The sequence below is a fragment of the Streptomyces sp. NPDC091416 genome (genome assembly GCF_044756845.1).
Lineage (GTDB): Bacteria > Actinomycetota > Actinomycetes > Streptomycetales > Streptomycetaceae > Streptomyces.
The window spans coordinates 288032-343644 of record NZ_JBIVTU010000001.1; the positions used below are offsets into that span (position 1 = coordinate 288032).

Sequence of the window (55613 nt, forward strand, 5' to 3'; positions counted from 1 at the left end):
CTCGTGCACGAAGGCGACGTCGAGCCGGCCCGCCCCGACCGCGCGCAGCAGTGCGCGGGCCGAGACGTCGACCATCAGCGAGATGTCCGTGCCCGGCAGCCGGATCCGCAGTCTGCGCAGCCAGCCGCCGATGACCCGGCTGGCGGTGCAGCCGATCCGCAGCCGCGGCCCGCCGGCCCGGGCGGCGTCCGCCTCCGCCTTCGCCTCGGTGACGAGCGCGCTCATGCCGTCGACGAGGGGCCGGGCGCGGCCGATGACGGCGCGGCCGAGCAGGGTGGGCCGGCAGCCGGTGCGTTCGCGGCTGAACAGTTCGGCGCCCAGCGTGTTCTCGATCCGGCGCAGCTGGGTGGTGAGCGAGGGCTGGCTGACGCCCAGTCTGCGGGCCGCCCGGTGCAGGCTGCCGGTGTCGGCGATGGCGCACAGCGCCCTGAGGTGCCTCACCTCAAGCTCCATGCTGCCGAGGGTAGGACGGCGGAGTCGCACCGCACCAGACGCCGCAACCTCATCAAATGATGCCAATTCACCGGCTGTTGGCCCGACCGGCGTCCGCGGTGCGCCCGCGGGACGCTGCCGGGCGATAGGGCGGCGCTATCGCCGGTTGGCATTATCCGCGCGGGGCCGCGTTCCCCGACACTCACTGCGTACCGCCCCCGTCCGTGTCCGCTGACCGGGCGGGGTCCCCCTGGCAGGTAACCGGCAGGAGAACCCCCCATGAGACACCCCAGGACCATCATGTCGGCCGTGGCCGGCCTCGGCTTCGGCCTCGCCGCAGCGCTGGGCACCGCCCCGGCGATCGCTTCCGCGGCCCCGGCGCCCGTCGCTCCCCCCGCATCCGCGCCCGCCGTCCACTCCGCGTACACCTCCCACGCCGGATCGCACGAGAGCGCCGCCGCCAACAAGGCGTTCTTCGAGGCGGTGGCGAAGTCGGTGGCCGAGAAGCGGGCCGCCCACCCGGGCGTCCAGGCCGTCACCATCGTCTACAGCGCGGCGAACGCGCCGAGCTTCCGTTCGGAGATATCCAACAGCGCGCAGATCTGGAACAGCTCCGTCTCCAACGTCCGGCTGCAGGAAGGCTCCAACGCCGACTTCGCGTACTACGAGGGCAACGACCCGAGCGGCTCGTACGCCAGTACGGACGGGCACGGCAACGGATACATCTTCCTCGACTACGCACAGAACCAGCAGTACGACTCGACCCGCGTGACGACCCACGAGACCGGCCACGTCCTCGGCCTGCCGGACCACTACTCGGGCCCGTGCAGCGAGCTGATGTCGGGCGGGGGCCCCGGCCCGTCGTGCACCAACCCGTATCCGAACTCCACTGAGCGCAACAACGTGAACTACCTCTGGCAGAACGGCTTCGCGGCCGCCCTCGCCCGCAGCGGTTCCTGACCGCGCCGCTCCACGGGAACGAGACGAGGGCCACCCCGCAGGACGGGGTGGCCCTTCGCCGGTCGCGTGCGCGCCGCGGCTCTCATCCGGCCGCGAGCTCGCGGCGGACCAGGGCCACCAGTTCGTCCTCCGTCATGCCGAGTCCACGCGCCTCGCCGACCATCTCGCGCACCCGCTCCAGCAGCCTGGCGCGGTGCGGGGAGGCACCGTCCGCGACGACCGCGCCCCGGCCGCGCCGCAGTTCGATCAGCCCTTCCTCGCGCAGCCGCTGGTAGCCGCGCAGGGCCGTGTGGACATTCACGCCGAGCGATTCGGCGAGCGCACGGGCGGCGGGCAGTCGTTCACCGGGGGCCACGGCCCCGTCGGCGACGGCGCGGCGCACACAGGCCGCGATCTGGTCGCCGAGCGGCACGGTGGAGGTCGGGTCGACCCTGAAGAGCATGATCAGTGTTCCGTTCGGCGCTGGTCGATCAGGGTGTTGAGGAGCGCGGCAGCCGTCGCCGAGTCGTCGACCGTGACCGCGAAGTCCCGGCCGTCGGCCAACCGTGCCACGATCCCCTCACCGGAACGAATCATGACGCCGGTGCGCCCCGGCCGGATGCGGTAGCCCCAGCCCCCGTACTCGGCGAGCGGCCTGATGTCCCGGCTGGCCGCCGTCTCGATCCGGTCGAGCGGCACCCGGACGCGCGGCCACGGCAGCATCCCGGAGACGGTGATCCCCCGCCGGTCCACGGCCACGTTCGGACGGGCGAAGGCCAGCAGGAGCAGCCCGATCAGGAGGGCCGGAACCGCGGCGCTCCAGCCCACGGTGAACAGCAGCACGACACCTCCGGCGCAGGTCAGCGCCGCCGCGGGCAGCAGCCACCGGTTCCCGGTGCTGCGCGCCCACCCCGCCACCTCCCCGGCGGCCAGCGCGATCCGCTCCCCGCCCGCCGATCCTCGTGCCGTCCCGTCCGACGGGGGCTCCTCCGGTACGGGGCCGAGTGCGGCGAGCACCAGCCCCAGGCCGAAGGCGAGCGCGGCGGCCCCCAGGGCGGCGGCCAGCTGCCACATCGGGAACGAGACGTCCTGGGCACGGCCCTGCGCGTCCTGGGAGGCGTCCACGTTGACGAGCAGGACCACCGCCATCAGGTAGCCCAGGAAGGCGGCGACGGCGTAGCCACAGGCGACCACCCTGTTGTACGCCCGGCCGTGGAACCCTCCCCGGGCGGCCATCAGGGCCCACAGCACGCCGGTACCGAGGAGCAGCACCGTGGTGACGACGACGTAGGAGGTGCGGCCCGCGTAGTCGTCCGCCCGGCCGTTGCCCACGAAGTGGCTGGCCAGCTGGGCGGGCAGGCGGTCGCGACGGGTGGCGAAGAGGATCAGGTCGGCGGCGAGGGCGAGCAGGAACGGCAGAGCGGCGAGAGCCGCACGGGCGGTGTTCTTCCGGTTCATGAAAACCTCCATTGTTTGCATGCTAGTAGAACAATGAAGGCAGGGCAACGCGGTCCTACGGCAGCCCGCCTGTGCGGGCGGAACGACGAACCGGCCCGACGGCGGCATGCCGTCGGGCCGGTTGAGGGGGTGTCAGGTCAGGGGTGTCAGGTGATGGCGGGGGGAGTGCGGGGTGGGTCATGCGGGCCGCGGCGGCGGTCGTCCGCCGCTGCGGTCAGGCCGTTTCGAGCGGGAAGGCGCCTCGGTGGCCGGTGCCGGCGCCCGCGTCCGGGCGGGGCTCGAACTCACGGCAGCTCCAGACCTCCTGGACGAATCCGCTGCGCCGGTCCCACAGGTCCAGGACGTCGTCCTCGCCGGCTGCCCCGCGGTAGGCGTCCTTGGCACCGCGGAAGCAGGCGAGGCCGCCGGAGAGGCCTCGTCCGGGTGCCGGGAAGTAGTCCGAGAAGGCGCACGCGATGCATGTCTGGAGCCGGATCCCGGGCGGCAGGGAGCGCTGAATGGTGGCGAGCGCGGCACCGAAGTCGCTCTCGGCCCGATGGGACCGGAAGGCCGCGCCGCCGTAGCGCAGCTCCAGCGAGAGATACGGGTCGGGCCTGCGGAGCGACAACAGGCAGCTCAGTGTTGCCTGATGGACCGCGCCGTCCGCGGTGACGGGGAACGGCAGGTCCCATTCCAGGACGCAGTCGTTGAGCACCCCGTCGGCAAGGGTGAACACTCCGCTCTCCGGCGGCATGCCCGCGACCGGGCACAGCGCGTCGAAGCTCTTGCCCTCGAAGTCGACGCCCCTGATGCGAAGCCGGAGTTGCTGCCCGTCGGTGGTGAGGATGACGGCATCGGAGCCCTGTCGGTCCCGGTACCACCCTGCCCACGACTCATCTGTCATGGGCAGGGACTGTAGCCCGTGGCTCGGACACTCCCCGTGCCGCCCTCCACTTCGCCGCCCGGCCCCTGTGACCTCGGCCGATCTCGGGTCCACCTCCGTTCGGCGCGTCCGGCTCCGTTCCGGGCGGTGCGTCCGGCTCCGTTCCGTTCAGCGCTTCCGCCTCCGTTCGGCGCGCCCCTCTCCGCTCAGCGCGTCCGACCCGTTCCGCTCAGCGCGTCCGATCGCGTCCGGCCCCGTTCCGCTCGGTGCTTCCGGCTCCCTTCCGTTCAGCGCGTCCGCATCAGTTCAGCGCCCTCCCCCTCCGTTCAGTGCCCTCCCCCTCCGTTCAGTGCCCTCCCCCTCCGTTCAATGCGTCCGGCGGGTGACGAACTCCGCCAGGGCCAGGAGATCGCCCGCCGCCGAGAGATCGGGCACGGCCCGGGACAGGTGGTGGACCGCGCGTGCCATGCGGTCCGCGGCGCAGACCTGGGCCCAGTCGCGGCCGCCCGCCCGGTCGACGGCGTCGGACGCGCGGACGACCTCACCGGCGGTGTTCATCGGGCCCCGGTAGAGCGCGGCGAGTTCCGCCGCCGCCGGGGTGCCCGAGGTCAGCGCGGCAACCACGGGCAGCGACTTCTTGTGGGCCGCGAGATCGGCGCCGACCGGCTTCCCGGTCTGGGCCGGGTCGCCCCAGATGCCGATCAGGTCGTCGATGAGCTGGAAGGCGAGTCCGGCCTCCCGGCCGAAGCCGTCCATCGCCTGGACCGCGCGCTCCTCCACTCCCGCGTAGAGCGCGCCCAGCGCGCAGGCACAGCCGAGCAGCGCTCCCGTCTTCGCCGTCGCCATGGTGAGGCACTCGTCCAGCGTGACCTCGTCCGGCCCGCGTTCCTCGAAGGCACAGTCCGCCTGCTGGCCCGCGCACAGCTCGATGACACAGGTGGAGAGCCGGGCCGAGGCGCGGGCCGACACCGCACGCGGATCCTCGGCCAGGAGCCGCTGGGCGAGGGCGAGCATGGCGTCACCCGCGATGACGGCGTCGGGAACACCGAAGACGGTCCAGGCCGTGGCCCGGTGGCGGCGGGTACGGTCCTCGTCGATGACGTCGTCGTGCAACAGGGTGAAGTTGTGGGCCAGTTCCACGGCGACGGCGGCCCGCACGGCATCTCTGGGATCGCCGCCGAGCGCACGCGTCGCGGCCAGGACGAGCGCGGGTCTGATCGCCTTGCCGGCGCCGCCCGCGGCGGGGCTGCCGTCGGCGTGCTCCCAGCCGAAGTGGTACATCGCCACGCGCCGGATCGATCCCGGCAGTGAGGCGACCGCGGCCCGCAGATGCGGATCGACGAGGGTCCGGGTGTACTCCAGGAGCGCCGCGGCCTCGTTGCCCTCGGTGGCGGCGGCGTCGGTACGGGTCATGGTCAATCGGTCACCCCGGTCGTTGCCGTCCCCGGCCCCGGTGGCTTTCACCCCGGCGGCCGGGAACGTGGGTGGTTGCTGTGGGTGTGCCGGCTGCGGCCGGCGGGGTCCCGGACCCGGCGGGCCCGGGACCCCGCGGACTCACCGCCAGCGGCTGACTTCGACGTTCTCCAGGACACCGAGGGCGTCCGGGACCAGGACGGCCGCGGAGTAGTAGGCCGTCACGAGGTAGGAGATGATCGCCTGCTCGTCGATCCCCATGAAGCGAACCGACAGACTGGGCTCGATCTCGTCCGGGATACCCGTCTGCTGGAGGCCGATGACGCCCTGTTCGGCCTCGCCGGTCCTCATGCAGATGATCGACGTGGTGCGGGCGTCCGTGACCGGGATCTTGTTGGACGGGAAGATCGGAACCCCGCGCCAGGCCGGCACGTGGTGCCCGCCGACATCCACGCTCTCCGGCACCAGACCGCGCTTGTTGCACTCGCGTCCGAAGGCGGCGATGGCCCTGGGATGCGCGAGGAAGAGCTTCGATCCACGGCGGCGCGACAGCAGTTCGTCCATGTCGTCGGGGGTGGGCGCCCCGTCGTGCGGCTGGAGCCGCTGCCCGTAATCGCAGTTGTTGAGCAGGCCGAACTCCCGGTTGTTGATCAGCTCGTGCTCCTGGCGCTCACGCAGCGCCTCGACCGTGAGCCGCAACTGCTGCTCGGTCTGGTTCATCGGCTGGTTGTAGAGGTCGGCAACCCTGCTGTGGACCTTCAGAACCGTCTGGGCCACGCTCAGTTCGTACTCGCGGGGCGCGGCCTCGTAGTCCACGTACGTGTGCGGGACGACGGCCTCGCCGACATGCCCGGCGGACAGGTCGATCTCCGCCTCGCCGTACTTGTTCGTGCGCTGTTGCGGGATGGCGAGCAGCCCGGCGAGATGGTTGCTCAGCGAGTCGGCCCGCTCGGCGAGGTTGAGCACATCGGCCCGCCTCAGGGTCAGGACCGTGCACGCCGTGACGGCGCGGGCCGTGTACTCCCAGAGCGCGTCGCCCTCGATGAGGGAGTGGTCTCCGAAGTAGGCGCCGTCCGCGTGGACTCCGAGCACGGTCTCGTCCCCGTAGGGCCCGGTGCCGACCTTCTCGACCTTTCCGTGCGCCAGCAGGAAGACCCGGTCCGCCGCCTCGCCCGCCGTCGCCAGGAGCTGTCCGGCGGGAATTTCGCGCTGCTCGCACCGCCTGGCCAGCTCGGCGAGCACTTCTTCGTCCCCGAAGTCCCTCAGAGCCGGGAGTTCACCGAGCTCGGCCGGGATCACGGAGACCCGGTCCCCTGTCTGTACGAAGGTCACCCTGCCGTCCCCGACCGAATAGCTCAGCCGGCGGTTCACCCGGTACGTGCCGCCCTGCACCTGGACCCACGGAAGCATCTTCAGCAGCCACCGTGAGGTGATCTCCTGCATCTGCGGAGCGGACTTGGTGGTCGTCGCGAGGTTCCGCGCGGCTGCCGTACCAAGACTCTGCTGCGGCGGCATCTGCACGTTCTGAACCTCTTCGCCAACGGACATCTGTCGTCCTCTCGATTCATCGGCTGACCTGCGAGAAGAACCTTTCAGCATGCGGACTCGCCACGCCATTACACAAAAGAGTGTGACTAATCGGGCTTTGGGCTGGGCACAACGCTGCGCGATGTTAATTTGCATACGGAATGCAAATCCACCTACCGTGACGGCCATGCGGCTGACGAGATTCACCGACGTGGCACTGCGGGTGCTGATGCGTCTGGCCGTCGTGGACAACGAGGACCCGCCGACCACCCGGGAGGTGGCGGCGACGATGCAGGTGCCGTACTCCCACGCCGCGAAGGTCGTGGCCCGCCTCCAGCACCTCGGCCTGATCGAGGCGCGACGGGGCCGCGGGGGCGGACTCGCCCTCACCCCGGCCGGCCGTTCCGGCTCCATCGGCGGGCTCGTCCGCGAGCTCGAGGGCCCGGGCGACGTCGTCGAGTGCGAGGGCGCCACCCCGTGCCCGCTGCGGTCGGACTGCCGGCTGCGCCACGCCCTGCGTGCCGCCTCGGAGGCGTTCTACGCCTCGCTCGACCCGCTCACCGTCACCGAACTGGTCTCCTCCCCGACCGGCCCGCTGCTGATCGGCATCAGCAGCAGACCGCCCGCGGACGACTGAACCGACCCCCGCCGCACCGGGCCCACAGCCCGGTTCCTACACTGCTTTTAAATGCGCATCTGAGATGCCAATTCTGAATCCGAGGAGTTAACGATGCTCTCCGAGCCGTCGACCGCCACCGTCCGTGCCACGCTTCCCGCCGTCGGCGCGGCCATCGGGGACATCGCCGATCTCTTCTACCGCAAGCTGTTCGACGCCCACCCCGAGCTGCTGCGCGACCTGTTCAACCGCGGCAACCAGGCCTCCGGCGCCCAGCGTCAGGCGCTCGCCGGCTCCATCGCCGCGTTCGCGACCCAGCTGGTCGAGCACCCCGGGACCCGGCCCGACGTGATGCTCGACCGCATCGCGCACAAGCACGCCTCCCTCGGCGTCACGGCCGCCCAGTACGACGTCGTGCACACCCACCTGTTCGCGGCCATCGCCGAAGTGCTCGGTGACGCGGTGACGCCCGAGGTCGCGGCCGCCTGGGACGAGGTCTACTGGCTGATGGCCAACGCCCTGATCGCCATCGAGGAGCGGCTGTACGCACAGCAGGGCGTCGTCGCCGGCGACGTCTGGCGCGACTGGGAGGTGGTCTCGCGCACCGAGGAGACCGCGGACGTCGCCACGTTCCAGCTCCGTCCGGCCGACGGCGCCCCCGCCCCCGCCTTCCGCCCCGGCCAGTACGTGTCCGTGCAGGTCGAACTCGCCGACGGGGCACGCCAGATACGCCAGTACAGCCTCTCCAGCGCCCCCGGATCGGCGCTCCGTTCGTTCACCGTCAAGCGGGTGCACGGCGCCGGCGCCCCCGACGGCGAGGTCTCGCGGCACCTCCACGCCCAGGCCCGCCCCGGCGACCGGCTCCGGATCTCGGCCCCGTACGGCGACCTCGTACTGAAGTCCGCCGACGCCCCGCTCCTGCTCGCCTCGGCGGGCATCGGCTGCACCCCGATCCTGTCGATGCTGGAGCACCTCGCGGACACCGGCCACCACGCGCCGGTGACCGTGGTGCACGGCGACCGCTCCCCCGCGGACCACGCGCTGCGTGCCGACCACGCCCGGTTCACCGCCGAACTTCCCGACGCCTCGGCGCACTTCTGGTACGAGAACCCGGAGCAGGGCCACCCCGCGGACCGCACCGGTCTCGTCGACCTGGCCGGCGTGGCCATCCCGTCCGGCACGCACGCCTACCTCTGCGGCCCGCTGCCCTTCATGCGGGCCGTGCGCACCCAGCTGCTCGCCAAGGGCGTCCCGGCGGCGGACATCCACTACGAGGTGTTCGGCCCCGACCTGTGGCTCGCCCAGGGCTGAGAGGCGGCCGGTGCTCGCGGGAATGACCGGATCGGCTCGCACACCGTCCGAACAAGGCCCCGGAATCTCCCCGTGACTGGTCCGGGACACCGTCCGTCGGGTAAAAGCGCCGTACGGACACACTCCCCCACGCACGAAGGAGTCGGCCATGTCCTCACCCATGTCCGCGAGCACCTTTCTCGACGCCCTGAAGGACGAGGGGCTCACCGTCGTCCAGGTCGGCGACTGGCGCACCCACAACCGCAACCACAAGGGCCCCTGGGGGCCGGTCAACGGCGTGATGATCCATCACACGGTCACCAGGGGAACCGCCGCCACCGTCCGGATCTGCCGCGACGGCCACCCGGCGCTGCCGGGGCCGCTGTGCCACGGCGTCATCGCCAAGGACGGCCGGGTCCACCTGGTCGGCTACGGGCGAACCAACCACGCCGGGCTCGGCGACGACGACGTGCTGCGCGCCGTCATCGCCGAGAAGCGCCTGCCGTCGGACAACGAGGCCAACACCGACGGAAACCGGCACTTCTACGGCTTCGAGTGCGAGAACCTCGGCGACGGCGAGGACCCCTGGCCCGCCGTTCAGCTCGAAGCCATCGAGAAGGCGGCGGCCGCGGTCTGCCGCCACCACGGCTGGAACTCCCGGTCGGTCATCGGCCACCGCGAGTGGCAGCCCGGCAAGGTCGACCCGCGCGGCTTCTCCATGACCTCCATGCGGGCACGGATCCACGACCGCCTGAAGTAGTCCGGGGCGGCTCCGGCCGGAGCGCGGCCACAATGAAGCCATGCTCTCCACGCCTCCCGACGGACAGGACCCCGCCCTCTCCCGGCTGCGGCCGGCGCTCCCGTCACCCCTGCAGCCGGCCCGGGACGAGCGCTTCGCGCGTCACGGCGTGACGCTGCTCCTGAAGCGCGACGACCTGATCCACGCGGATCTGCCGGGCAACAAGTGGCGCAAACTCGCCCCGAACCTCCGCGCGGCAGCCGGCCGGACCGTGCTGACGTTCGGCGGCGCCTACTCCAACCACCTGCGCGCCACGGCCGCCGCGGGCCGGCTGCTGGGCTTTCGCACCGTCGGCGTGGTCCGGGGCGACGAGCTCGCCCACCGCCCGCTCAACCCCTCGCTGGCCCGGTGCGCGGCCGACGGCATGCGGCTGCACTTCGTGGACCGCAAGACGTACCGCGAGAAGACCGATCCGCAGGTCCTGGCGGCCCTGCTGAGCACTTACGGAGAGTGCGAGGTCATCCCGGAGGGCGGCAGCAACGCCGTGGCCGCACAGGGCTGCGCAGAGCTCGGCCGCGAGCTGCGCGGGACGGCGGACGTGGCGGCCGTGGCCTGCGGCACCGGGGGCACCCTCGCCGGACTCGCCGCAGGACTGGCCCCGGGGCAACGCGCCCTCGGCGTCCCGGTCCTGCGCGGCGGTTTCCTGGGGGAAGCGGTCCGGGACCTCCAGCGGGATGCGTTCGGCGGACCGGCCGGCACCTGGTCCCTGGACGAACGTTTCCACTTCGGCGGGTACGCCCGCACCACACCCGCCCTGCACGCGTTCGCCGACGACTTCGAGGACCGCCACGGGCTGCCGGTCGAACGGCTCTATGTGGCCAAACTCCTCTACGCGCTCACCGTGCTGGCCGATGAGGGCGCGTTCGCCGCCGGAACCACGGTCGCGGCCGTGATCACGGGACGCCCGGACGATCAGTCCGACTCCTCCCGGTAGGCGGCGGCCTCCTCCAGGTCGAGGCGTCTGAGCAGCGTCCGCATCATCTCGTCGTCGATACGGCGCTCGTCCCGCAACCGTACGAAGACCTCGCGCTCGGCCTCGATCATCTCGCCGGCCAGTCGCCGGTAGGTGTCGTCCGCCGACTCGCCCGTCACCGGGTTGGCCGCCCCGAGGCGCTCCCAGACGGCGTTGCGGCGGCGCTCCAGGACGGTGCGCAGCCGGTCGGTGAGCGGCTGGGGCAGACAGTTGCGCCGGTCGGTGAGCAGCTCCTCCAGGCGCGCCTCGGCGGCCGTGGACGCCTCGCTCTGCGCCTGCGCCTCGGCCAGCGTCTCTGCCTGCCGGTCGCGTCCGGGCAGCTTCAGGACCTTCACCATGACCGGCAGGGTGAGCCCCTGGATCACCAGGGTGCCGATGACCGTGGTGAACGTCAGGAACAGCACCAGGTTGCGTGCCGGGAACGCCTCGCCGTCGCTCGTGACCAGCGGGATCGAGAAGGCGATGGCGAGCGAGACGACGCCGCGCATCCCGGCCCAGCCGACGATCAGCGGCGAGGTCCAGTCGGTCTCGGGTTCGCGTTCCCTGATGCGTTTCGACAGCAGGCGGGGCACATAGGTCGCCGGATAGACCCAGATGAACCGCACCACGACGACCGCCAGGAACACCGCCACCGCGTACCAGAGGGCTTCGGCGACGGCGTACGTACCGAGCCCCTTCAGCACGAAGGGCAACTGGAGGCCGATCAGGGCGAAGACGGCGGACTCCAGGATGAACGCGACCATCTTCCAGACGGCTGCCTCCTGGAGCCGGGTGGCGAAGTCGACCTGCCAGGACCGGTGGCCCAGATAGAGCGCGACCACGACGACCGCGAGCACCCCGGAGGCGTGCACGCGTTCGGCCGCCGCGTACGCGACGAACGGGATCAGGAGCGACAGCGTGTTCTGGAGCAGGGGTTCCTTGAGGTGCGTACGGAGCCAGTGCAGCGGGACCATGAGGACCAGTCCGACGCCTACACCGCCGACCGAGGCCAGCAGGAACTCGCCGATCCCGCCGCCCCAGCTCATGCCCTCGCCCACGGCCGCGGCGAGCGCCACCTTGTAGGCGGTGATCGCGGTGGCGTCGTTCACCAGGGATTCGCCCTGAAGGATCGTCGTGACCCGGGCGGGCAGGCCGACCCGGCGCGCGATGGCCGCGGCGGTGACGGCGTCCGGCGGGGCGATGACGGCGCCCAGCACCAGCGCGGCCGTGAGCGGCAGGTCGGGCACCAGCCGGTACGCCAGCCAGCCCACCGCGACGGTGGCGAACAGCACGTAGCCGACGGAGAGCAGCGCGACGGGACGGATGTTGGCCCGCAGGTCCAGGTACGAACTGTCCACGGCCGCCGTGTAGAGCAGCGGTGGCAGCAGGAGCGGCAGCACGATGTGCGCGTCCAGGGTGTACGTCGGCACCCCGGGCACGTACGAGCCGATCAGCCCGAGGGCCACCAGCAACAGGGGGGCCGGCACCGGCGTCCGGCGGGCCAGGCCGGCCGTTGCCGCACTCGCCGCGACCAGTGCCACCAGTGGCAATGCGTCCATCTCACGGTCCTCGCATCCGTCGTAACCTGGCCATCATGAGCGAGTGCCCGCATGTACCGGACCTGCCGCGCCCCGAGCCCGCAGCCCTCTCCGAGTCCTGTCCCGAATGCCTGGCGGCGGGCACCCACCCCGTGCAACTGCGACTCTGCCTGATCTGCGGCCATGTCGGCTGCTGCGATTCGTCGCCCCGGCAGCACGCCACGGGGCACTTCAAGGAGACCGGTCACCCCGTGATGCGGAGCTTCGAGGCCGGCGAGAGCTGGCGCTGGTGCTTCGAGGACGGTTCGATCGTCTGACGTCTGGGTACGTCAAACCGGCGCCTGTTGTTCGTAATTGACTGCCGCAGACCCCTAGCCACTGTGTGTGCTCATGGGCTTACCATGAGTGACAGTCATGGGACGGGTCCCGGCGACACGGCATCATGGATCGCGATAGCGTCGCCGGACCAAGAACCGAAGACGTACCGCATGGCTCCGGGCGACTCTTCCCGGATCCTCGAAGAGTTTGTGCCACCTTGGAGGTGAGGGTGTCCCAGATCGCAGGCGAGCCCGGGAATCAGGACTTCGTAGAGGTCCGGCTGCCCGCTGCGGGTGCCTACCTGTCGGTGCTGCGTACGGCCACGGCCGGTCTCGCAGCGCGTTTGGACTTCACTCTCGACGAGATCGAGGATCTTCGCATCGCGGTCGACGAGGCCTGCGCGATCCTGCTCCAGCAGGCCGTGCCGGGTTCCGTCCTCAGCTGCGTGTTCCGGCTCGTCGACGATTCTCTCGAGGTGACGGTTTCGGCCCCGACGACGGACGGCCGGGCCCCGGAGCGCGACACGTTCGCCTGGACGGTGCTCTCCGCACTGGCCGGAAAGGTCGACTCCTCGGTCGCCGATGACCGTACGGTCAGCATCAGCCTGTACAAACAGCGCGGCGCGGGACCCGGGCCGGCGTGAGCAACGGGAACGGGGACGGTCCTGTGCGGGACGAGACGATCCGACCAGGGGTGGTGCGCGCAGCGGGCATCCCGGAACAGCAGGCCCTGCCTCATCCGGTGGACGGGGCGGACCTGCCCCGTGCGGTGGACGGGGCCGAAGGGCCCGCCGGCACTACGGTCGCGGTGGAGAAGTCGCAGGCGGAGCGGGCGGGCCAGATGAGCGAACACGGGCACCACGATCCACACGACCGCAGCGGGGCGCGGGCGCTGTTCATCGAGCTGGGCAAGCTCCCGGACGGGTCACCCGAGAAGGCGGAGCTGCGCAACCGGCTCGTGCGGATGCACCTGCCACTGGTGGAGCACCTGGCGCGGCGCTTCCGCAACCGCGGCGAGCCCCTGGACGATCTGACCCAGGTCGCGACCATCGGCCTGATCAAGTCGGTGGACCGGTTCGACCCGGAGCGCGGCGTCGAGTTCTCCACGTACGCGACCCCCACGGTCGTCGGCGAGATCAAGCGGCACTTCCGCGACAAGGGCTGGGCGGTGCGCGTGCCGCGCCGGCTCCAGGAGCTGCGCCTCTCGCTGACCACGGCGACCGCGGAGCTCTCCCAGCAGCACGGCCGCTCGCCCACGGTGCACGAGCTGGCGGAGCGGCTCGGCATCTCCGAGGAAGAGGTCCTGGAGGGCCTGGAATCGGCCAACGCGTACAGCACGCTCTCGCTGGACGTGCCGGACACGGACGACGAGTCCCCCGCGGTCGCGGACACGCTCGGCTCCGAGGACGAGGCGCTGGAGGGTGTCGAGTACCGGGAGTCGCTCAAGCCGCTGCTGGAGGACCTGCCGCCGCGCGAGAAGCGGATTCTGCTGCTTCGCTTCTTCGGCAACATGACCCAGTCGCAGATCGCTCAGGAGGTCGGCATCTCTCAGATGCACGTCTCCCGGCTGCTGGCCCGCACCCTGGCCCAGTTGCGCGAGCGGCTGCTCGTCGAGGAGTAGGCGGGCGAGGGGGCGGCCGGACGCCACCCGTCCGGCCGGCCCCGAGGCTGCCGTACCGCGCCTCAGGCGTCCGCGTCGGGCGTCGCGCCCGGCCTGCGGATGCCGAGCGCCTCGATGGTCGCCGGGCGGGCCAGCTGGAACAGCGCGGTCAGCGCCACCGCGGCGAGCACGATGCCGGCCGGGATCAGCGCCCCCTGGGACCGCAGCAGCGTCCAGGCCACCGGCAGCGCGATGATCTGCGTGATGAGCGCGGGGCCACGGCTCCAGCTCCGCCGCTGAAGCAGCCCGCGGGCGGCGAAGAGCGGGATCAGCCCCAGGGCGATCACCGTCAGACCGCCCATTTCGGCCTGCTGCGGGCTGTCGGGGCTGCCGAGCAGCCCCATCACCAGCATGGAGACCCCGCCGATGACGAGGGCCGCCCCTTCGAGGGCGCTGAGCCCGGCCACGAGCGTGAGCCTGGCCGGCTTCGGCGGCTGGGCCGAGGGCGTCGGCGAGGGCGCGTTCTGCTGAGTACTCACCCTTGCAGGTTGGCATCCCCGGCACCCGAAAGTGAAGCCGGGGTCGGAACGCCACCGGCCGGCCGGAGGCTCATCCCGCACGGACCGGCGCACCGCGCCCATGCCGTCACACAGCGTGAAGGCATCCGGGCAGGACTTCAGGCCGATACCTCGCGGTAGGTAGTCTGGCAGCCATGCGCGCACTTCTTGTGGTCAATCCAGCTGCTACCACCACCAGTGCGCGGACCCGTGACGTGCTGATTCATGCACTGGCCAGCGAGATGAAGCTGGAGGCCGTGTCCACGGAGTACCGCGGGCACGCCCGTGACCTGGGACGACGGGCCGCCGACAGTGACGACATCGACCTCGTGGTCGCGCTCGGCGGTGACGGCACGGTCAACGAGGTCGTGAACGGCCTGCTCCACAAGGGCCCCGACATCGACAACCTGCCGAAACTCGCCGTGGTTCCCGGCGGCTCGACCAATGTCTTCGCACGGGCGCTCGGCCTCCCGAACGACGCGGTGGAGGCGACCGGCGCCATCCTGGACGCACTCGCCAACCGCACCGAACGGACGGTGGGCCTCGGCCTGGCGGCCGGCACCCCCGGCACGGAGGACGAATCGGTTCCGGAGCGATGGTTCACCTTCTGCGCCGGCCTCGGATTCGACGCCGGCGTGATCGGCCGTGTCGAACAACAGCGCGAGCGCGGCAAGCGTTCGACGCATGCGCTGTACGTGCGCCAGGTGATGCGGCAGTTCCTGGAGGAGCCGCATCGGCGACAGGGAATCATCACGCTGGAAGTACCCGGCCAGGACCCGGTCACCGACCTCGCGCTCTCCATAATCTGCAACACGGCTCCCTGGACATACCTGGGGAACCGGCCGATCTACGCCTCCCCGAAGGCGTCGTTCGACACCGCCCTGGACGTCCTCGGCCTGCACCGACTGTCCACCCCGGCCGTCACCCGGTACGCCACACAGCTGCTGACTTCCAGCCCGGAAAAGGGCCCGCGCGGCAAGCACGCCGTTTCACTGCATGACCTCACGGACTTCACCTTGCATTCAAAGGCCCCACTGCCCCTCCAGATGGACGGTGACCACCTGGGGCTGCGTACAAGTGTGACGTTCACAGGCGTACGCCGTGCACTGCGTGTGATTGTGTGAGCGGAAGGGACCAAAGTCCTTTAACTCGAACGTTTGGACTGGCTTCCACCCTCTAGAAGTACGGCTGTGACCTAGCCGACACCGAGGAATCAAAAAAAACTTTCCAGAAGGGGTTGTATCCGTCGCCGAGGTTTGGGAATCTCTACATGGCGATCGGGACGGCCCGCAACAACGGCCTCCACTGAGAGCCAGAATCCCTCCTCACCACACAGGACCACAACCAGTTCATCTGGGCGTCGGCCCTACACGTACGGAGGGGTTCGTGAAAGCGTTCACATTCACAAGCCACAGTACGTATACCAAGGAGAGGTAGCAGCCATGGACTGGCGTCACAACGCCGTTTGTCGTGAGGAAGACCCGGAGCTGTTCTTCCCCATCGGCAACACCGGTCCTGCGCTGCTGCAGATCGAGGAAGCCAAGGCCGTCTGCCGTCGCTGCCCCGTCATGGAGCAGTGCCTGCAGTGGGCGCTCGAGTCCGGCCAGGACTCCGGCGTCTGGGGTGGCCTCAGCGAGGACGAGCGCCGCGCAATGAAGCGCCGTGCCGCTCGCAACCGGGCGCGTAACGCCAGCGCCTGACCGACGCCACCGCTACGAACCTCAGCCAGGCGGCGCGTACAGAGCGTACGCATCACCCCGCCCCCCGAGTCGCAGCGCGCAGTACCCCACGAAGCGCATGCTTGACCAGAGAGCCCGGACCGTTACCAACGGTCCGGGCTCTCTGCTGTGCGCCCCCACGCGCCAGTCGTGAGCGCGGGCGGGAAGCACGTTCGTACGTGCTACGCGCGGACGAGCGTACGTCCGCCCGCGCCGTTTCTCGGCGCGGGCGGGGATGGGTTCATACGTGCTACTTGTCGGCGCGGACCGGGAGGTCGAGGACGATCTGGGTACCGCGTTCGGGTGCCGGCACCATGCCGAACGAGCCGCTCAGCTCGCCCTCCACCAGCGTCCGCACGATCTGGAGGCCCAGATTCCCGGCGCGCTGCGGGTCGAATCCCTCGGGCAGGCCGCACCCGTCGTCCTGAACGGTGATCAGCAGCCGCCCTTCCGTGGGCGAACCGCCGCGCACCGCGGAGACCTCGACCGTGCCGGACTCGGCCACGCCGAACGCGTGCTCCAGGGCGTTCTGCAGCACTTCGGTGAGGACCATCGCCAGCGGCGTGGCCACTTCGGCGTCGAGGATGCCGAAGCGTCCGGTGCGCCGGCAGGTGACCTTGCCCGGGGAGATCTCGGCGACCATGGCGATGACCCGGTCGGCGATCTCGTCGAACTCCACCCGCTCGTCCAGATTCTGGGACAGCGTCTCATGGACGATGGCGATCGAACCGACGCGCCGGACCGCCTCGTTGAGCGCCTCACGGCCCTGCGGGGAGTCCATTCGCCGGGCCTGCAGACGCAACAGGGCAGCCACCGTCTGGAGGTTGTTCTTCACCCGGTGGTGGATCTCCCGGATGGTGGCGTCCTTCGTGATCAACTCGCGTTCACGACGACGCAGTTCGGTGACGTCTCGCAGCAGGACCAGCGAGCCGATGCGGACGCCCTTGGGTTTGAGGGGGATCGCCCGGAGCTGGATCACACCGCCCGCGCACTCGACCTCGAACTCCCGTGGCGCGTAACCGCTGGCCAGTTTGACCAGCGCCTCGTCCACCGGGCCGCGGGAGGGCGCCAGTTCGGCCGTGATCCCGCCGAGATGCTGTCCGACCAGGTCGGAGGCGAGGCCCAGGCGGTGATAGGCGGAGAGGCCGTTGGGGCTGGCGTACTGGACGACTCCGTCGGCGTCGAGGCGGACCAGCCCGTCGCCGACGCGCGGCGAGGCGTCCATGTCGACCTGCTGGCCGGGGAACGGGAAGGACCCGGCCGCGATCATCTGCGCCAGGTCGGAGGCGGACTGGAGGTAGGTGAGCTCCAGCCGGGACGGGGTGCGGACCGTGAGCAGGTTGGTGTTGCGCGCGATGACACCCAGCACGCGGCCCTCCCTGCGTACGGGGATCGACTCGACCCGTACGGGGACCTCCTCCCGCCACTCCGGGTCGCCCTCGCGCACGATCCGGCCCTCGTCCAGCGCCGCGTCCAGCAGCGGACGGCGGCCGCGCGGGACCAGATGGCCGACCATGTCGTCCTGGTAGGAGGTGGGGCCGGTGTTGGGCCGCATCTGGGCGACGGACACGTAGCGGGTACCGTCACGCGTGGGGACCCAGAGAACGAGGTCGGCGAAGGACAGGTCGGAGAGCAGTTGCCACTCCGAGACCAGCAGATGGAGCCACTCGAGGTCGGTGTCACTCAGGGCGGTGTGCTGGCGGACGAGGTCGTTCATGGAGGGCACGTGTGCGAGCGTACCTGTGGATGCGGACAGGTTCCGAACCGGACGGCCCGCCCGTACGTGCAGGAGGAGGGACCGGAAATCACCGTGCCCCACGGATGGACACCGTGAGTGGTCTAGTCCACAATGCTGAAGACAGAGCCTCCGCTCTCCCCGCACAGGAGAGCGGAACGAGGTACCCGCGCTCTCTGCCCTGACTGCGCCGGTACCTCTCCCCGGCCGGGGGCACCGCACACCGCCGGCCGAGCCGATCGCCCTCACGGGCGGTCCTACTCCGGGCTGCGGTGCTGGTCGGGCTGAGGGTCCCGGCCCGGCGCCGCGGCCCGCGGGTGTTTCCGGAGGCCGAGTCGGCGGGTCAGCGGGTTTCCGTGACCTTCGCGAGCGCGCGCGGCGCGTCCGGGTCCTGGCCGCGGGCGATCGTCACCTCGTAGGCCAGCATCTGCAGCGGCAGGATCTCCAGGATCGGCTGGACCTCTTCGGCGACCCCGGCCGTGGGCAGCACGAAGCCCGCGGAGGCCGCTTCCACCTGGGCCTTCGGGCCGACCACGAAAAGGTCCGCTCCACGGCCGCGCAGCCGGTCGAGCACCGGCTGCAGGGCCTCGCCGCCCCGGCCGTCGGTGACCACGGCGATCACGGGGGAGATGTTGTCGACCATCGCGAGCGGACCGTGCAGCAGATCGGCGCCGGAGTACGACAGCGCGGGGATGTAACTGGTCTCCATCAGCTTCAGGGCGGCTTCCTTGGCCGTGGGGTAGCCGTAGCCGCGCGAGGTGATCACCATGCGCTCGGCGAAGCGGTAGCGGGACGCCAGGGCCTTGACCTCTTCCCTGCGCGCCAGGATCGCCCCGGCGAGTTCCGGCAGGATCGCGGCCGCCGCGCCGTCGCCGCCGCGCAGCCCTTCCACGAAGAGGTACAGGCAGAGCAGCGAGGCGGTGTACGTCTTGGTGGCCGGGAGGGCCTTCTCCGGCCCGGCCAGGATGTCGATGTGGTACTCGGAGACCGCGGCGAGCGGTGAGTCCGGACTGTTGGTCACCGCGAGCGTGACCGCGCCGGCCTCCCGGGCGGCCTTCGTCGACGCCACCAGGTCGGGCGATCCGCCGGACTGGCTCACGGTGATGACCAGGACGTCCCTGAGGTCCGGCTTCGCGCCGTACGCGGTGGTCGTGGACATCGAGGCCAGGCCGCAGGGCAGACCGAGCGTGATCTCCATCAGGTACTTGGCGTAGAGCGCGGCGTTGTCCGACGTGCCGCGGGCGGTGAGCAGGACGAAGCGGGGCTTGCGGGCCGCGATCTCGGCCGCCACCGCCCGGATGGCGGGCGCCCCCCGGTCGAGGATGCGCCGCAGCATCTCGGGCTGCTCGGCCATTTCGCCGGACATGATCCGGCCGGGCTGCTCGCCCTCGTCGGCCGGGTACGTGGCGGACATGTCTGGTGCCTCCCGGGGTGTCGCGGTGCGTCGGTCAAGTCAACACGGGGCATCGCGGGCCCGCCAGCGGACGGCCCCGGCGGGAAGGCGCCGACGCGCCCCGAAACGCGGGGCCCACGGAGGCCCGGGGGGCCGTGTCCGGGGGCGGGAATTCTGCTAGATTAGGACTTAGATTGGTCTATACCACATGTCTTCACTCTAGATCGGCAGGCCCCGCGTGGAAGTTGTCATCGTCCCGGACGCCAAGGCAGGCGGCGAACTGATCGCGGGGGCCATCGGCGCCCTGCTCAGCCGTAAGCCCGACGCCCTTCTCGGCGTTGCCACCGGATCGACCCCGCTGCCCATCTACCGGGCGCTGGCCGAGAAGGTCCGCTCCGGCGCAGTGGACGCGTCGCGCGCCCGCATCTGCCAGCTCGACGAGTACGTGGGGCTGCCGACGGGCCACCCGGAGTCGTACCGCTCCGTGGTGCTGCGCGAGGTCGTCGAGCCGCTCGGGCTCTCGGAGGCGTCGTTCATGGGCCCCGACGGCTCCGCCGAGGACGTCCAGGCCGCCTGCGAGGCGTACGACCAGGCGCTCGCCGACGCCGGCGGGGTGGACCTCCAGCTGCTCGGCATCGGTACGGACGGACACATCGGGTTCAACGAGCCGTGCTCCTCGCTCGCCTCGCGCACCCGGATCAAGACGCTGACCGAGCAGACGCGGGTCGACAACGCGCGCTTCTTCGACGACGACATCGAGCAGGTTCCGCACCACGTCATCACCCAGGGCATCGGCACGATCCTGGAGTCCCGCCACCCGATCCTGCTCGCGACGGGCGAGGGCAAGGCGGACGCCGTGGCACAGACGGTCGAGGGACCGGTCGCCGCGATCGTGCCCGCGTCGGCGCTGCAGCTGCACCCGCACGCAACGGTCGTGGTCGACGAGGCGGCGGCGTCGAAGCTGAAGCTGGCGGACTACTTCCGCGCCACGTATGCGGCGAAGCCGCTGTGGCAGGGCATTTAGTTCTGGCGGTACGCGGGAGGGCCGGGGCACCGTGTGGTGTCCCGGCCCTCTTGCGTGCGGGTGCGTTCCGCGTGGACGCTCTGCCCCGATCGCCGGGCGGGCTCGAATGCGCCGGTCCCCGTCCGGCCGGGGCTTGTCCTCAATCGCCGGACGGGCTCGAACGTGACCGCCCCCGTCCGGCGCAGGCATCGCCCTCGATCACCGGGCGGGCTTGGTCTGCCCGCCCGGGGCGGTGGTGTCCGGGCCGGCCCCGTGGTGGCCCGGTGCTACTTCGGCGGGGTGATCGCTTCCGCTGCTGCCAGGCCGCAGACCCTGGCGGCGCCGTGGGTGGCGATGTGGAGCGCGCCCCTGGGGGTGGCCTGGGGGACGCCCATCTCGACCACGATCGTGTCCGGGCGTGCCGCGAGCACCGTGTCGAGGGCCTCGGTCATCCACGGGTGGCGGTGCACGTCGCGGACGACCGCGACGATGCGCCGCTCCCCCGCGGCCCGCAGCACACCGGCCCCGGGGGCCTCGGTCCCGCCGCTGTACGTGCCGGTCTCGGTGCCCGGCAGCAGCCTGGTCAGTTCGGCGGCGACGCCCCACGGCGTCTCGTCGCCGACCGCGATGTTCGCGACCGGGGTGAACGCGGCGACGTACGGAGGCTTGGTGAGCGGTGCGGCCGTGCCGGTCACCTTCACCGCGCGGCGGGCGGCGATCAGGCCGATGTCCGAACCGGTGCCGGGCGCGGTCCCCTCCTGCACTGCCGCGCCCGGCTCCGAGACCGCCCCCCTGGCCCGCTGCGTCCAGGACGCGAGGGCCCGTACCCGGGCCGCGGCGTCAGCCAGCCGCTCCTCGGGCAGTTCACCGGCACGGACCGCCGCGACCAGCGCGTCGCGCAGCCGCAGCACGGTGGCCTCGTCCTCCAGCCCGCCGCCGACGCAGATCGCGTCGGCGCCCGCGGCGATCGCGAGGACGGAGCCGCGCTCGATTCCGTACGTCGCGGAGATGGCCTGCATCTCCATGCCGTCCGTGACGATCAGGCCGTCGTAGCCCAGCTCCTCACGCAGCAGACCCGTGAGGATCTGCGGACTCAGCGTCGCCGGGCGGTCCGGGTCGAGCGCCCCGAGCAGGATGTGCGCGCTCATCACCGATTTGGAACCCGCTGCGATGGCGGCCCGGAACGGCACCAGTTCACGGGCGTGCAGGGTCTCCAGGTCCACGTCGATGCGGGGCAGCGCGTGGTGCGAGTCGACCGCGGTGTCGCCGTGCCCCGGGAAGTGCTTGGTGCAGGCGGCGACGCCGGCGGCCTGGAGGCCCTCGACGTACGCGGCGGTGTGCCGGGCGACCAGGTGCGGGTCGGCGCCGAAGGACCGTACCCCGATGACCGGGTTGCCCGGGTTGGAGTTGACGTCCGCGGACGGCGCCCAGTTGAGGTTGACGCCGCATTCGGCGAGCCGCCGGCCCAGCTCCTGGGCGACGGCACGGGTCAGCGCGACGTCGTCGACGGAGCCGAGCGCCAGGTTGCCCGGGAAGGACGAGCCGTGCCGCACCTCCAGCCGGGTGACGTCGCCGCCCTCCTCGTCGATCGCGACGAGCACGTCGTCACGCTCGGCGCGGAGCTGGGCGGTGAGCGCGGCGAGCTGCTCGGGCGACTCGATGTTGCGGCCGAACAGCCCGACGGAGGAGAGTCCTTCGCCGACCCGGCGCAGCAGCCACTCCGGCGCCGTGGTGCCGGTGAAGCCCGGCTGCAGGACGGCGAGGGCGTCGCGGGTGACGGTGTCCGTGGTGGATACGAGGGTGGTCATGGGAGGCGTTATCCCTTCACGGCGCCGTCGGTGAGACCGCTGACGGCCTTACGCTGCAGGAAGACGAAGAGGATCAGGATCGGGACCGCGAAGATCGAGGCCGCCGCCATGGTGGCACCCCAGTCGTCGCCGAACTGACTCTGGAACTGCGAGAGCCACAGCGGCAGCGTCTTGGCTTCGGGATCCTTGTTGAGGATCAGGACGAGCGGGAATTCGTTCCACGCCGTGATGAAGCCGAACAGCGAGGTGGCCATCAGACCGGGGGCGAGCAGCGGCAGGATCACCTTGATGAACGCCTGCGGGCGGCTGCATCCGTCGACCATGGCGGACTCCTCCAGCTCCTTGGGCACGGCGGCGACATAGCCGCGGAGCGTCAGGATGGTGAAGGGCAGCACCATGACCATGTAGAAGAGGGTCAGCGGAACCAGGCTGTTGAGCATGTCCGCGTCGCGGACCAGCATGTAGATCGCGATGACCATGACCTCCCACGGGGCCATCTGCGCGATCATGAAGACCAGGATCATGCTCTTGCGGCCCTTGAACCGCATCCGGGCCAGCGCGAACGACGCGAAGAGCGCGATGATCAGCGAGAACACGACGGCGCACAGCGTGACGGTCAGCGAGTTCCTGACCAGTGTGAGGAAGTCCGGCGCGTTGTACGCGGTCTTGAAGTGCTCGAACGTGATCTCGGTCGGGAACCAGACCGGCGTCTCGGTGATGATGTCGCCGGTCGGCTTGAACGCCGTGGTGAACATCCAGTAGACGGGGAAGACCAGGGCGGCGAAGAGGACGATCGCCGTTGCGTTGGGCCAGATGCGGCCGAGCAGGGAGCGCTTCACAGCTCGTCCTCCTCTTGCTTGAGAACGATGCGGAGGTAGTACGAGGTCAGCCCCAGCATGATCAGGATGGTGAGCAGCGAGATGGCGGCACCCATACCGTAGTGCTGGTTGCCGACTCCTTCGACGAAGGCGTAGATCGGCAACGTCTCCGTGAGGCGGTTGGGGCCGCCCTCGTTGATGGTGAAGATCTGCGGGAACGCCTTGAACACCCAGATGACTTCGAGGAAGGTCGTGGCGTAGAGGAAGGGCCGCATGAAGGGGAACGTCACCGAGGTGAAGCTCTTCCAGACGCCGGCTCCGTCGAGCGAGGCGGCTTCGTACAGTTCCTTGGGGATGGTCGTGGTGGCCGCGTAGAGGTTGATCGCCACGAACGGGATCGACTGCCACACGATCAGCAGCGTGACCACGAAGAAGGTGGAGAGCTGTGAGCCCGTCCAGTTGTAGTCGGCCATGGAGTGGAAGCCGACCTTGTCGAGCACGTAGTTCACGACGCCGAAGCGTGAGGCGAAGAGCCACTGGTAGACCGTGGACGCCGCGATGACGGGCATCGCCCAGGCGAGCACCAGGCCCAGCATCAGGGTCAGCCGCATCTTCTTGCCGAGGCGGGCGAGCAGCAGCCCGATCAGCGTGCCGAGCAGCATGATCAGTGCGACGTTGACGCCGGTGAAGACGATCGTGCGGACGGTGACGCGCCAGAAGTCCTCGCCGCCGAGGATCTCCTCGTAGTTCTTGAACCCGTTCCATTCGGTGACGTGCTGGATCAGCTGTCCCATGTTGAGGTTCTGGAACGACAGCATGCCGTTCTTCACCAGGGGATAGCCGAGGAGAATCGCCGTTACTGCGAGTGCGGGTACCAGCAGCAGGTAGGGCGCGATCCCCACGCCCGGCTTCTGCTTGCGTCCCCCGCCCCGACCGGCGGGTGGTTTCCCGCCCTGCCCGTCGGTCGGGGCCGACTTCGCCACGTCCGACGGATTGGTGTGCACTGCCATGCTCGCCATCACTTCCAACAGAGCCCTACCGGAACGGTGCGTACAGCCGGGGCGGCGGGTGGAACCCGCAGCCCCGGCGTGTATCGCGCTACTGCTACTACTGCTGCTGGGACAGGCGCTTGTTGAGCTCGTCCTCGACCTGCTTGGCGGCGTCGGCGGAGGACTTACCCTGCAGGACCAGCGTCATGTAGGTCTTGATCGGGTTCGGCGGGTTCTCGACCGGCGCCCACTCCGGGATCAGCGGCGTCGTGCCACCGGACTTGGCGGCGGCGGGGCCGGCGGCCTCGGCGGCGGGCTGGCCCACGGCGAACTTCTGCATGGCCTCGGACTTCGGGGTCCAGCCGGCTTCCTTGACGAGCGCGCCGTCGTTCGCCTCGCTGAGCGCGATCCTCAGGAACTCCTTGGCCAGGTCCTGCTTCTTGCTGCCCGCGGCAACGGCGAAGTTGGAGCCACCGAGGAAGACGCCCTCGGGCTTGTCGGCGGTCTCACCGGGGATGGTGAAGAAGCCGATGTCGTCCTTGATCTTCGGGTTGGCCGCGATCGCGGTGCCGGCCTCGTAGCCCATCGCGATGATGGCGCCGGTCTTGCCCTTGGCGAAGACCTCGGCCTGCTGCGGGGTGGCCTCGTCCTTGTCCTTGGGGGCCTTGGAGTAGGACTGGTACTGCTTGTACACGTCCATGGCCTCGCCGACCTTCGGGTCGGCCAGGTTGGAGACGTACTTGTCGCCCTCCTTCTTGACCGGCTCGACACCCTTGCCGACGAGCAGGCCGTCGAAGAAGTACCAGTTCTGGCCGGGCAGGTAGACGGGCTCGGCGTCGCCCTTCTCCTTGATGGCGTCGAAGGCCTTGAAGAGGTCGGCGCGGGTCTTCGGCGTCTCGGTGATACCGGCGTCCTTGAAGACCTTCTTGTTGTACATCACGACGCGGTTACCGAAGTACCACGGCAGCGCGTACTGCTTGCCCTCGTAGACGGAGGGGGCGTTGACCGCGTCGGGCCAGGCGCCGCCGATCTCCTTCTTCACGTCGGCGAGCTCGGCGAGACCGCCGGTCTTGGCGTACGCCGGGGTCTGGGTGTTACCGATCTCCAGGACGTCGGGCGGGTTGGACTCGGAGAGGGCCGTGGTGACCTTCTGCTGAATACCGTTCCATTCCTGGACTTCGATCTTCAGCTTGGCCTTGGTCTTCTTCTCGAACTCCTCGGTGACCGTCTTGGTCCAACCGGGGGGGTTCGAGCCGGACATCGTCCAGACCGTCAGGGTCTGACCCGCGTAACCCTCGGCTCCGGCCTTCTTGCCGTCACCGTCGTCATCCGAACCACACGCCGCCATGCCGAACACCATGCCCGCGACGCCGATCGCCGCGATGAGCTTGCGCTTCACGCCACCCTCCTCAGGGATGCTGCAACCCCCGCCCACCGCGCAAAATCGTCGACGAGTACTACTGGGGCTGGAACCTGGTCTTTAATGGTTTAGACCAGTACCGGGAGCTTGGCCTAGACCTTTAGGGGTGTCAAGGGTGTATAAGAAGTGCACTCGCGTCCGTTATAGGACCGACACCTGAGGGAGGGCGACGAGCCGTGACCGGACCGTGCCACCATGTGAGCCGCGACAGACGGAGGAGCCGGTGACGGCAGCAACGCAGCAGTCGGGAAGGCGGGCCATGGGTGCCGACGGGGGCAGTGCGGAGAACGAGACGGGCGCGGGCGCGGGCACGCGTACCGCGCGCGTCCCGAAGTACTACCGGCTGAAGCGACATCTGCTCGACATGACGGACACGATGCCGCCGGGCACGCCCGTGCCCCCGGAGCGGACCCTGGCCGCCGAGTTCGACACCTCGCGCACCACCGTGCGCCAGGCGCTTCAGGAACTGGTCGTCGAGGGCCGGCTGGAGCGCATCCAGGGCAAGGGCACCTTCGTCGCCAAGCCGAAGGTCTCGCAGGCCCTGCAGCTCACCTCGTACACCGAGGACATGCGCGCCCAGGGACTCGAACCGACGTCCCAGCTCCTGGACATCGGTTATGTGACGGCCGACGACACACTGGCCGGACTGCTCGACATCACCACGGGCGGCCGCGTACTGCGGATCGAACGGCTGCGCCTGGCGAGCGGTGAGCCGATGGCGATCGAGACCACCCACCTCTCGGCCAAACGCTTTCCCGCGCTGCGGCGTTCACTGGTCAAGTACACCTCCCTGTACACGGCCCTGGCCGAGGTGTACGACGTGCGGCTGGCGGAAGCCGAGGAGACCATCGAGACCTCCCTCGCCACCCCGCGCGAGGCCGGCCTGCTCGGCACGGACGTGGGCCTGCCGATGCTGATGCTGTCCCGGCACTCACTGGACGGACAGGGCGAGCCCGTCGAATGGGTCCGCTCGGTCTACCGGGGCGACCGCTACAAGTTCGTGGCCCGCCTGAAGCGTCCGCTGGACTGAGGACGCCGTCACTCCGGACAGCCCCCGTGGAAGTGTTCCCACGGGGGCTGTCCGCTGCCCCGCCCCGCCCCGCGGCGGCTATTGGTCTGCACCAACTCCCCGACGTATGGCGTCATTTCGACCATCTGGCATACGCCTCAGGACCGTTGCCGGACCGCAATGCGGACAGGGGGTGACGGTGGGCGGGACCCTCGCCTAGATTTCCTGCGCATTACAGGTGATCAGTGAGGGGACGGAGTCGCCGCCATGCCGGAAGAGCCCGAAGGAAAACCACCGACCGTCACACCCGTGCGGGTGGTCATCGCCCTGTGCCTCGTCGCGCCGTTCGTGGCGATGCTCTGGGTGAGTTCGTACGCCAAGGTCGACCCGACCTTCATCGGGATCCCGTTCTTCTACTGGTACCAGATGCTCTGGGTGCTGATCTCGACGGCGCTCACGATGGTCGCGTACAAGCTGTGGCAGCGTGACCAGCGCGCCCGCAAGGGAGGTGCGTCAGCATGAAGGACGGCGTGAACGGCGTCGCACTCGGCGTCTTCATCTTCTTCTTCCTGGCCGTCACGGTCATCGGCTTCATGGCCGCCCGCTGGCGCAAGGCCGAGAACGAGGCCAGCCTCGACGAATGGGGGCTGGGCGGAAGGTCGTTCGGCACCTGGGTCACCTGGTTCCTGCTCGGCGGCGACCTCTACACGGCGTACACCTTCGTCGCCGTCCCGGCGGCGATCTACGCGGCGGGCGCGGCCGGCTTCTTCGCGGTGCCCTACACCATCCTGGTGTATCCGCTGATCTTCACGTTCCTGCCGCGCCTGTGGTCGGTCTCGCACAAGCACGGCTACGTCACCACCTCGGACTTCGTCCGCGGCCGCTTCGGTTCCAAGGGGCTCTCGCTGGCGGTCGCCGTCACCGGCATCCTCGCCACGATGCCGTACATCGCTCTCCAACTCGTCGGCATCCAGGCGGTGCTGGACGTGATGGGCGTCGGTGGCGGCGAGAACACGCACTGGTTCATCAAGGACCTGCCGCTGCTGATCGCGTTCGCGGTGCTCGCCGCGTACACGTACTCCTCCGGGCTGCGCGCTCCCGCGCTGATCGCGTTCGTCAAGGACGGGCTCATCTACCTGGTCATCGCCGTGGCGATCATCTACATCCCGATCAAGCTCGGCGGCTTCGACGACATCTTCGCCAAGGCAGGCGAGGCGTTCTCCGCGAAGAACGAGGCGGCCGGGAAACCGGTGGCCGGACTCGCCCCCGGCGAGGCGGGACAGTGGGGTTACGCCACCCTGGCCCTCGGCTCGGCGCTGGCGCTCTTCATGTACCCGCACTCGATCACGGCGACGCTCTCCAGCCGCAGCCGTGACGTGATCCGCCGCAACACGACGATCCTGCCGCTGTACTCGCTGATGCTGGGCCTGCTCGCGCTGCTCGGCTTCATGGCGATCGCCGCCGGCGTCAAGGTGGACAACGGCCAGCTGGCGATCCCGCAGCTGTTCGAGAACATGTTCCCCGACTGGTTCGCGGGCGTGGCCTTCGCCGCGATCGGCATCGGCGCCCTGGTGCCGGCGGCGATCATGTCGATCGCCGCGGCGAACCTGTTCACCCGCAACATCTACAAGGACTTCCTGAAGCCGGACGCCACCCCCGCGCAGGAGACCAAGGTCTCCAAGCTGGTGTCGCTGCTGGTGAAGGTCGGCGCGCTCGCCTTCGTCCTCACCATGGACAAGACGGTCGCGATCAACTTCCAGCTGCTCGGCGGGATCTGGATCCTCCAGACGATGCCGGCCCTGGTCGGCGGACTGTTCACCCGGTGGTTCCACCGCTGGGCGCTGCTCGCGGGCTGGGCGGTCGGCATGCTGTACGGGACCCTCGCCGCGTACGGGGTCGCCAGCCCGACCCAGAAGCACTTCGGCGGGTCCTCCAAGGAGATCCCCGGCCTCGGCGAGATCGGCTACATCGGTCTGACGGCCTTCGTGCTGAACGTCGTGGTCGTCGTCGTCCTCACGTTCGTCCTGAACGCCGTGAAGGCGCCCGCCGGCATCGACGAGACCTCCCCGGGCGACTACACCGCGGACGCGGGCGACCCGGGCGTGAAGACCGAGCTGCCGCCGGCCACCGCCGGTGCTCCGGGCGGCCACTGACCGACGGCATGCGTGAGCGGGCCGCCGCACTCCTCCCCGGAGGGGCGCGGCGGCCCGTTCCCGTACCCCCGATATCCGCTTGCGGCCACGGCCCGCCCGTGCGGCAGACTGCCCCCATGGACATGACGATCCGGCCGATCGAGCCCGCCGAACACGCACTCCTCGGCGAGATCACCGCCGGGGCCTACCTCGGCGACGGCCTCCTGGACCTCGGCGCCGACGACCCGTACCTGGTCCAGCTGCGCGACGTCCCCCGCCGGGCCGCCGAGGCCGAGGTGCTGGTGGCCGCCGACGCGCGGGGCCATGTCCTGGGCGGGGTCACCTACGCCCCGCCGGGCAACCCGTGGGCCGACATCGCCGCGGCGGACGAGGCGGAATTCCGGACCCTGGCGGTCTCCCCCGAGGCCCGGGGCGCAGGAGCCGGGGAGGCGCTCGTACGGGCCTGTATCGACCGCGCACGGGGTACCGCGGGGGTCACGGGGATCGTCCTGTCGACGCAGCCGGCGATGCACGGGGCCCACCGGATCTACCAGCGCCTCGGCTTCGTCCGCACACCGGAGAGGGACTGGAGCCCCGTCGCCGGTCTGACGCTGCTGACGTTCCGTCTGGAGCTTCGCCCTGCGGCGTGAGCGCAGGCACGACACAACATGTGGGGGCTGCCGCATCCGGCAGCCCCCACATGTATGCTCGTGCTCGCTGTCGCCGCAGGGAAATCCGGTGCGAATCCGGAACTGTCCCGCAACGGTATGTTCGGTGCCTTTTGCGCACCTCCAGTCCGAGGTCCTGCCGACAGCGCATCCGGCTCGTCCGATCCGGATGCCCAGACGTCCGGGCCTCGTGGATGGGCCGGTGGACGCCGCACGGAGCGCTGCCCTGGCGCGCTCCGCCCGGCCGCCCCCCGCTCCACCGAGGCCCCGAGCCGAGCGAGGGAGAGCACCGCGTGACCATCGCGCCAGCCGGTCCGGTTTCAGCGGCCGAATCAACGGGAAGCACGAGCGACGGACCGGGAACCGCACTGCTGCGGACCCTGACCGACCTCACCGCCGACCTGCCCGACACCGACCCCGGACGCGTCGCCGCCGCAGCACTGCGCGGCCGCAACGCCCGGTCGGACGAGGCCGAGCTGCGCTCGCTGGCCACCGAGGCCGCCGCGGGCCTGATCTCCGAGGACCCCGCCTACTCCCGGCTCGCCGCCCGCCTCCTCACCCGCACCATCGCGGACGAGGCGGCCGGGCAGGGCGCGACCTCGTTCTCCGCATCGGTCGCCGTCGGTCACCGCGAGGGCCTGATCGCCGACCGCACCGCCGAGTTCGTGACCCTCCACGCCGCCGCCCTGGACGCGATCGTCGCCCAGTCGCTCGCCGACGGCGCGGACGACCGCTTCGGCTACTTCGGCCTGCGCACCCTGTACAGCCGCTACCTGCTGCGCCACCCTCTCACCCGCCAGGTCATCGAGACCCCGCAGCACTTCATGCTGCGGGTCGCCTCCGGTCTGGCCGAGGACAACTCCGCGCGCGCTCTGGACGAGGTAGCCGCGCTGTACGGGCTGATGAGCCGGCTGGACTACCTGCCCTCCTCCCCCACGCTCTTCAACTCCGGCACCCGGCACCCGCAGATGTCCTCCTGCTACCTGCTGGACTCCCCGCTGGACGAGCTGGACTCGATCTATGACCGCTACCACCAGGTGGCGCGCCTCTCTAAGCACGCGGGCGGCATCGGCCTCTCGTACTCCCGCATCCGCGCCCGCGGTTCGCTGATCCGCGGCACCAACGGGCACTCCAACGGCATCGTGCCGTTCCTGAAGACGCTCGACGCCTCGGTCGCCGCGGTGAACCAGGGCGGCCGGCGCAAGGGCGCCGCCGCCGTCTATCTGGAGACGTGGCACGCGGACATCGAGGAGTTCCTGGAGCTGCGCGACAACACGGGCGAGGACCAGCGGCGTACGCACAACCTCAACCTGGCGCACTGGATCCCCGACGAGTTCATGCGCCGGGTCGACGCGGACGGCACCTGGTCGCTGTTCTCCCCGGCCGACGTGCCCGAGCTGGTCGACCTGTGGGGCGACGCGTTCGACGCCGCCTACCGGGCGGCGGAGGCCAAGGGGCTGGCCCGCAGGACCATGCAGGCTCGTGAGCTCTACGGCCGCATGATGCGGACCCTCGCGCAGACCGGCCAGGGCTGGATGACGTTCAAGGACGCCTCCAACCGGACCGCGAACCAGACCGCCGAGCCGGGCCGGGTCGTGCACTCCTCGAACCTGTGCACCGAGATCCTTGAAGTCACCGACGACGGCGAGACGGCCGTCTGCAACCTGGGCTCGGTCAACCTCGGCGCCTTCGTCGAGGGCGGCGCGATCGACTGGGAGCGCCTCGACGCGACCGTCCGTACCGCCGTGACGTTCCTCGACCGGGTCGTGGACATCAACTTCTACCCGACCGAGCAGGCAGGCCGGTCCAACGCCCGCTGGCGGCCGGTGGGCCTGGGCGCGATGGGCCTCCAGGACGTCTTCTTCCAGTTGCGGCTGCCCTTCGACTCGCCCGAGGCCCGCGCCCTGTCGACGAAGATCTCCGAGCGCATCATGCTCGCGGCGTACGAGGCGTCCTGCGACCTCGCGGAGCGTTCGGGCCCGCTGCCGGCGTGGTCCGAGACGCGTGCCGCCCGCGGTGTGCTGCACCCGGACCACTACGACACCGAGCTGAACTGGCCGGAGCGCTGGGACGCGCTGCGGGCCCGGGTGGCGAAGACCGGGATGCGCAACTCGCTGCTGCTGGCGATCGCGCCGACGGCGACGATCGCCTCGATCGCGGGTGTGTACGAGTGCATCGAGCCGCAGGTCTCCAACCTGTTCAAGCGCGAGACGCTCAGCGGTGAGTTCCTCCAGGTCAACGCGTATCTGGTGGACGAGCTGAAGCAGCTCGGCGTGTGGGACGCGCGGACCCGCGAGGCGCTGCGCGAGGCGAGCGGCTCGGTGCAGGGCTTCGCCTGGATCCCCGAGGAGGTGCGGGCGCTGTACCGCACGGCGTGGGAGATCCCGCAGCGCGGACTGATCGACATGGCTGCGGCCCGTACGCCGTTCCTCGACCAGAGCCAGTCGCTCAACCTGTTCCTGGAGACGCCGACGATCGGCAAGCTCTCCTCGATGTACGCGTACGCCTGGAAGCAGGGGCTGAAGACGACGTACTACCTGCGCTCCCGCCCGGCGACCCGGATCGCCCGTGCGGCGTCCGCCGCCCCGATCCCCGAGCAGGCACCCGCGCCCGACGCGGACGCGATCGCCTGTTCCCTCGAAAACCCCGAGTCCTGCGAGGCCTGCCAGTAATGAGCTCCACCAACGACAAGAACCTGCTGGACCCGGGCTTCGAACTGACCCTGCGGCCGATGCGTTACCCGGACTTCTACGAGCGCTACCGGGACGCGATCAAGAACACCTGGACGGTGGAGGAGGTCGACCTCCACTCCGACGTCGCCGACCTCGCCAAGCTCTCGCCGGGCGAGCAGCACATGATCGGCCGGCTGGTCGCGTTCTTCGCGACGGGCGACTCGATCGTCTCCAACAACCTCGTGCTGACGCTGTACAAGCACATCAACTCCCCCGAGGCGCGGCTGTACCTGTCGCGGCAGCTCTTCGAGGAGGCCGTGCACGTCCAGTTCTATCTGACGCTGCTGGACACCTACCTGCCCGACCCGGACGACCGGGCGGCCGCCTTCGACGCGGTCGAGGAGATCCCGTCGATCCGCGAGAAGGCGCAGTTCTGCTTCAAGTGGATGGACTCGGTCGAGAAGATCGACCGGCTGGAGACGAAGGCGGACCGCCGCCGTTTCCTGCTGAACCTGATCTGCTTCGCGGCGTGCATCGAGGGGCTGTTCTTCTACGGCGCCTTCGCGTACGTGTACTGGTTCCGCTCGCGCGGGCTGCTGCACGGCCTCGCCACGGGCACCAACTGGGTGTTCCGTGACGAGACGATGCACATGAACTTCGCGTTCGAGGTCGTGGACACCGTCCGCAAGGAGGAGCCCGACCTCTTCGACGACGCGCTCCAGCAGCAGGTCACCGACATGCTGAAGGAGGCCGTCGAGGCGGAACTGCAGTTCGGCCGGGACCTGTGCGGCGAGGGCCTGCCCGGGATGAACACCGAGTCGATGCGCCAGTACCTGGAGTGCGTCGCGGACCAGCGGCTGACCCGGCTGGGCTTCCCCGCGGTGTACGGCTCGGAGAACCCGTTCTCGTTCATGGAGCTCCAGGGCGTCCAGGAGCTGACGAACTTCTTCGAGCGCCGCCCGTCCGCCTATCAGGTGGCCGTCGAGGGCACGGTCGGCTTCGACGACGACTTCTAGGCCGTTCAGATCCTCGCCCAGCTCCTGACGTACGGACGCCGTGCGGCCCTCACCGGCCGTGCGGCGTCCGCCGTTCGCGGGGGTTCGGCGCTCCGGGCCCGTTCCGCCTCCCTCAGTTCACGGTCGATGCGGCGTTCGCGGGCGATACCGGCCAGCACCGGCAGCAGGACGAGAGCGAAAACAGCGGATATGCCCAGGAAGTTCAGGAATGTGTTCATGCCTCTACTCTCGCCGGTCCGGGCCGATCGCGGCAGTGGCAGGACTGTCATGGAGCATCGAATTACTGCCACACTGAGGTCATGCTGAAAAACGTGGCCGCCCTGCTGCTCGACGATGTGAACCCTTTCGAACTCGGGGTCCTGTGCGAGGTGTTCGGACTCGACCGCAGCGAGGAGGGACTGCCGGTGCACGATTTCGCCGTGGTCTCCGCCGAGGGCCCGGTGCTCCGCACCCATGCCGGGTTCACCATCACCACCCCCCACGGCCTGGACCGCCTGGAGGAGGCCGACCTCATCGCCGTCCCGGCCGGTACCCACTTCGTGGACCGGGAGTACCCGGAAAAGGTCCTGGAGGCGCTGCGGCGGGCCGTGGACCGCGGGGCCAGGGTGCTGAGCGTCTGCTCGGGGGCGTACGTGCTGGGCGCGGCCGGCCTGCTGGACGGGCGGCGCTGCACCACCCACTGGCGCCACGCCGACGAGCTGGCGCGCCGCTTCCCCCGCGCGATCGTGGAGCCGGACGTGCTGTACGTGGACGAGGGCCCGGTCATCACGTCGGCGGGCACGGCCGCGGGGATCGACGCCTGCCTGCATCTGGTCCGCCAGGCGTACGGGACCGCCACCGCCAACACCATCGCCCGCCGCATGGTGGTGCCGCCGCACCGTGACGGCGGCCAGGCGCAGTACATCCAGCGCCCGCTGCCCCGCACCCGCTGCGACACGGTCGGCGACACGCTCGCCTGGATGGAGCGCCACCTCGACCAGGAGATGACCGTCGAACAGCTGGCCGCCCAGGCGCACATGTCACCGCGCACGTTCGCCCGCCGCTTCCAGCAGGAGACGGGCACCACGCCGTACCGCTGGCTGCTGCGCCAGCGGGTGCTCCTGGCGCAGCACCTCCTGGAGACATCCGATGAAACGATGGATACGATCGCCGGGCAGACCGGCTTCGGCAATGCCGCCGCACTCCGCCATCAGTTCGTACGCTCCCTGGGAACCACGCCGAACGCATACCGACGGACCTTCCGCGGCCCGGTCGAACTGACCGAAGTCGCCTGATCGTTCGCAGGAATTACGTCGGACCATTCGTCCAACCGTTTCCTTCACCTGTCCATGGACCGGGCCGCCGGCGACGCGACAGGGTCGGGCGCATGGACATCCGGATGGCTAAACGAAGGACCATCGGGGCCGTGGTGGCCGCGCTCGCCGCCACTCTGCTGCCCCTGCAGAGCGCCTCGGCGAAGGACGCGGCCGCCGCCGCGCCGCCGCCCGAGGTGCTGCCGTCGCTGCGGCAGTGGCAGGCCGGTGAGGGGGAGTTCACCCTCACGGACCGGGCGCGGATCGTGCTGGACGGGGTGCGCGAGCAGCGCACGGCGGCCGACGCGGCGCGGTTCGCGGGCGAGCTGGCGGGGAAGGCCCCGGTCTCGCGGGGCAGGGCCCGCGCCGGTGACATCGTGCTGCGCCAGGACCCGTCCCTGAAGGGCTCGCTGGGCGCGGAGGGCTACCGCCTCGACGTCGGCGACCGGGTCACGGTCACCGCCGCGACGTCGGCGGGTGTGTTCTACGGTTCACGCACGGTGCTCCAGCTGCTCAACGGCGACGGGCGGGCCGCGCGCGGTTCGGCGACCGACGTGCCCGCGTACCGCGAGCGCGGGGTCGGGGTGTGTGCCTGCTACATCAACGTGTCGCTGCCCTGGTTCGAGCGGCTGATGAAGGACATGGCCTCGCAGAAGCTCAACCAGCTCTGGATCGAGGCGAAGGTCAGGAGCGATGTCGACCCCGGGTCGGCGTTCTGGGGCTACTACACGAAGCCGCAGGTGCGGGCCCTGGTCGCGATGGCGAAGAAGTACCACATCGACCTGGTGCCGGAGATCAACTCCCCCGGCCACATGGACACCTACCTGGAGAACCACCCGGAGCTCCAGCTCAAGGACAAGGAGGGCGTCCCTTCGCCGCCCCGGCTGGACATCTCACGCCCCGAGGCGCTGGCGTACTACACCTCGATGGTCGACGAGGCCCTGGAGGTCTGGGGCACCCGCACCTGGCACATGGGCGCCGACGAGTACATGATCGGCTCCTCGTACCCGAACTATCCGCAGCTGCAGACGGCCGCGACCGCGCGGTTCGGCGCCTCGGCAACCCCGGACGACCTCTTCGCCGACTTCATCAACCAGGTCAACGCCCATGTGAAGGCCGCCGGCCGGTCGCTGCGGATCTGGAACGACGGCCTGATGGGCCGCAACGGCGTCGTCCCCCTCGACCATGACATCACCGTCGAGCACTGGCTCGGCGGCGGCGCCATCCAGCAGCCGTCCGCACTGATGGCGGAGGGCCGCCCGGTCATGAACTCCGCGTACGCGCTCTATCTGGTGCGCGGCGGCTACACGATGAAGACCCGGGAGCTGTACGAGAGCGACTGGACGCCCCTGCGCTTCGAGGGCCAGACGCTGCCGGCCACGGCGGCGAACCTGACCGGCGCGAAGATCAGCCTGTGGCCGGACAGCGCGGCGGCCGAGACCGAGAACGAGGTCGAGGCGAAGGCCTTCATGCCGCTGCGCTTCATCGCCCAGGCCACCTGGGGCGGTCCGAAGCCCAGTGGGACGTACGCCGGTTTCGAGGCGCTGGCCCGGAGGATCGGGCACGCCCCGGGCTGGGACAACACCGACCGCTCCCCGCTGGCCGACGGCACGTACCGGCTGACCGCGGGCGCGAAGGCGCTGGCGCCCGGCGCGGACGCCGGGGTGGCACTGGCCCGGGACGCGAAGGCGGCCTGGACGCTCGCGGGGACCGCGGACGGCTACTACACCGTGAAGTCCGCGGAGAGCGGCCTGTGCCTGGACGCGGTGCGCGGGAAGAAGTACCTGGGGGCTCCGCTGGAGGTGGGGGCCGAGCTGTCGCTCGGGACCTGCGCGGCGGGCGCGCGCACACAGCGCTGGCAGCTGGACGCCGGCACCGGCGCCCTGGTCCTGCGGAACGCCGTCTCGCAGCTCCGGCTGACGGAGCGGGCCGCGGACGGCGCCGCGGTGCAGACGACGGGCGGGACGCGCCTGACGGCGAAGTCCGCCTGACCGCGGCTGTGGGGCCCGCCGGTGCGGCGGGCCCCACAGGCGTGTCAGATGCCGCAGTTGGGCGCCGACCAGTAGTGGCTCGGGCCCTGGTTCACGTGGACGTGGTCGTTGTGGTCCGGGTAGCCCGGGCCGAGGATCCCGTTGAACCCGTGGTACCGGGCCTGCTGGGCGAGGGTGCAGAAGGCGATCCCGCCCAGGTCCGCCGCGTCGCCGTACAGATGGCGGCTGTTCGAGGCACCGCCGGCCGCGCTGTTGCAGGACGTGGAGCGGAAACCGCTGTTGACCGTGATCGGACGGTCACCGAGCGCGTGGCGCAGCGCCTCCAGCTTCCACATGGTGCTCAGCGCGTTGGCCTTGGCCGTGCCCGCCGCGACGGCACCACCCGCCCAGGTGCTGTTGCAGCGGTTGAGCTCGGCGTACGTGAAGTGGGCGGGTGTGCAGTCGCCGTCCTGGAGGGCGTAGAGCTTGGACTGGGTGGCGGGGCCGGCGATTCCGTCGGCGGCCAGGCCGTAGGCGGCCTGGAAGCGCTTGACGGCGGCGGTGGTGGCGGGCCCGTAGGAGCCGTCGATGGCGAGTACGGAGTTGTACCCGGGGTACCCGGCCACCCGGATCTGCAGCTGGACGACGTCGTTGCCGGTGGCACCCGAGGAGAGGGTGCGGGTCCAGGTGTAGCAGTCGTCGGCCTGTGCGGTGCCGGCGGTCACCACCGCACCGCCCAAAGCGAATGCCATGGTCATGACAAGGCCGAGCAGGAGTCGTGCGGAACGTCTGATCATGAGGGCTCCCTACCGCGAAGAAGATGTGGAGTGTGAGCCTGGCGGACGAGTCGACGCGCGTCAACTATGCGTGGAAGAACGCAAGTTGACGGTACGGAAACGCAGCAGGCCCCGTCCCGGCGTACCGGTACGGGGCCCTCGCGCCCTGCGCGCGCTGCCTTGGTCAGTCGTTCGGCACGACCTCGTAGCGCGGCGTGTTCTCCGCCATCTGGCGCAGCGCGTCCTTGCGGTCGCGCTTGGAGAGGCGGTCGATGTACAGGTAGCCGTACAGGTGGTCCGTCTCGTGCTGGAGGCAGCGGGCGAAGTAGCCGTCGCCCCGTACCCTGATCTGGTTGCCCCTGGCGTCCTGGCCGCGCACCACCGCGTAGTCCGGGCGGGCCAGCGAGGCGTACGCCGTGGGGACCGAGAGGCAGCCCTCGTTGGAGTCGTCCAGGACGCGCTCCTCGGGCGCCAGCTCCTCGAGTACCGGGTTGCAGATGGCGCCCGTGTGCCGGACCCCGTCGTCGTCCGGGCAGTCGTAGACGAAGACCTTGAGGTCGACCCCGATCTGGTTGGCGGCCAGGCCCACGCCCTCCGCCGTCCGCTGGCTGGCGAACATGTCGTCGATCAGCTGGGCCAGCTCGTCGTCGAACGCGGTGACGTCCTTGCACTCCCTGTGCAGGACCGGGTTGCCCACGACCGTGATCGGGCGCGAGGTGCCGCGCTCGCGGTGTGCCGCCTCACGCGCCTCGCAGTCCTCGGTGTCGATGAGGAACCCTTCCCCGTCGACGCTGATCTGCTCGTCCGTCTCCTGCTGCGCCATGTCCGCCGTACGCCTTCCTCACAACCTGAAACCCGGGATCCGCGGCTCATGAGAACCCGGGCACCCGAGCACCGGAATCGGTGCGCGTACAGCCTACGGGCACCCGTCGGCCGACTTCTTCGAGACGTCAGCAGACTTCTTCGAGATCCCGCCACTCACGGCTGTCCGGGCTGTCCGCCACCCAGCCGTCGAGCAGCCCGCGCACCAGCCCCGCGGGCGCCGCGAGACCGCACTCGCGCTCGGGCACCCACAGCTCGCCGGCGGTCCGGTGGCGCAGCGGACCGGGATGGCCCGGCTCGCTGTGGTCGTGGGGGTCGAGATGCTCCCCGTCGCCCTCGTCGCTCTCCATCCGGCTCTCCGAACAGGCCCGGCACAGCAGCCGGACGGACGAGGACCAGTCCTCGGCGGCAAAACCCGCGTCGGACGCCAGCTGCTCCAGCGCGTCGCGGTCCGCCTCGGTGGCCGCTTCGAGGAGCACCACCCAGGTGGGGACGGGGGACGGGGCCCACAGCTCGATCTCGTCGAACACCGGGTACGAGGGCCCGGCCGCGGTGATCCGCTCGCCGTGCGGCACCCCGTCGTGCAGGACGACCTCGCCCCAGCGCCGCCCGGACGAGGGCAGCGGGATCGACAGGACCTCGATCCGTGCCGGATCCAGCCTGCGCCCCCAGACGACCTCGGCCTCGCCCTCCGGCGACAGCCGCACGGCCGCACTGCCCAGCTCCATGCCGACCGGCTCGCTGCCGGCCGCCGGTGTCTGCTGCCCGCCGCCGGGCACCTTCAGCCCGTACGCCTGCCAGGCCCGGCGGGCCAGCGGCCAGTCCTGGAGCGCGGTGGCGGCGATCCCGACGTTCCACCAGTCGGGGGCGCCGGACTCCTTGTCGAGCAGCGCCACCGCCCGCAGGCCCGCGGCTCTCGCCTGTTCCCAGTCGTGCCGGAACTTGTGCAGCAGCGCCAGGTTGAACCATGACTCGGAGAGCCAGGGTTCCAGGTCCGCCGCACGCGTCAGCAGCGCGCCCGCGTCCTCGTACCGGCCGTCGCCGATCAGCGTGAACGCGCGGTCCGTGGCCTGCCGCCAAGAGGCGGAGGGCCGATGCCGTACCTTCCCGAAGATCCTCACGATTCCCGCCTGTCCCGACTGGACACCCTCGTTTTTCCGCTCTCTTCGCATCCAACCATGCCCGGCCGGACGCCCGCTCATTACCCATGGGTTACCCAGGTGGGACGGGGGTCAGACCGCCCCTGGCCAGAACCCTGGCGAGCGACTCCACGACCTGGGGCTGGTAATCACGGCCGGTCCCGAGCCTGAGCTGTTCCAGGGCGCCGAGCGGCCCGCCGATCCCTTCCCCGCACAGGTCGTCGTACGCGTTGACCGCCCGGACGATCCTGGCGGACAACGACTGCTCGCGGTAGGGGTCAGCCTGCTGTTCCACGACGACGGCGACCTCGGTGTCCACCCCGGTCTGACGGACCACGGCCCCGCCCAGCAGGGCGATCCGGCGCTGCTGGGCGGCCGGCAGGGACGCGGTCGCCCCGTCCGGTACCGGGTCGAGGAGCGAGAGCTGGCCGATGTCGTGCATCAGCGCCGCGTACTCCAGGACGGCGAGGTCGGGCCCGGAGAGGCCCATCTCGCGCCCGACGGCCGTGCAGAGCACCGCCACCCGGCGGGCGTGGCCCTGCGGCGTGTACCCGGCGATCTCGGTGGACCGGGCGAGCGAGGCGATGGTCTGCCGGTAGGTCGTGCGCACCGCGGCGAACCGGCGGAAGGACACCTGAGTGAGGAGCAGCGGTACGCACAGGACGGGCAGCGCCCACAGCCCGGCGACGGCGACCCCGAGCGCCATCACGGCACCCGTCGCGCAGACCGCCGACCCGATGCCGCCCAGCGCCCGCAGCTCGTCGCGGAGCAGGGGCCCGTACGGGACGGGGGTCAGCCCGGCCGCCCGGAGGCTGTGGGGCAGTGTGCGGGCCCGCAGCAGCAGGGCGCCGAGCACCGCGTCGCACAGGGCGGTGAGGCCGAGCAGCACGAGGAGGAAGGCCGCGTAGTACGGGCCGTCGCCGAACCAGTCCACCGACCTGCCGGAGTTGTACAGCGGCTGGAAGCAGACGGCCGCGAAGGTGACGGTCAGGACGCGGCGTGCCACCTGGTCGGGGCCGGGCCCGCAGCCGCGCGCGACATGGGGCACGGTGGCGACGAGCTGCGCCGCGACGAGCACGGCGATCACCTGGAGCACCCCGTGGCTGGTCCGCGCCCCGCCGCTGCTGCCGAGCAGGGCGTACGCCAGCGCACCGGCAGCGCCGAGCGGCGCGGGCTCCCGTTCCCCCGGCTGGGCGCCCCAGCGGGCCAGCTCACCGATGGTGATGAGGACTCCGAAGGCGAGGGCGTGGCCGGGTTCGTGGACGCCGTGCCAGAGGGTGTGGCCCAGCCCGGCGGCGGCCAGCGCGAGGGCGGCACCGCGGACGGCCAGGACGACGGGCGGCAGCCGTACCCACCGGGGGCTCACCGGCGGCGGTCCGGGATGACGGGGCCGGGCCCGTCAGGCGATCGGGGACGGACCGGCGCCCCGGCGGATCCGGCGCCCACGCCCCCGGCCGCGTCCTGGCCCCGCGGCACCGGGACCCCTGCCTCGTCCGCCGTCGAGGCGCCCGACCACCCGTGCCGTTCCAGGCCCCGCGCCAGCGCCCGGACCATCTGCGGGTCGAACTGGGTGCCCGCGCACCGCTTGAGTTCCTCCACGGCGGCCGGAACCGGGCGCCCCGGCCGGTAGGAGCGGGTCGAGGTCATCGCGTCGAAGGCATCGGCGACGGCGACGACGCGGGCGAACTCGGGGATCCCGCGGCCGGTCAGCCCGTACGGGTACCCGCTGCCGTCCAGCCGTTCGTGGTGGTGCAGGATCGCGGCCCGGGCCTCACCGAGGAAGGCGATGCCGCGGACGATCTCGTGGCCGTACTCCGGGTGCAGCTCGATCACCCGGCGTTCCTCCGGCGTCAGGGGCCCGTCCTTGCGCAGCACCCGGGTCGGCACCCCGAGCTTCCCGACGTCGTGCAGGATCCCGGCGAACCGGAGCACCTCGATGCGCTCCTGCGCCATGCCCAGCTCCCGGGCGATGAGCACGGACGCGCGCCCCACGCGTTCGCTGTGCCCCCGGGTGTACGTGTCCTTGATGTCGACGGCCTGCACGAGGGCCCTGATCGTGTGGCGGTGCGCGGCGTGCTCGCGGTGGTACTGGGCGAAGACCCAGCAGGAGATGTACATCGGCAGCAGGACGAAGAGCGCGGCCAGCGGCCCGTACGAGCTGTGCCACAGGATCGCCATCATCAGCCCGGCGAGACCGTGCACCAGGTGCGGCCCCAGTGAGCGCGGCAGCAGACCGCTCCAGGCGCGCCGCAGCGGCACCTGTTCCGCCGCGGCGAGGATGGAGCCGTCCAGGGCGGTGAGGACGAGACTGAAGACCAGCGCGGCCGCGCAGGCGGGCAGCAGGGCGTACGGGAGGTCGGGGAGCCGGTCGGGCCCCGGGCCGCCGAGCGCGGCCGGACCGCCCAGCACGGCGTGCGCCGACGAGGCCGCCCAGACGGTGACGGTCAGCTGGCCTGCCCGCCAGATCCGGCGGGCCGTGACGGGCGGCTTGTCCACCCGCCCGACGAGCGAGCCCGGGATCGCGACCAGCGCGGCGGCCGGGGGCGGCAGCAGGAAGGCCGCGGCGAGCAGCAGGGGAAAGAACGATCCGGCACTGATCGGCACGGAGCTGCCGAAGAAGGCACAGCGACCGGGCAGTTCACAGACGAGACAGAGCCCGGTGAGCAGTCCGAGGGTGGCCCACGCGGTGCCCGCGCCGGGACGCAGCGCGGGCAGGACACACAGGGCGGCGCCGAGCGCGACGGCCAGGATGTACGCGCGCGCCGCGCCGCGTGTGGCTCTCACCCGTTCCGCCCGCCCCCAGGTCGTGTTCGCCAACCCCGCCCCACGGGGGGGGCGACGATGCGTTGCGAACACTCCCCGGCATCGCCAATGAAGGCGTCAGGCTAGCGAGTTGGGTGTCCCGGCTGGGGTCCGACGGCTGCGATTAGCACGTTCGGGTGATGCGTCATTCGTTGGCGGCGGCCGGCAGTCCGGTGTCGGAGACCGTGACGTCCTGGTCCGGCACCGCCTGCCCGGACCGGATCAGGTCGATCCGGCCCATCACCTTCGAGCGCAGGTCGGCCGGGACGTCGTCCTGACCGCAGCAGCGCTTGACCAGCTTCTTGACGGCCTGCTCCAGGCCGTACTTCTCGAGGCAGGGGGAGCATTCGCCGAAGTGGACCTCGAACTTGTCGCAGTCGCCCTCGGGCATTTCCCGGTCGAGGAACTCGTAGAGGTGATCGAGGACCTCAGCGCACTCCGTCTCGTGCGGCTCTCCGCAGCTCATGAGCCCGAGCCTTTCCGATCGTCCGACTCACCGGCACCCGCCGGGACGAGCCCGCGGTCACGGGCGTAGTCCTCCAGCATGCCGCGCAGTTGACGGCGGCCCCGGTGCAGTCGGGACATCACCGTACCGATGGGAGTCCCCATGATGTCCGCGATCTCCTTGTAGGCAAAGCCCTCTACATCGGCGAGATAGACGGCGATGCGGAACTCTTCGGGGATGGCCTGCAGCGCGGACTTCACGTCGGAGTCGGGCAGGTGGTCCAGAGCCTGGGACTCGGCGGAGCGCAGGCCGGTCGACATGTGCGACTCGGCACGGGCCAGCTGCCAGTCCTCGATCTCCTCGGCCGCACTGCGCTGGGGTTCGCGCTGCTTCTTGCGGTACGAGTTGATGAACGTGTTGGTGAGGATGCGGTACATCCACGCCTTGAGGTTGGTGCCCTCACGGAACTGATGGAAGGAGCCGTACGCCTTGGCATACGTCTCCTGGACCAGGTCCTCGGCGTCCGCGGGGTTGCGCGTCATGCGCAGCGCGGCCGAGTACATCTGGTCGAGGAAACCGAGGGCATCGCGCTCGAAGCGCGCGTTGCGCTCGGCGGTCGTCTCCTGCGGGCGGCCGTCGTCGGTCCCTGTGTCGGTCCCAGTGACCGGACCCACCTCCTCCAACGCTGTGGCGGAGCCGAAACCGGACCCGCTCGAATCGGAGAATAGTCGACCTTGGTCCGACGCGGGCTGTCGATCCGATCCGCTCAGTGCCCGCTCGGGAGTGGTCCTGGCCGCATGCAGCACCGTCCACTCCAGGTCAGCGGCGTTCGAGCGACGCGGGCAGATGGTCGAACCCATGCGACGGACTCCCTCTCCACATACGACGTTGGTGTACCGACGTCCCGAACAACAGCGGCCCCCCGTTCAACATTCCCGGGTCCCGGACCGGTCCCGGATCACATGATTCCGGCCAGCCAGCCGGTCACGGACGTGGTGAGGATCTCCATCGCCTGAGCCTCGGTCAGCCCGGATCGCCTGGGGACGGCGAAGCCGTGGTCCCCGTGCGGCACCTCGGCCATCCGGTACTCCCCCGGCGGGAATTCGGCGGGCTTGCCGAACGGGTCGTTGCCGCCCTGGACGACGAGCGTGGGAAGGCCGGCGCCCAGGAGTTCGTCCGCGCGGGACTTCTCCGGGCGGCCCGGAGGATGCAGCGGGAAGCTGAGCGCGAGGACCGCCCGGGCGCCGAGCCCCGCGGCTGTCCGGCAGGCCACCCTGGCCCCTGCGCTGCGCCCTCCGGCGACGACCGGAAGCCCCGGGGCCGCCAGAACCGGCCACAGGCCGCGCCAGCCGGTGTCCAGGGTCTTGGGGGCGGGCGCGAGCTTCTTCCCGGCGACCCGCCAGGGCTGCTCCACCAGAGCGACGCTCACCCCGTGGGCGGGCAGCGTGGCGGCGAGGGCCTTCAGGTCCCGCGCCTCGACGCCGCCGCCCGCGCCGTGTCCGAGCGCGAGCAGGAGGCGGGGCTGCGCGGCGGGCATCCAGGTGATCCGGGCCGTGCCGGCGTCGGTGTCGACCGTTTCGGTGCGGGGGTCTGTCTCGGTGGCGTTCACCTCCCCATCCAACCAACCCGCGGCGAGCCGGCCGGGTTCCGGCACGGGCCCTCCCGCCCTCCCGCTCAGAACAGGGTGCTCACCTCGGGTGCGGCCAGCTCGTCGAGCAGCTCGGGGCCGTTGTTGCGGACGTTGCTGACGGCCGTGGCCACCGGATAGGCCCGCATGAGCCCGCCGGGCGGCGGCGCGAGCAGGCCGCGCAGCTCCTCGATGCCGGTACGGGAGGGATCCAGCCAGTCGTCCCAGCGGTCCGGGGTCAGCATCAGCGGCATCCGGGGATGGATGTCGGCGAGGGCGGACGGGCCCTCGGCGGGCGCGACGGCCAGCGGGGCCGTCTCCGCCTCGGTCGTGATCACCGAGCAGGTCACCCACCAGGCCTGCGGGTGGTCGTCCGGCAGGGTCCGGTCACGCCAGAACTCGTACAGACCGGCCATGGCGAAGACCGATCCGTCGGCGGGCGTCACGAAGTACGGCTGCTTGCGGGGCCGCTTCTTCCGGCCCTTCTCCTCCAGCTGCCGCTCCTCGCTGCCGGTCACCCACTCGTAATAGCCGTCGGCCGGCAGGATGCAGCGCCGGGAGACGAAGGGGCGGCGGAAGGACGGCTTCTCGTGGACCGTCTCGGCACGGGCGTTGATCATCCGGGCGCCGCCCTCCGGGGATTTGGCCCAGGACGGCACGAGTCCCCATTTCAGGGCACGCAGCTGGCGAACCGGACGCCGGTCTTCGGCGTCCTTCACAGGACGTTCCAGTACGGCGTAGACCTCCTTGGTCGGAGCCACGTTGTAATCGGGTTCCAGCGTCTTGGCCGGTTCCCACTTCTCCACCTGGAAGAGTCCGGTCAGATCCTCGGGCCGCCGACTCGCTGCATACCGTCCGCACATAGGTGCCAGACTGCCACGACCGTCATCCGGACCGGATGCTGATGACGCCCGAACCGCAAGGAGCCGCCCACACCATGGACAGCACCGATCTCGGCGATCTGTGGAACCGCGTCTTCGGCACCCAGCCCGCCCCCGAGCAGTGGCTGGTGGTCGTGACCGCCACGGCCGCGCTCATCGCCGTCGTACCGAACTTCATATGGCGGCTGTCGCGCAACGCGATCACCATCGCCCACGAGGGCGGCCACGGGCTGATCGCGCTGTGCACCGGCCGGCAGCTCTCGGGCATCCGGCTGCACTCGGACACCAGCGGACTGACGGTGAGCCGGGGCAGGCCGACCGGGATCGGCATGGTCCTGACCGCCGCGGCGGGCTACACCGCGCCGCCGCTGCTGGGCCTGGGAGGTGCCTGGCTGCTGGTGAACGGCCGGATCACGCTGCTGCTGTGGCTGGCCACGGCGCTGCTCGCGGTGATGCTGGTGATGATCCGCAATGTGTACGGGGCGCTGACGGTCATCCTCACCGGTTCGCTCTTCCTGCTGGTCTCCTGGCTGGCGTCACCCGCCTGGCAGTCCCTGTTCGCCTACAGCGTGGTCTGGTTCCTGCTGCTGGGCGGCGTGCGTCCGGCGTTCGAGCTCCAGTCCAAGCGGCGGCACGGCGGGGCACCGGACTCGGACGCGGACCAGTTGTCCCGGCTGACGGACGTGCCGGCCGCGCTGTGGCTGTTCCTGTTCCACGCGGTGTCGCTCTGCTCGCTCATCGGCGGCGGCCGCTGGCTGCTGGGGCTGTGAGCCCGGCCCCGCGCCACCACGCCCCATTTGCCGGACGCTCTAAAGTGACCTCATGACCGAAAGTGCCGTGCACCCCGCCCTCTGGCCCGCCCCTCACGCGAGCGGAGCCGTCGACGCCACCGTCACGGTGCCCGGATCGAAGTCGGTCACCAACCGCGCGCTGGTCCTCGCCGCGCTCTCCTCGGAGCCCGGGTGGCTGCGCCGCCCGCTGCGCTCCCGCGACACCCTGCTGATGGCCGAGGCGCTGCGCGCGATGGGCGTCGGCATCGAGGAGACGGTGTCCTCCAGCTCGTCCGTCGCCGGCGGCGCCCCGGAAGGTTCGGGCGAGGCCTGGCGGATCATCCCGGCCGGCCTGCACGGCCCGGTCACCGTCGATGTCGGCAACGCCGGTACGGTCATGCGCTTCCTGCCCCCCGTGGCGACCCTGGCCAACGGGCCGGTCCGTTTCGACGGCGACCCCCGTTCCTACGAGCGCCCGCTGACCGGCGTGATCGACGCCCTGCGCGTGCTCGGCGCCCGGATCGACGACGACGGCCGCGGCTCCCTGCCCCTGACCGTCCACGGCGGCGGCGCGCTGGACGGCGGCCCGGTGGCGATCGACGCCTCCTCGTCCTCCCAGTTCGTCTCGGCGCTGCTGCTGTCCGCGCCCCGTTTCAACCAGGGCGTGGAGGTACGTCACACCGGCGCCGTGCTGCCCTCGATGCCGCACATCCGGATGACCGTCGACATGCTGCGGGCCGTCGGCGCCCAGGTGGACGAGCCGGAGACGGGCGGCGAGCGAGACGTCTGGCGGGTCTCCCCCTCGGCCCTGCTGGGCCGCGACCTGACCGTGGAGCCCGACCTGTCCAACGCCCAGCCGTTCCTGGCCGCGGCCCTGGTCACCGGTGGCCGGGTCACCATTCCGGACTGGCCGCTGCGCACCACGCAGCCCGGTGACGCGCTGCGCGAGATCTTCACCGCGATGGGCGGCAGCTGCGAGCTGACCGAGCACGGGCTGACCTTCACCGGATCGGGCCGGATCCACGGCATCGACGTCGACCTCGGCGAGGTCGGCGAGCTGACCCCGGGCATCGCGGCCGTCGCGGCACTGGCCGACTCCCCCTCCACCCTGAGCGGCGTCGCCCATCTGCGGCTGCACGAGACGGACCGGCTGGCCGCGCTCACCAAGGAGATCAACGAGCTGGGCGGCGACGTCACGGAGACCGCCGACGGCCTCCACATCCGGCCCCGGCCGCTGCACGGCGGTACCTTCCATACGTACGACGACCACCGGATGGCCACCGCGGGGTCGATCATCGGCCTTGCCGTCCCCGGAGTGGAGATCGAGAACGTGGCGACGACCGCCAAGACCCTGCCCGACTTCCCGCAGATGTGGACCGGAATGCTCGGGGCCTGAGACATGCGCCGCTACGGCAAGAACCCCGACGAGGACGACATCCGGATCCGCCCCAACCGCAAGGGCAACCGGCCTCGAACGCACATCCGGCCCAAGCACGAGGACGCCGAGGAGGGCATGGTCCTCACCGTGGACCGCGGCCGCCTCACCTGCCTGGTCGAGGACCGCACGGTCGTCGCGATGAAGGCCCGCGAGCTGGGCCGCAAGGCCGCGGTGGTGGGCGACACCGTCTCCATCGTCGGCGATCTGTCCGGCGAGAAGGACACCCTCGCCCGGATCGTCCGGATCGGCGAGCGCCGGACGGTGCTGCGCCGGACGGCGGACGACGACGACCCGTTCGAGCGGGTGGTGGTGGCCAACGCGGACCAGCTGGCGATCGTCACCGCCCTGGCGGATCCGGAACCCCGGCCCCGCATGATCGACCGCTGCCTCGTCGCCGCGTACGACGGCGGCCTCTCCCCCCTCCTGGTGCTGACCAAGTCCGATCTGGCCTCCCCGGACAAGCTGCTGGAGGCGTACACCCCGCTGGGGGTCCCGTTCATCGTCACCAGCCGCGAGGAACTGGAGAACGGCGACGCGGCCGACCGGGTCCGCGAGCAGCTGAACGACCGGGTCACCGCCTTCGTCGGGCACTCCGGTGTCGGCAAGACGACCCTGGTCAACGCCCTGGTCCCCAAGGACAGGCGGCGCACCACCGGAGTCGTCAACGCGGTCACCGGCCGCGGCCGGCACACCACCACGTCGGCGCTGGCGCTCCCGCTGCCGGACTACCGGGGCTGGGTGATCGACACCCCCGGAGTCCGTTCGTTCGGCCTGAACCACATCGACCCGTCCCGGGTCATCAACGCCTTCCCCGACCTCCAGCCCGGCACCGAGGAGTGCCCGCGCGGGTGCACCCACGACAGTCAGCAACCGGAATGCGCGCTGGACGCCTGGGTGGCGGCGGGGCACGCCGATCCGGCACGGCTGGACTCGCTCCGCCGGCTGCTGTCCACCCGGGAGCGGCGCGAGGGCGACTGACGCCGCCCGCCGGAGCGGCGCGAGGACGACGGGCCCCGCCCGCCCGGAGCGACGCGAAGTCGACAGGCCCCGCCGCGTTTGCGATCACCCGCCGTTGGTAAGTGCATAATCACACCCAGCGGTACAAGGCGGTCACCTACGCGGGAGGGGCACTGACGATGGCGTGGCTGCTGGTCGTGGTCGCGGGACTTCTGGAGACCGGCTTCGCGGTCTGCCTCAAGCTCTCGCACGGCTTCACCCGGCTCTGGCCGACCATCGCCTTCTGCATCTTCGCCCTCGGCAGTTTCGGTCTGCTGACCCTGTCGCTGAAGAAGCTCGACGTCGGTCCCGCCTACGCGGTGTGGACCGGTATCGGCGCCGCGGGCACCGCGATCTACGGCATGGTGTTCCTGGACGACGTCGTGTCCACGCTCAAGCTGGTCTCGATCTCGCTGGTGGTCCTCGGCGTGATCGGACTTCAGCTGTCCGGCTCGTCCCACTGACGGACGACGCCCCGCGTCTTCCCGCGCGATCAGGCCGCCGCGTCCCGCATCCGGTCCACCACGTCCCGTACCAGCGGCACCCCGTCCCCCGCCGCGCCCGGAGGCGGTGGCACCAGCGCGTAGGACAGGGCGAGTCGCAGCGCGAGCTCACAGGTCGTGGCCAGGGCTGCCGGGTCGCGTACCGGGCGCCCCTCGCCCAGAGCGGCCACCGCACGGTCCCTGACCTGTCCGAGGAGCTCCGCGGGGGTCGGTACTCCGGCGTCGGCACCGCGCTGGGCGGGCACGGTGGAGGCAGGACGTCGCGCCGCGGCGACGGGGTGGGGCAACCACTCGCTCCAGCAGCCCGTCACCACCCCCCTGACCAGGGCGTTCGCCCGTACGGCGCGGACCGTCCAGGCGGCGGTGGCGGCGAGCCTGTCGCCCGTGCCGCCGGCGGATCCCAGGGCCCGTTCGACGCCGGCGAGGTAGCTGTCGGCTGCACGTCCTACCAGCGCCCGGGCCAGGCCGTCCTTGCTGCCGAACTCGTTGTAGAGCGTCTGCCGGGACACCCCGGCGGCCGCTGCGACGTCGACCATCCGCACGGCGGGCCAGGGACGAGCGGTGAGCGCCGCGTGGGCGGCGTCCAGCAGTGCTTCCCGCGTTGCCGGCATCGTCGCCTCCCACGCCAGGGCCGCGTCCGCTGCTCCGGGCAGGGACCAGGGGCTCCGCGTTTCAGAGTTGAGGCGGTCCCCGGCACTGTCAAGGCCTCACGCAGTCTCCGGGGCCCTGTGGCTCCGTCCTTGCGCGGTGGATACTGTGACGGCATGCCCGATTACCACGATGATCTGCGCCTCGCCCACGTGCTGGCGGACGCCGCCGACGCGACGACGATGGACCGGTTCAAGGCGCTGGACCTCAAGGTCGAGACCAAGCCGGACATGACGCCGGTGAGCGAGGCCGACAAGGCCGCCGAGGAGCTGATCCGCGGCCACCTCCATCGGGCACGGCCGCGTGACGCGATCCTGGGCGAGGAGTACGGGATCGAGGGGACGGGCCCGCGCCGCTGGGTGATCGACCCGATCGACGGCACCAAGAACTATGTGCGCGGCGTGCCGGTCTGGGCGACGCTGATCTCCCTGATGGAGGCCGGCGAGGACGGCTTCCAGCCGGTGGTCGGCGTGGTGTCGGCGCCGGCGCTCCAGCGGCGGTGGTGGGCGGCGAAGGGCGCGGGTGCGTTCTCCGGCCGCAGCCTGACCTCCGCGACCAGGCTCGGTGTCTCGAAGGTGGAGCGCATCGCGGACGCGTCGTTCGCGTACTCCTCGCTGACCGGCTGGGAGGAGCAGGGCCGGCTCGACGGTTTCATGGACCTGACCAGGGCCTGCTGGCGTACCCGTGGATACGGTGACTTCTGGCCGTACATGATGGTCGCCGAGGGTTCGGTCGACATCTGCGCGGAGCCGGAGCTCTCGCTCTGGGACATGGCAGCGAACGCGATCATCGTCCAGGAGGCGGGTGGCCGGTTCACCAGCCTGGACGGAGTCAGCGGACCGGGCGGCGGGAACGCCGCGGCCTCGAACGGGACGCTCCACCACGAGCTTCTGGGCTACCTGAACCAGCGCTACTGACCGCGCCGTGCCGGGCCGCGGGGCCCTGAACAGCGTACGGAACCCACGAGGGGCGTGCCGCACCACCGCACGCCCCTCGAACGATCTCCGCTCCCCCTTGTTGCCACCCCATATCGGTGCAACTCTGAGAGTCCCCCCACTTGTGAACTTGTGAATCGACTCACAGAGTCGCTTCACGAAGGAGGTGGCTCCCTTCATGCTCGTCCGCGACGCCATGAGCACGATGGTCCTGACCATCGGCCCGACCCACACCCTCCGCCAGGCCGCCCGGCTGATGTCGGCGCGCCGGATCGGAGCAGCCGTCGTCCACGACCCGGACACCTGCGGGTTCGGCATCATCACCGAGCGCGACATCCTTATCGCGGTGGGCTCGGGGCAGGACCCCGACACGGAGACCGCCTCCACCCACACGACGACCGACGTCGTCTTCGCGGCACCCACCTGGACCCTGGAGGAAGCGGCCGAGGCCATGACGCACGGAGGTTTCCGCCATCTGATCGTGCTGGACGGCGACGGGCCGGTCGGCATCGTCTCGGTGCGCGACATCATCCGCTGCTGGACACCGGCCAGGCGCCATCCGGTGGAACTGGTCGGCTGAGAGGCCGGAAGCACGACCGGCCGGTGCCCCGGGCGGGGAACCGGCCGGCCTCGCGAGGCCCTGAACCCTCTCCGGAGTTCCGGCGCGACGCCGCGGGGGAACTCAGGACGGGAGCTACGCGCGCAGTGCCTGCACCGCGGCCTCCAGGCGCTTGCCGAAGTCCCCGTCGGCCTGACGGAAGTTGTTGATCGCGCGCTCGGCGATGTCATCGCGCGAGACCTTCGCGATGAACCCGGCGAGGTTGTCGATCAGCCGGCTCTTCTCGTCCTCGGAGTAGAGCCGGTAGAGGTTCCCGGCCTGCACGAAGTCGTCGTCCTCGGCATGGCTCGGCGCCTCGTGGGTGCCGGTGCCGCCCGTGACCCGGGTGGGCTCCCACAGGGGGCGGCCGGTCTGGACCGGTCCGCCGAAGCTGTTCGGCTCGTAGTTCTTCGCGCCCTTGTGGCGCCCGTCGTACAGGTACCCGTCACGGCTGTTGGTGCGGGCCTCGGTGGCGTGCGGGCGGTTGACCGGCAGGTGGTCGGCGTTGATGCCGACCCGGTAGCGGTGCGCGTCGCCGTACGCGAAGAGACGGCCCTGGAGCATCTTGTCCGGGGACGGGCCGATACCGGGCACGAAGTGTGCGGGGCTGAAGATCGACTGCTCGGTCTCGGCGAATATGTTCTCCGGGTTCCGGTTCAGCTCCAGCTTCCCGATCTCGATCGGCGGGTAGTCCGCGTGCGGCCACACCTTGGTCAGGTCGAACGGGTTGAAGCGGTACGCCGCGGCCTCGGCCGCCGGCATGATCTGGACCTGCACGGTCCAGGACGGGAACTCGCCGCGCTCGATGGACTCACGCAGGTCACGCTGGTGGCTGTCCGGGTCCTCGCCCGCGAGCCTGTCGGCCTCGTCCTGGGTGAGGTTCCTGATGCCCTGGTCGGTCTTGAAGTGGTACTTGACCCAGAAGACCTCGCCGGCCTCGTTGTTCCACTGGTAGGTGTGCGAGCCGTACCCGTTCATGTGGCGCAGCGTGGCGGGGATTCCCCGGTCCCCGAAGAGCCAGGTCACCTGGTGCGTGGACTCGGGAGACAGACCCCAGAAGTCCCAGACGTTGTCCGCCTCCTGCGAGCCGGTGTACGGGTCGCGCTTCTGGGTGTGGATGAAGTCGGGGAACTTGATGGCGTCCTTGATGAAGAACACGGGGGTGTTGTTGCCGACGAGGTCGTAGTTGCCGTCCTCGGTGTAGAACTTCAGCGCGAAACCACGCGGGTCCCGCACCGCGTCGGCGGAGCCGAGGTTGCCCGCGACGGTGGAGAAGCGCAGGAAGGTCTCGGTCCGCTTGCCGACCTCGGAGAGGAACTTCGCCCGCGTCCACTGCGAGACATCGCGGGTGAGCGTGAACGTGCCGTACGCCCCGGCGCCACGGGCGTGCACGACGCGCTCCGGAATGCGCTCGCGGTTGAAGTGCGCCAGCTTCTCCATCAGCGCCTGGTCCTGCACCAGCACCGGACCGCCGACGCCCGCGGTCTGGCTGTTCTGGTTGTCGGCGACCGGCGCGCCGGCCTCCGTGGTGAGCGGTCCCTGTGTCACGTGCGCCTCCTGCGTATACGCCACGCCGTCGTGCCGTCATGGCGAGCACAGCCTGTCCCTGGCCTATGTCGTATCCGATCCTACAATGGACTAAGTCCAAGTCAATGCAGCATCCAAGTTCACACCCATTCAGGACCCGGCGCCCGCCACTGCTAGGCTTGCGACATGAGTGACCTGCTGGAACGACTCCGTGGACGCGGCTGGCGCATGACCGCACAGCGGCGCGTCGTGGCCGAGGTCCTCGACGGGGAACACGTGCATCTGACGGCAGACGAGGTCCATGCCCGGGCCGTCGACAGGCTGCCCGAGATCTCCCGCGCCACCGTCTACAACACGCTGGGCGAGATGGTGACCCTCGGCGAGGTCATCGAGGTCTCCACCGACCGCCGGGCGAAGCGCTACGACCCGAACGCGCACCGCCCCCACCACCACCTGGTCTGCGCGAAGTGCGGCGCCATCCGCGACGTGCACCCGGCGGGCGACCCGCTCGCGGACCTGCCGGCCGGCGAACGCTTCGGCTTCACGGTCTCCGGCGTCGAGATGACGTACCGCGGCATCTGCCCGAGCTGCGCCGCGACCGCCTGACCCCACGCCTCCCGCACCCTCACCGGACGTTTCGGTGAGGGTGTTTCGCATGGGCCCAGGAGGCGAACGCCGAGCACACTCCCGCGCACCCCCTTCCCGAATCTGACGGGTCGTCATATCGTCATCGGCGATCACAGCCGCCCCCGCGACGGCTGTGCACCTCGATGTGCACGAGGAGACACCCGTGGGAGACCCGCACCCGAACCCACCCCAGGCAACCGCGCCCTCCATCACCGCCCCCAAACTCCGGGCCCGCGCCCTGTCCCGTTCCTTCGGGCGCGGCACCCGGGCCCTGACCGCCCTCGGCCCCGTCGATCTCGACATCGCGCCGGGCGAGTTCACCTGCATCGTCGGACCTTCCGGCTGCGGCAAGTCCACCCTGCTGAGGATCGCGGCCGGACTCCTGCGGCCCACCGCCGGCGAGCTGTCCATCCGCACGGCATCGCCCCGCCCGGCAGCGATGATCTTCCAGGACTACGGGATCCATGACTGGAAGACCGTCCTGGCCAACGTCCGCTTCGGCCTCGACATCCAGCGCGTGCCCCGCCGGAAGGCCGATGCGACAGCGCGCGACTGGCTGGCCCGGCTCGGTCTCGCCGACTTCGCCGGCGCGTATCCCGCCGAGCTCTCCGGCGGAATGCGCCAGCGCGTGGCCATCGCCCGCGCACTCGCCGTCGAGCCCGAGATCCTGCTGATGGACGAGCCGTTCGCCGCGCTCGACGCCCAGTTGCGCACGATCATGCAGGACGAGCTGCTGGACCTCACCCAGACCACACGCACCACGACCCTGTTCATCACCCACAGCCTGGAGGAGGCGATCGTGCTCGGCGACCGGGTCCTCGTGATGTCCGCCAGACCGGGCCGGATCATCGCCGAACACCGCCCGCCGTTCGCCCGGCCACGCACGGGCGACATCCGCTCGACCCCCGAGTTCACCGCGCTGAAGAGCGAGTTGTGGGAACTGCTGCGCGGCGAGGTAAACGGAGAGGCGGCGCAGGCATGAGCACAGTCCTGAAGTCCACCGCCGCCCCCGAGGAACAGGTCCTGGTCCGCAGGCCCGGGCCGCAGGAACTCCATCCCGTACGCACCCACCGCAGACGCCGCACGCTGGAGATCGCGCTCGCCGTCGCCGTACCGCTGCTCCTGGTCCTGCTCTGGCAGCTGGCCGCCGCCAGGTCCTGGATCGACGACCGCGTCTACCCCGCGCCCTCGACCATCCTCGCGGACGGCTGGGACCGTGCGGCCGACGGCGAACTGTGGCCCGACGTCCGGGCCACGCTCAAGCGGGTCCTCGGCGGCTACGCGATCGGCACGGTCGCGGGTTACGCCCTCGGCCTGCTGATGGGTTCGCTCGCGCTCGTCCGGGCCGCGCTGGAACCTCTGCTCGACGCCCTCTACGTGGTACCGAAACTGGCGCTGCTGCCGGTCTTCCTCAACATGTTCGGCCTCGGCGAGGGGCCGCAGATCGCCCTGGTCGCCGCCACGGTCTTCTTCTTCGTCTGGATCTCGACGATGGCAGCCGTGCTGGCCGTCCCGTCCGGGCACCGCGACGCGGGGCAGGTGTTCGGCGCCTCGCCCTGGCAGATGTTCCGCCACGTCCTGCTCCCAGCCTCGCTCCCCGCCGTCCTGGTCGGGGCGCGGATCGCGGCGGGGGTGGCCGTGCTGGTCATCGTCGCCTCGGAGCAGATCGCGGCGGCCGACGGGCTCGGGCACCTGATCTTCGACTCCCGCGCCCTGTTCCGGAACGACGTGATGTTCGTCGGCATCGTCTGTGTGGCGGTCCTCGGCGTCGTCTTCTCCGAAGTGGTGCGGATCGCGGGCCGACTGCTCACGCCATGGGCCCCGCGCGACCGCGGCCGCAGTCAGTCGTGAACGGTTCCACCCGCTCCCCGTACGGAGGCACTGTGCGTACACGTACCCCTTTCACCTGCACCGTCGTGCTCGTGGCGGCGTCCCTGCTCGGCGCGGCAGGCTGCGCCGGGAGCGACCCGTCGGACGATGCCGCCGCCGCTGACGCGGCACCCCGGACCGTCGAGCCCGTCGCCGGCTGCGGCGCCGCGGGCTGGACCGACCCCTCGGATCTCGCCCCCGACCGCAAGCCCGCCCGCTGTGACAAGGGCGCACCGGCACCCCGGCCCCTCGCGAAGAAGCGGAAGATCACCGTCGCCACCGGCACCTTGAGCGCGGAGTACGTCGCACCGCTCCAGGTCGCGGTCGCCAAGGGCGAGTTCGCCAAGGAGGGGCTCGACGTCTCCCTGAAGGTGCTGCCCACCCCGGACGCCCTGCCGCTGCTCGCCAAGGGCGACGTCGACGCCCAGTGGGCGGCGCCGGAGGCCGCGGTGATGAACGGCATCAACGGCGGCTTCGCCATCAAGTGGGTGGCGGGCAACTTCTCGCCCGACCCGACCTCCAAGAGCGGTCTGTGGGTACGCCTCAAGGACGGTGAGAGCGCCGATCACGTGGACATGGCGGGGCGAAAGCTCGGCACGATGATCGGCAAGGGATCGGTGATCGCGTACCCGATGGACACGTCGCTGAAGAAGCACGGCGGCGGACTCGACAGGATCAGCTTCCAGCAGCTCGGCTCCGCGGACGTGCTCACCGCGCTGCAGAACGGCGGCGTGGACTCCGCCTGGCTGCTCGACCCGATCTGGCGGAAGGTGGACGGCGACAAGAAGTACGCCTTCCTCGGCGGCCAGCCCGTCGGCGAGCCGCTCGGCGGGCTGCTGTTCGGTCCGACCCTGCTGAACAAGGACCCGGACGCGGGCGTCGCCTTCCTCCGGGCCTACATCCGTACGGTGAACACCTACTTCGCCGGCGACTACAAGTCCGACCCCGCCTTCGTCGCCGAACTGGCCGCTCTGATGAAGACCGACGAGGCCACGCTGCGGTCGACCCCCTCGATGCGGATGGACTGGGAGATCCGGAAGGGCACCACGGACCGGCTGCAGAAGGCGTACGCCGACTCGGGCGTCTCGACCGGCGACCCGGTGCCGGAGGACAAGGCCGTGGACCGGGCGATGTACGGCGAGGCCGTCGGCCACAAGCCCTGAGCCTGACAGACCGGGCACCGGTGTGACGCGGGCACATGCACAGAGGGCCGGATCCTCGAAAGGATCCGACCCTCTGTCTTCAGTAGCGGGGACAGGATTTGAAC

The 55613-nt window shown here is 70.7% G+C and carries 55 protein-coding genes, 1 tRNA gene and 1 riboswitch (2 of these 57 running past the window's edge); of the genes, 29 read left to right on the forward strand and 27 right to left on the reverse strand.

What is annotated here, in order from left to right:
* Window positions 1–453 carry the beginning of a LysR family transcriptional regulator gene (locus ACIQMX_RS01035; protein ID WP_363066386.1) on the reverse strand. 498 nt of this gene lie to the left of the window's left edge, so the window shows 453 of its 951 coding nt (coding positions 1–453); its start codon is at window positions 451–453; its stop codon lies beyond the left edge, outside the window.
* A 258-nt stretch (window positions 454–711) separates the two neighbouring features.
* Between ACIQMX_RS01035 and snpA the strand changes: the two genes are divergently transcribed.
* Window positions 712–1392 (forward strand): snapalysin, encoded by a 681-nt coding sequence (gene snpA, locus ACIQMX_RS01040; protein ID WP_363066388.1) that lies wholly within the window; start codon window positions 712–714, stop codon window positions 1390–1392.
* A gap of 82 nt (window positions 1393–1474) precedes the next feature.
* Here the strand turns inward: snpA and ACIQMX_RS01045 are convergent, their stop codons facing one another.
* The 5 genes from ACIQMX_RS01045 to ACIQMX_RS01065 form a co-directional block, all read right to left on the reverse strand.
* Window positions 1475–1834, reverse strand: a complete 360-nt coding sequence (locus ACIQMX_RS01045) for a GntR family transcriptional regulator (RefSeq protein WP_363066390.1) — start codon at window positions 1832–1834, stop codon at window positions 1475–1477.
* 2 nt (window positions 1835–1836) lie between these two features.
* Window positions 1837–2829, reverse strand: a complete 993-nt coding sequence (locus ACIQMX_RS01050) for a DUF1648 domain-containing protein (RefSeq protein WP_402474254.1) — start codon at window positions 2827–2829, stop codon at window positions 1837–1839.
* 214 nt (window positions 2830–3043) lie between these two features.
* Window positions 3044–3712, reverse strand: a complete 669-nt coding sequence (locus tag ACIQMX_RS01055) for a DUF6304 family protein (RefSeq protein WP_363066394.1) — start codon at window positions 3710–3712, stop codon at window positions 3044–3046.
* A gap of 345 nt (window positions 3713–4057) precedes the next feature.
* Complete coding sequence (locus tag ACIQMX_RS01060; RefSeq protein ID WP_402474256.1) at window positions 4058–5104, reverse strand: family 2 encapsulin nanocompartment cargo protein polyprenyl transferase; 1047 nt, start codon at window positions 5102–5104, stop codon at window positions 4058–4060.
* 141 nt (window positions 5105–5245) lie between these two features.
* Entirely contained in the window at window positions 5246–6652 is a 1407-nt protein-coding gene (locus tag ACIQMX_RS01065; RefSeq protein WP_363066398.1) for a family 2B encapsulin nanocompartment shell protein, read from the reverse strand.
* A 166-nt stretch (window positions 6653–6818) separates the two neighbouring features.
* On the opposite strand from ACIQMX_RS01065, the gene ACIQMX_RS01070 reads away from it, so the two are divergent.
* The 4 genes from ACIQMX_RS01070 to ACIQMX_RS01085 all read left to right on the forward strand — a co-directional run bounded on the left by ACIQMX_RS01070 (window position 6819) and on the right by ACIQMX_RS01085 (window position 10270).
* Window positions 6819–7268 carry an Rrf2 family transcriptional regulator gene (locus tag ACIQMX_RS01070; protein ID WP_363066400.1) on the forward strand — a complete coding sequence of 150 codons (450 nt, stop codon included), beginning with the start codon at window positions 6819–6821 and terminating at the stop codon, window positions 7266–7268.
* 93 nt (window positions 7269–7361) lie between these two features.
* Complete coding sequence (locus ACIQMX_RS01075) at window positions 7362–8558, forward strand: globin domain-containing protein (protein WP_402474259.1); 1197 nt, start codon at window positions 7362–7364, stop codon at window positions 8556–8558.
* Between the two features lie 148 nt (window positions 8559–8706).
* Entirely contained in the window at window positions 8707–9297 is a 591-nt protein-coding gene (locus ACIQMX_RS01080) for a peptidoglycan recognition family protein (protein ID WP_363066404.1), read from the forward strand.
* A gap of 40 nt (window positions 9298–9337) precedes the next feature.
* Window positions 9338–10270 carry a pyridoxal-phosphate dependent enzyme gene (locus ACIQMX_RS01085; RefSeq protein WP_363066406.1) on the forward strand — a complete coding sequence of 311 codons (933 nt, stop codon included), beginning with the start codon at window positions 9338–9340 and terminating at the stop codon, window positions 10268–10270.
* Here the strand turns inward: ACIQMX_RS01085 and ACIQMX_RS01090 are convergent.
* Window positions 10249–11847, reverse strand: a complete 1599-nt coding sequence (locus ACIQMX_RS01090) for a Na+/H+ antiporter (protein ID WP_363066408.1) — start codon at window positions 11845–11847, stop codon at window positions 10249–10251. The genes ACIQMX_RS01085 and ACIQMX_RS01090 overlap by 22 nt on opposite strands.
* 35 nt (window positions 11848–11882) lie before the next feature.
* On the opposite strand from ACIQMX_RS01090, the gene ACIQMX_RS01095 reads away from it, so the two are divergent.
* From ACIQMX_RS01095 to ACIQMX_RS01105, 3 genes are all read left to right on the forward strand, one after another.
* On the forward strand, window positions 11883–12143 hold the full coding sequence (locus ACIQMX_RS01095; RefSeq protein ID WP_363066410.1) for a UBP-type zinc finger domain-containing protein: 261 nt from the start codon (window positions 11883–11885) through the stop codon (window positions 12141–12143).
* A gap of 230 nt (window positions 12144–12373) precedes the next feature.
* Window positions 12374–12787 (forward strand): anti-sigma regulatory factor, encoded by a 414-nt coding sequence (locus ACIQMX_RS01100; protein ID WP_067163834.1) that lies wholly within the window; start codon window positions 12374–12376, stop codon window positions 12785–12787.
* Window positions 12784–13764, forward strand: coding sequence for an RNA polymerase sigma factor SigF (locus ACIQMX_RS01105; protein WP_402474263.1), 981 nt, complete (start codon window positions 12784–12786; stop codon window positions 13762–13764). Before ACIQMX_RS01100 ends, ACIQMX_RS01105 begins: the two co-directional genes overlap by 4 nt.
* 62 nt (window positions 13765–13826) lie before the next feature.
* Here the strand turns inward: ACIQMX_RS01105 and ACIQMX_RS01110 are convergent, their stop codons facing one another.
* Window positions 13827–14210, reverse strand: a complete 384-nt coding sequence (locus ACIQMX_RS01110) for a hypothetical protein (RefSeq protein WP_363066658.1) — start codon at window positions 14208–14210, stop codon at window positions 13827–13829.
* 245 nt (window positions 14211–14455) lie between these two features.
* On the opposite strand from ACIQMX_RS01110, the gene ACIQMX_RS01115 reads away from it, so the two are divergent.
* On the forward strand, window positions 14456–15424 hold the full coding sequence (locus ACIQMX_RS01115; RefSeq protein ID WP_363066412.1) for a diacylglycerol kinase family protein: 969 nt from the start codon (window positions 14456–14458) through the stop codon (window positions 15422–15424).
* A gap of 318 nt (window positions 15425–15742) precedes the next feature.
* Entirely contained in the window at window positions 15743–16000 is a 258-nt protein-coding gene (locus ACIQMX_RS01120; RefSeq protein WP_003953983.1) for a WhiB family transcriptional regulator, read from the forward strand.
* A gap of 268 nt (window positions 16001–16268) precedes the next feature.
* Here the strand turns inward: ACIQMX_RS01120 and ACIQMX_RS01125 are convergent, their stop codons facing one another.
* Both ACIQMX_RS01125 and ACIQMX_RS01130 read right to left on the reverse strand, forming a co-directional pair.
* Window positions 16269–17735 (reverse strand): sensor histidine kinase, encoded by a 1467-nt coding sequence (locus ACIQMX_RS01125; RefSeq protein ID WP_402475557.1) that lies wholly within the window; start codon window positions 17733–17735, stop codon window positions 16269–16271.
* Window positions 17736–18096: 361 nt separating this feature from the next.
* Window positions 18097–19167: an SIS domain-containing protein gene (locus ACIQMX_RS01130; RefSeq protein ID WP_363066414.1), complete on the reverse strand. Its 1071-nt coding sequence runs from the start codon at window positions 19165–19167 to the stop codon at window positions 18097–18099.
* Window positions 19168–19384: 217 nt separating this feature from the next.
* On the opposite strand from ACIQMX_RS01130, the gene nagB reads away from it, so the two are divergent.
* Entirely contained in the window at window positions 19385–20170 is a 786-nt protein-coding gene (nagB, locus tag ACIQMX_RS01135) for a glucosamine-6-phosphate deaminase (RefSeq protein ID WP_363066416.1), read from the forward strand.
* A gap of 266 nt (window positions 20171–20436) precedes the next feature.
* Here the strand turns inward: nagB and ACIQMX_RS01140 are convergent, their stop codons facing one another.
* From ACIQMX_RS01140 to ACIQMX_RS01155, 4 genes are all read right to left on the reverse strand, one after another.
* The gene (locus ACIQMX_RS01140; protein WP_363066418.1) at window positions 20437–21957 is read right to left on the reverse strand and encodes a glycoside hydrolase family 3 protein; all 1521 of its coding nucleotides are present in this window, start codon (window positions 21955–21957) and stop codon (window positions 20437–20439) included.
* 8 nt (window positions 21958–21965) lie between these two features.
* Window positions 21966–22796, reverse strand: coding sequence for a carbohydrate ABC transporter permease (locus ACIQMX_RS01145; RefSeq protein ID WP_363066420.1), 831 nt, complete (start codon window positions 22794–22796; stop codon window positions 21966–21968).
* On the reverse strand, window positions 22793–23785 hold the full coding sequence (locus ACIQMX_RS01150) for a carbohydrate ABC transporter permease (RefSeq protein WP_402474267.1): 993 nt from the start codon (window positions 23783–23785) through the stop codon (window positions 22793–22795). Before ACIQMX_RS01150 ends, ACIQMX_RS01145 begins: the two co-directional genes overlap by 4 nt.
* 97 nt (window positions 23786–23882) lie before the next feature.
* Window positions 23883–25163, reverse strand: coding sequence for an extracellular solute-binding protein (locus tag ACIQMX_RS01155; RefSeq protein ID WP_363066422.1), 1281 nt, complete (start codon window positions 25161–25163; stop codon window positions 23883–23885).
* 280 nt (window positions 25164–25443) lie between these two features.
* Between ACIQMX_RS01155 and ACIQMX_RS01160 the strand changes: the two genes are divergently transcribed.
* The 6 genes from ACIQMX_RS01160 to ACIQMX_RS01185 all read left to right on the forward strand — a co-directional run bounded on the left by ACIQMX_RS01160 (window position 25444) and on the right by ACIQMX_RS01185 (window position 32681).
* Window positions 25444–26214 carry a GntR family transcriptional regulator gene (locus ACIQMX_RS01160; RefSeq protein ID WP_326666331.1) on the forward strand — a complete coding sequence of 257 codons (771 nt, stop codon included), beginning with the start codon at window positions 25444–25446 and terminating at the stop codon, window positions 26212–26214.
* A 246-nt stretch (window positions 26215–26460) separates the two neighbouring features.
* Complete coding sequence (locus ACIQMX_RS01165) at window positions 26461–26715, forward strand: DUF3311 domain-containing protein (RefSeq protein WP_148020649.1); 255 nt, start codon at window positions 26461–26463, stop codon at window positions 26713–26715.
* On the forward strand, window positions 26712–28346 hold the full coding sequence (gene mctP / locus ACIQMX_RS01170; RefSeq protein ID WP_363066424.1) for a monocarboxylate uptake permease MctP: 1635 nt from the start codon (window positions 26712–26714) through the stop codon (window positions 28344–28346). Before ACIQMX_RS01165 ends, mctP begins: the two co-directional genes overlap by 4 nt.
* A 116-nt stretch (window positions 28347–28462) precedes the next feature.
* Window positions 28463–28975 carry a GNAT family N-acetyltransferase gene (locus ACIQMX_RS01175; protein WP_363066426.1) on the forward strand — a complete coding sequence of 171 codons (513 nt, stop codon included), beginning with the start codon at window positions 28463–28465 and terminating at the stop codon, window positions 28973–28975.
* Window positions 28976–29016: 41 nt separating this feature from the next.
* A riboswitch (cobalamin riboswitch) is annotated at window positions 29017–29152 on the forward strand.
* A gap of 134 nt (window positions 29153–29286) precedes the next feature.
* Window positions 29287–31665 (forward strand): ribonucleoside-diphosphate reductase subunit alpha, encoded by a 2379-nt coding sequence (locus ACIQMX_RS01180; RefSeq protein WP_402474270.1) that lies wholly within the window; start codon window positions 29287–29289, stop codon window positions 31663–31665.
* Window positions 31665–32681 (forward strand): ribonucleotide-diphosphate reductase subunit beta, encoded by a 1017-nt coding sequence (locus ACIQMX_RS01185; RefSeq protein ID WP_363066430.1) that lies wholly within the window; start codon window positions 31665–31667, stop codon window positions 32679–32681. Before ACIQMX_RS01180 ends, ACIQMX_RS01185 begins: the two co-directional genes overlap by 1 nt.
* Before the next feature lie 5 nt (window positions 32682–32686).
* Here ACIQMX_RS01185 and ACIQMX_RS01190 read toward each other — a convergent pair whose 3' ends face one another.
* Window positions 32687–32899 carry a hypothetical protein gene (locus tag ACIQMX_RS01190; RefSeq protein WP_402474274.1) on the reverse strand — a complete coding sequence of 71 codons (213 nt, stop codon included), beginning with the start codon at window positions 32897–32899 and terminating at the stop codon, window positions 32687–32689.
* An 81-nt stretch (window positions 32900–32980) separates the two neighbouring features.
* Here ACIQMX_RS01190 and ACIQMX_RS01195 point away from each other — a divergent pair, with 81 nt between their 5' ends.
* Both ACIQMX_RS01195 and ACIQMX_RS01200 read left to right on the forward strand, forming a co-directional pair.
* The gene (locus ACIQMX_RS01195; protein ID WP_363066434.1) at window positions 32981–33955 is read left to right on the forward strand and encodes a helix-turn-helix domain-containing protein; all 975 of its coding nucleotides are present in this window, start codon (window positions 32981–32983) and stop codon (window positions 33953–33955) included.
* 104 nt (window positions 33956–34059) lie between these two features.
* A complete protein-coding gene (locus ACIQMX_RS01200; protein WP_402474276.1) occupies window positions 34060–35964 on the forward strand; it encodes a family 20 glycosylhydrolase in 1905 nt (634 codons plus the stop codon).
* A gap of 44 nt (window positions 35965–36008) precedes the next feature.
* On the opposite strand, the gene ACIQMX_RS01205 is transcribed toward ACIQMX_RS01200, so the two are convergent.
* The 9 genes from ACIQMX_RS01205 to ACIQMX_RS01245 all read right to left on the reverse strand — a co-directional run bounded on the left by ACIQMX_RS01205 (window position 36009) and on the right by ACIQMX_RS01245 (window position 44417).
* On the reverse strand, window positions 36009–36740 hold the full coding sequence (locus ACIQMX_RS01205) for a D-Ala-D-Ala carboxypeptidase family metallohydrolase (protein ID WP_363066438.1): 732 nt from the start codon (window positions 36738–36740) through the stop codon (window positions 36009–36011).
* A gap of 163 nt (window positions 36741–36903) precedes the next feature.
* Window positions 36904–37542, reverse strand: coding sequence for a peptide deformylase (gene def / locus ACIQMX_RS01210; protein ID WP_363066440.1), 639 nt, complete (start codon window positions 37540–37542; stop codon window positions 36904–36906).
* Between the two features lie 127 nt (window positions 37543–37669).
* Entirely contained in the window at window positions 37670–38662 is a 993-nt protein-coding gene (locus ACIQMX_RS01215) for a hypothetical protein (RefSeq protein WP_363066442.1), read from the reverse strand.
* A gap of 91 nt (window positions 38663–38753) precedes the next feature.
* The gene (locus ACIQMX_RS01220) at window positions 38754–40046 is read right to left on the reverse strand and encodes an HD-GYP domain-containing protein (RefSeq protein WP_402474280.1); all 1293 of its coding nucleotides are present in this window, start codon (window positions 40044–40046) and stop codon (window positions 38754–38756) included.
* Window positions 40043–41464: an HD-GYP domain-containing protein gene (locus ACIQMX_RS01225; RefSeq protein WP_402474281.1), complete on the reverse strand. Its 1422-nt coding sequence runs from the start codon at window positions 41462–41464 to the stop codon at window positions 40043–40045. The genes ACIQMX_RS01220 and ACIQMX_RS01225 overlap by 4 nt, the downstream gene beginning before the upstream one ends.
* 163 nt (window positions 41465–41627) lie before the next feature.
* Complete coding sequence (gene rsrA / locus ACIQMX_RS01230; RefSeq protein WP_363066448.1) at window positions 41628–41948, reverse strand: mycothiol system anti-sigma-R factor; 321 nt, start codon at window positions 41946–41948, stop codon at window positions 41628–41630.
* Window positions 41945–42601, reverse strand: coding sequence for a sigma-70 family RNA polymerase sigma factor (locus ACIQMX_RS01235; RefSeq protein ID WP_018105559.1), 657 nt, complete (start codon window positions 42599–42601; stop codon window positions 41945–41947). The genes rsrA and ACIQMX_RS01235 overlap by 4 nt, the downstream gene beginning before the upstream one ends.
* Window positions 42602–42885: 284 nt before the next feature.
* On the reverse strand, window positions 42886–43464 hold the full coding sequence (locus ACIQMX_RS01240) for an alpha/beta family hydrolase (protein WP_402475558.1): 579 nt from the start codon (window positions 43462–43464) through the stop codon (window positions 42886–42888).
* Between the two features lie 137 nt (window positions 43465–43601).
* Window positions 43602–44417 carry an SOS response-associated peptidase gene (locus tag ACIQMX_RS01245; protein ID WP_402474285.1) on the reverse strand — a complete coding sequence of 272 codons (816 nt, stop codon included), beginning with the start codon at window positions 44415–44417 and terminating at the stop codon, window positions 43602–43604.
* Window positions 44418–44491: 74 nt separating this feature from the next.
* Between ACIQMX_RS01245 and ACIQMX_RS01250 the strand changes: the two genes are divergently transcribed.
* From ACIQMX_RS01250 to ACIQMX_RS01265, 4 genes are all read left to right on the forward strand, one after another.
* Complete coding sequence (locus ACIQMX_RS01250; RefSeq protein WP_363066452.1) at window positions 44492–45205, forward strand: M50 family metallopeptidase; 714 nt, start codon at window positions 44492–44494, stop codon at window positions 45203–45205.
* A 52-nt stretch (window positions 45206–45257) separates the two neighbouring features.
* Window positions 45258–46601 (forward strand): 3-phosphoshikimate 1-carboxyvinyltransferase, encoded by a 1344-nt coding sequence (gene aroA / locus ACIQMX_RS01255; protein WP_363066454.1) that lies wholly within the window; start codon window positions 45258–45260, stop codon window positions 46599–46601.
* Window positions 46602–46604: 3 nt separating this feature from the next.
* On the forward strand, window positions 46605–47621 hold the full coding sequence (rsgA, locus tag ACIQMX_RS01260; protein ID WP_363066456.1) for a ribosome small subunit-dependent GTPase A: 1017 nt from the start codon (window positions 46605–46607) through the stop codon (window positions 47619–47621).
* A 158-nt stretch (window positions 47622–47779) separates the two neighbouring features.
* Entirely contained in the window at window positions 47780–48103 is a 324-nt protein-coding gene (locus ACIQMX_RS01265) for a multidrug efflux SMR transporter (RefSeq protein ID WP_363066662.1), read from the forward strand.
* 29 nt (window positions 48104–48132) lie between these two features.
* On the opposite strand, the gene ACIQMX_RS01270 is transcribed toward ACIQMX_RS01265, so the two are convergent.
* Window positions 48133–48753, reverse strand: a complete 621-nt coding sequence (locus tag ACIQMX_RS01270; RefSeq protein ID WP_402474288.1) for a TetR/AcrR family transcriptional regulator — start codon at window positions 48751–48753, stop codon at window positions 48133–48135.
* Between the two features lie 153 nt (window positions 48754–48906).
* Here ACIQMX_RS01270 and hisN point away from each other — a divergent pair, with 153 nt between their 5' ends.
* Window positions 48907–49707, forward strand: a complete 801-nt coding sequence (hisN, locus tag ACIQMX_RS01275) for a histidinol-phosphatase (protein WP_363066460.1) — start codon at window positions 48907–48909, stop codon at window positions 49705–49707.
* Between the two features lie 196 nt (window positions 49708–49903).
* Window positions 49904–50305: a cyclic nucleotide-binding/CBS domain-containing protein gene (locus tag ACIQMX_RS01280; protein ID WP_402474291.1), complete on the forward strand. Its 402-nt coding sequence runs from the start codon at window positions 49904–49906 to the stop codon at window positions 50303–50305.
* Window positions 50306–50419: 114 nt separating this feature from the next.
* On the opposite strand, the gene ACIQMX_RS01285 is transcribed toward ACIQMX_RS01280, so the two are convergent.
* Window positions 50420–51871: a catalase gene (locus tag ACIQMX_RS01285; RefSeq protein ID WP_402474294.1), complete on the reverse strand. Its 1452-nt coding sequence runs from the start codon at window positions 51869–51871 to the stop codon at window positions 50420–50422.
* A gap of 165 nt (window positions 51872–52036) precedes the next feature.
* Here ACIQMX_RS01285 and ACIQMX_RS01290 point away from each other — a divergent pair, with 165 nt between their 5' ends.
* The 4 genes from ACIQMX_RS01290 to ACIQMX_RS01305 all read left to right on the forward strand — a co-directional run bounded on the left by ACIQMX_RS01290 (window position 52037) and on the right by ACIQMX_RS01305 (window position 55509).
* Complete coding sequence (locus tag ACIQMX_RS01290) at window positions 52037–52456, forward strand: Fur family transcriptional regulator (protein WP_363066466.1); 420 nt, start codon at window positions 52037–52039, stop codon at window positions 52454–52456.
* Window positions 52457–52640: 184 nt separating this feature from the next.
* Window positions 52641–53459 (forward strand): ABC transporter ATP-binding protein, encoded by an 819-nt coding sequence (locus ACIQMX_RS01295; protein WP_402474297.1) that lies wholly within the window; start codon window positions 52641–52643, stop codon window positions 53457–53459.
* Window positions 53456–54328 carry an ABC transporter permease gene (locus ACIQMX_RS01300; protein WP_402474300.1) on the forward strand — a complete coding sequence of 291 codons (873 nt, stop codon included), beginning with the start codon at window positions 53456–53458 and terminating at the stop codon, window positions 54326–54328. Before ACIQMX_RS01295 ends, ACIQMX_RS01300 begins: the two co-directional genes overlap by 4 nt.
* A 32-nt stretch (window positions 54329–54360) precedes the next feature.
* Window positions 54361–55509, forward strand: coding sequence for an ABC transporter substrate-binding protein (locus ACIQMX_RS01305; RefSeq protein WP_363066472.1), 1149 nt, complete (start codon window positions 54361–54363; stop codon window positions 55507–55509).
* Between the two features lie 83 nt (window positions 55510–55592).
* Here the strand turns inward: ACIQMX_RS01305 and ACIQMX_RS01310 are convergent.
* Window positions 55593–55613 (reverse strand) — tRNA-Met (locus ACIQMX_RS01310); it runs 53 nt beyond the window's last position.

Coding starts and splice junctions, on each gene's coding strand:
- snpA (WP_363066388.1), top strand. CDS start 712: ATGAGACACCCCAGGACCATCATGTCGGCCGTGGCCGGCCTCGGCTTC.
- ACIQMX_RS01045 (WP_363066390.1), bottom strand. CDS start 1,834: ATGCTCTTCAGGGTCGACCCGACCTCCACCGTGCCGCTCGGCGACCAG.
- ACIQMX_RS01050 (WP_402474254.1), bottom strand. CDS start 2,829: ATGAACCGGAAGAACACCGCCCGTGCGGCTCTCGCCGCTCTGCCGTTC.
- ACIQMX_RS01055 (WP_363066394.1), bottom strand. CDS start 3,712: ATGACAGATGAGTCGTGGGCAGGGTGGTACCGGGACCGACAGGGCTCC.
- ACIQMX_RS01060 (WP_402474256.1), bottom strand. CDS start 5,104: ATGACCCGTACCGACGCCGCCGCCACCGAGGGCAACGAGGCCGCGGCG.
- ACIQMX_RS01065 (WP_363066398.1), bottom strand. CDS start 6,652: ATGTCCGTTGGCGAAGAGGTTCAGAACGTGCAGATGCCGCCGCAGCAG.
- ACIQMX_RS01070 (WP_363066400.1), top strand. CDS start 6,819: ATGCGGCTGACGAGATTCACCGACGTGGCACTGCGGGTGCTGATGCGT.
- ACIQMX_RS01075 (WP_402474259.1), top strand. CDS start 7,362: ATGCTCTCCGAGCCGTCGACCGCCACCGTCCGTGCCACGCTTCCCGCC.
- ACIQMX_RS01080 (WP_363066404.1), top strand. CDS start 8,707: ATGTCCTCACCCATGTCCGCGAGCACCTTTCTCGACGCCCTGAAGGAC.
- ACIQMX_RS01085 (WP_363066406.1), top strand. CDS start 9,338: ATGCTCTCCACGCCTCCCGACGGACAGGACCCCGCCCTCTCCCGGCTG.
- ACIQMX_RS01090 (WP_363066408.1), bottom strand. CDS start 11,847: ATGGACGCATTGCCACTGGTGGCACTGGTCGCGGCGAGTGCGGCAACG.
- ACIQMX_RS01095 (WP_363066410.1), top strand. CDS start 11,883: ATGAGCGAGTGCCCGCATGTACCGGACCTGCCGCGCCCCGAGCCCGCA.
- ACIQMX_RS01115 (WP_363066412.1), top strand. CDS start 14,456: ATGCGCGCACTTCTTGTGGTCAATCCAGCTGCTACCACCACCAGTGCG.
- ACIQMX_RS01120 (WP_003953983.1), top strand. CDS start 15,743: ATGGACTGGCGTCACAACGCCGTTTGTCGTGAGGAAGACCCGGAGCTG.
- ACIQMX_RS01125 (WP_402475557.1), bottom strand. CDS start 17,735: ATGAACGACCTCGTCCGCCAGCACACCGCCCTGAGTGACACCGACCTC.
- ACIQMX_RS01130 (WP_363066414.1), bottom strand. CDS start 19,167: ATGTCCGCCACGTACCCGGCCGACGAGGGCGAGCAGCCCGGCCGGATC.
- ACIQMX_RS01140 (WP_363066418.1), bottom strand. CDS start 21,957: ATGACCACCCTCGTATCCACCACGGACACCGTCACCCGCGACGCCCTC.
- ACIQMX_RS01150 (WP_402474267.1), bottom strand. CDS start 23,785: ATGGCAGTGCACACCAATCCGTCGGACGTGGCGAAGTCGGCCCCGACC.
- ACIQMX_RS01160 (WP_326666331.1), top strand. CDS start 25,444: ATGGGTGCCGACGGGGGCAGTGCGGAGAACGAGACGGGCGCGGGCGCG.
- ACIQMX_RS01165 (WP_148020649.1), top strand. CDS start 26,461: ATGCCGGAAGAGCCCGAAGGAAAACCACCGACCGTCACACCCGTGCGG.
- mctP (WP_363066424.1), top strand. CDS start 26,712: ATGAAGGACGGCGTGAACGGCGTCGCACTCGGCGTCTTCATCTTCTTC.
- ACIQMX_RS01175 (WP_363066426.1), top strand. CDS start 28,463: ATGGACATGACGATCCGGCCGATCGAGCCCGCCGAACACGCACTCCTC.
- ACIQMX_RS01185 (WP_363066430.1), top strand. CDS start 31,665: ATGAGCTCCACCAACGACAAGAACCTGCTGGACCCGGGCTTCGAACTG.
- ACIQMX_RS01190 (WP_402474274.1), bottom strand. CDS start 32,899: ATGAACACATTCCTGAACTTCCTGGGCATATCCGCTGTTTTCGCTCTC.
- ACIQMX_RS01195 (WP_363066434.1), top strand. CDS start 32,981: ATGCTGAAAAACGTGGCCGCCCTGCTGCTCGACGATGTGAACCCTTTC.
- ACIQMX_RS01200 (WP_402474276.1), top strand. CDS start 34,060: ATGGCTAAACGAAGGACCATCGGGGCCGTGGTGGCCGCGCTCGCCGCC.
- ACIQMX_RS01205 (WP_363066438.1), bottom strand. CDS start 36,740: ATGATCAGACGTTCCGCACGACTCCTGCTCGGCCTTGTCATGACCATG.
- def (WP_363066440.1), bottom strand. CDS start 37,542: ATGGCGCAGCAGGAGACGGACGAGCAGATCAGCGTCGACGGGGAAGGG.
- rsrA (WP_363066448.1), bottom strand. CDS start 41,948: ATGAGCTGCGGAGAGCCGCACGAGACGGAGTGCGCTGAGGTCCTCGAT.
- ACIQMX_RS01240 (WP_402475558.1), bottom strand. CDS start 43,464: ATGCCCGCCGCGCAGCCCCGCCTCCTGCTCGCGCTCGGACACGGCGCG.
- ACIQMX_RS01245 (WP_402474285.1), bottom strand. CDS start 44,417: ATGTGCGGACGGTATGCAGCGAGTCGGCGGCCCGAGGATCTGACCGGA.
- ACIQMX_RS01250 (WP_363066452.1), top strand. CDS start 44,492: ATGGACAGCACCGATCTCGGCGATCTGTGGAACCGCGTCTTCGGCACC.
- aroA (WP_363066454.1), top strand. CDS start 45,258: ATGACCGAAAGTGCCGTGCACCCCGCCCTCTGGCCCGCCCCTCACGCG.
- rsgA (WP_363066456.1), top strand. CDS start 46,605: ATGCGCCGCTACGGCAAGAACCCCGACGAGGACGACATCCGGATCCGC.
- ACIQMX_RS01265 (WP_363066662.1), top strand. CDS start 47,780: ATGGCGTGGCTGCTGGTCGTGGTCGCGGGACTTCTGGAGACCGGCTTC.
- ACIQMX_RS01270 (WP_402474288.1), bottom strand. CDS start 48,753: ATGCCGGCAACGCGGGAAGCACTGCTGGACGCCGCCCACGCGGCGCTC.
- hisN (WP_363066460.1), top strand. CDS start 48,907: ATGCCCGATTACCACGATGATCTGCGCCTCGCCCACGTGCTGGCGGAC.
- ACIQMX_RS01280 (WP_402474291.1), top strand. CDS start 49,904: ATGCTCGTCCGCGACGCCATGAGCACGATGGTCCTGACCATCGGCCCG.
- ACIQMX_RS01290 (WP_363066466.1), top strand. CDS start 52,037: ATGAGTGACCTGCTGGAACGACTCCGTGGACGCGGCTGGCGCATGACC.
- ACIQMX_RS01300 (WP_402474300.1), top strand. CDS start 53,456: ATGAGCACAGTCCTGAAGTCCACCGCCGCCCCCGAGGAACAGGTCCTG.